General features: G+C 69.6%; 46 protein-coding genes, 2 tRNA genes, 1 other RNA gene and 1 pseudogene. 22 read left to right on the top strand and 28 right to left on the bottom strand.

The annotated features are described in order from the left end of the window. Positions 1-417: 417 nt before the first annotated feature. A complete protein-coding gene (locus ABT336_RS09990; protein ID WP_350896162.1) occupies positions 418-2,256 on the bottom strand; it encodes a VanW family protein in 1,839 nt (612 codons plus the stop codon). A 172-nt stretch (positions 2,257-2,428) separates the two neighbouring features. Continuing rightward, entirely contained in the window at positions 2,429-4,099 is a 1,671-nt protein-coding gene (locus ABT336_RS09985) for a DUF885 domain-containing protein (protein ID WP_350896158.1), read from the bottom strand. 216 nt (positions 4,100-4,315) lie between these two features. Here ABT336_RS09985 and ABT336_RS09980 point away from each other — a divergent pair, with 216 nt between their 5' ends. Next, on the top strand, positions 4,316-5,314 hold the full coding sequence (locus ABT336_RS09980; protein WP_350896157.1) for a DMT family transporter: 999 nt from the start codon (positions 4,316-4,318) through the stop codon (positions 5,312-5,314). On the opposite strand, the gene ABT336_RS09975 is transcribed toward ABT336_RS09980, so the two are convergent. After that, on the bottom strand, positions 5,265-6,332 hold the full coding sequence (locus ABT336_RS09975) for a PHP domain-containing protein (protein ID WP_350896156.1): 1,068 nt from the start codon (positions 6,330-6,332) through the stop codon (positions 5,265-5,267). The two genes, ABT336_RS09980 and ABT336_RS09975, sit on opposite strands and share 50 nt — an antisense overlap. A gap of 21 nt (positions 6,333-6,353) precedes the next feature. Further along, positions 6,354-7,097, bottom strand: a complete 744-nt coding sequence (locus ABT336_RS09970) for a M23 family metallopeptidase (protein ID WP_350896155.1) — start codon at positions 7,095-7,097, stop codon at positions 6,354-6,356. A 104-nt stretch (positions 7,098-7,201) separates the two neighbouring features. On the opposite strand from ABT336_RS09970, the gene ABT336_RS09965 reads away from it, so the two are divergent. From ABT336_RS09965 to ABT336_RS09950, 4 genes are all read left to right on the top strand, one after another. Next, a complete protein-coding gene (locus tag ABT336_RS09965; protein WP_350896154.1) occupies positions 7,202-7,591 on the top strand; it encodes a hypothetical protein in 390 nt (129 codons plus the stop codon). Positions 7,592-7,618: 27 nt separating this feature from the next. Next, positions 7,619-7,855, top strand: coding sequence for a hypothetical protein (locus ABT336_RS09960; protein WP_350896153.1), 237 nt, complete (start codon positions 7,619-7,621; stop codon positions 7,853-7,855). A gap of 124 nt (positions 7,856-7,979) precedes the next feature. Next, positions 7,980-8,507 (top strand): tRNA adenosine deaminase-associated protein, encoded by a 528-nt coding sequence (locus ABT336_RS09955; RefSeq protein WP_350896152.1) that lies wholly within the window; start codon positions 7,980-7,982, stop codon positions 8,505-8,507. A gap of 82 nt (positions 8,508-8,589) precedes the next feature. Next, positions 8,590-9,045, top strand: coding sequence for a nucleoside deaminase (locus tag ABT336_RS09950; protein WP_350896161.1), 456 nt, complete (start codon positions 8,590-8,592; stop codon positions 9,043-9,045). A gap of 4 nt (positions 9,046-9,049) precedes the next feature. Here the strand turns inward: ABT336_RS09950 and deoD are convergent, their stop codons facing one another. Next, positions 9,050-9,757, bottom strand: coding sequence for a purine-nucleoside phosphorylase (gene deoD / locus ABT336_RS09945; protein ID WP_350896151.1), 708 nt, complete (start codon positions 9,755-9,757; stop codon positions 9,050-9,052). Between the two features lie 75 nt (positions 9,758-9,832). Between deoD and ABT336_RS09940 the strand changes: the two genes are divergently transcribed. Further along, a tRNA-Ser gene (locus ABT336_RS09940) sits at positions 9,833-9,919 on the top strand. A 74-nt stretch (positions 9,920-9,993) separates the two neighbouring features. Here the strand turns inward: ABT336_RS09940 and ABT336_RS09935 are convergent. From ABT336_RS09935 to ABT336_RS09925, 3 genes are all read right to left on the bottom strand, one after another. Beyond that, on the bottom strand, positions 9,994-10,950 hold the full coding sequence (locus ABT336_RS09935) for a hypothetical protein (protein WP_350896150.1): 957 nt from the start codon (positions 10,948-10,950) through the stop codon (positions 9,994-9,996). Positions 10,951-10,959: 9 nt separating this feature from the next. Beyond that, positions 10,960-12,060 carry a hypothetical protein gene (locus ABT336_RS09930; protein WP_350896149.1) on the bottom strand — a complete coding sequence of 367 codons (1,101 nt, stop codon included), beginning with the start codon at positions 12,058-12,060 and terminating at the stop codon, positions 10,960-10,962. A gap of 163 nt (positions 12,061-12,223) precedes the next feature. Beyond that, the gene (locus tag ABT336_RS09925) at positions 12,224-13,108 is read right to left on the bottom strand and encodes a DUF4231 domain-containing protein (RefSeq protein ID WP_350896148.1); all 885 of its coding nucleotides are present in this window, start codon (positions 13,106-13,108) and stop codon (positions 12,224-12,226) included. 189 nt (positions 13,109-13,297) lie between these two features. Here ABT336_RS09925 and ABT336_RS09920 point away from each other — a divergent pair, with 189 nt between their 5' ends. After that, a complete protein-coding gene (locus ABT336_RS09920; RefSeq protein ID WP_502891145.1) occupies positions 13,298-14,959 on the top strand; it encodes a hypothetical protein in 1,662 nt (553 codons plus the stop codon). A gap of 98 nt (positions 14,960-15,057) precedes the next feature. Here the strand turns inward: ABT336_RS09920 and ABT336_RS09915 are convergent, their stop codons facing one another. From ABT336_RS09915 to ABT336_RS09900, 4 genes are all read right to left on the bottom strand, one after another. Then, positions 15,058-15,606, bottom strand: coding sequence for a hypothetical protein (locus tag ABT336_RS09915; protein ID WP_350896146.1), 549 nt, complete (start codon positions 15,604-15,606; stop codon positions 15,058-15,060). A gap of 33 nt (positions 15,607-15,639) precedes the next feature. Next, positions 15,640-16,218: a hypothetical protein gene (locus ABT336_RS09910; RefSeq protein WP_350896145.1), complete on the bottom strand. Its 579-nt coding sequence runs from the start codon at positions 16,216-16,218 to the stop codon at positions 15,640-15,642. Positions 16,219-16,401: 183 nt separating this feature from the next. After that, on the bottom strand, positions 16,402-18,714 hold the full coding sequence (locus tag ABT336_RS09905) for a hypothetical protein (protein ID WP_350896144.1): 2,313 nt from the start codon (positions 18,712-18,714) through the stop codon (positions 16,402-16,404). 314 nt (positions 18,715-19,028) lie between these two features. Beyond that, positions 19,029-19,113 (bottom strand) — tRNA-Ser (locus ABT336_RS09900). Between the two features lie 82 nt (positions 19,114-19,195). Between ABT336_RS09900 and ffs the strand changes: the two genes are divergently transcribed. The 9 genes from ffs (at position 19,196) to ABT336_RS09855 (ending at position 30,106) form a co-directional block, all read left to right on the top strand. Next, positions 19,196-19,285, top strand: an RNA gene (gene ffs / locus ABT336_RS09895) — signal recognition particle sRNA small type. 169 nt (positions 19,286-19,454) lie between these two features. Beyond that, positions 19,455-22,376 carry a DNA polymerase III subunit gamma and tau gene (locus tag ABT336_RS09890; protein WP_350896143.1) on the top strand — a complete coding sequence of 974 codons (2,922 nt, stop codon included), beginning with the start codon at positions 19,455-19,457 and terminating at the stop codon, positions 22,374-22,376. Positions 22,377-22,919: 543 nt separating this feature from the next. Continuing rightward, on the top strand, positions 22,920-23,228 hold the full coding sequence (locus ABT336_RS09885; protein ID WP_350896160.1) for a YbaB/EbfC family nucleoid-associated protein: 309 nt from the start codon (positions 22,920-22,922) through the stop codon (positions 23,226-23,228). A gap of 8 nt (positions 23,229-23,236) precedes the next feature. Continuing rightward, on the top strand, positions 23,237-23,830 hold the full coding sequence (gene recR / locus ABT336_RS09880) for a recombination mediator RecR (RefSeq protein WP_350896142.1): 594 nt from the start codon (positions 23,237-23,239) through the stop codon (positions 23,828-23,830). A 442-nt stretch (positions 23,831-24,272) separates the two neighbouring features. Then, positions 24,273-25,937, top strand: a complete 1,665-nt coding sequence (locus ABT336_RS09875; RefSeq protein WP_350896141.1) for an ABC transporter substrate-binding protein — start codon at positions 24,273-24,275, stop codon at positions 25,935-25,937. 78 nt (positions 25,938-26,015) lie between these two features. Further along, positions 26,016-27,020 (top strand): ABC transporter permease, encoded by a 1,005-nt coding sequence (locus tag ABT336_RS09870; protein ID WP_350896140.1) that lies wholly within the window; start codon positions 26,016-26,018, stop codon positions 27,018-27,020. Continuing rightward, positions 27,017-27,985, top strand: a complete 969-nt coding sequence (locus tag ABT336_RS09865) for an ABC transporter permease (RefSeq protein WP_350896139.1) — start codon at positions 27,017-27,019, stop codon at positions 27,983-27,985. Before ABT336_RS09870 ends, ABT336_RS09865 begins: the two co-directional genes overlap by 4 nt. 7 nt (positions 27,986-27,992) lie before the next feature. Beyond that, positions 27,993-29,006 carry an ABC transporter ATP-binding protein gene (locus ABT336_RS09860; RefSeq protein ID WP_350896138.1) on the top strand — a complete coding sequence of 338 codons (1,014 nt, stop codon included), beginning with the start codon at positions 27,993-27,995 and terminating at the stop codon, positions 29,004-29,006. Beyond that, positions 29,003-30,106, top strand: a complete 1,104-nt coding sequence (locus ABT336_RS09855; protein ID WP_350896137.1) for an ABC transporter ATP-binding protein — start codon at positions 29,003-29,005, stop codon at positions 30,104-30,106. Before ABT336_RS09860 ends, ABT336_RS09855 begins: the two co-directional genes overlap by 4 nt. Positions 30,107-30,191: 85 nt before the next feature. Here ABT336_RS09855 and ABT336_RS27495 read toward each other — a convergent pair. Together ABT336_RS27495 and ABT336_RS09845 are read right to left on the bottom strand one after the other, a co-directional pair. Further along, positions 30,192-30,434 (bottom strand): annotated as a pseudogene (locus ABT336_RS27495) (hypothetical protein); the annotation flags it as partial. A gap of 32 nt (positions 30,435-30,466) precedes the next feature. Further along, complete coding sequence (locus ABT336_RS09845) at positions 30,467-31,114, bottom strand: HNH endonuclease family protein (protein ID WP_350896136.1); 648 nt, start codon at positions 31,112-31,114, stop codon at positions 30,467-30,469. 109 nt (positions 31,115-31,223) lie between these two features. Here ABT336_RS09845 and ABT336_RS09840 point away from each other — a divergent pair, with 109 nt between their 5' ends. After that, entirely contained in the window at positions 31,224-32,690 is a 1,467-nt protein-coding gene (locus ABT336_RS09840) for a DHA2 family efflux MFS transporter permease subunit (RefSeq protein ID WP_350896135.1), read from the top strand. A gap of 29 nt (positions 32,691-32,719) precedes the next feature. Here the strand turns inward: ABT336_RS09840 and leuA are convergent, their stop codons facing one another. Next, positions 32,720-34,462 (bottom strand): 2-isopropylmalate synthase, encoded by a 1,743-nt coding sequence (gene leuA, locus ABT336_RS09835; protein ID WP_350896134.1) that lies wholly within the window; start codon positions 34,460-34,462, stop codon positions 32,720-32,722. A 198-nt stretch (positions 34,463-34,660) separates the two neighbouring features. Next, a complete protein-coding gene (locus tag ABT336_RS09830; RefSeq protein ID WP_350896133.1) occupies positions 34,661-35,464 on the bottom strand; it encodes a hypothetical protein in 804 nt (267 codons plus the stop codon). A 217-nt stretch (positions 35,465-35,681) separates the two neighbouring features. On the opposite strand from ABT336_RS09830, the gene ABT336_RS09825 reads away from it, so the two are divergent. Both ABT336_RS09825 and ABT336_RS09820 read left to right on the top strand, forming a co-directional pair. Then, a complete protein-coding gene (locus ABT336_RS09825) occupies positions 35,682-36,947 on the top strand; it encodes an aspartate kinase (protein ID WP_350896132.1) in 1,266 nt (421 codons plus the stop codon). A gap of 6 nt (positions 36,948-36,953) precedes the next feature. Beyond that, on the top strand, positions 36,954-38,015 hold the full coding sequence (locus tag ABT336_RS09820) for an aspartate-semialdehyde dehydrogenase (protein WP_350896131.1): 1,062 nt from the start codon (positions 36,954-36,956) through the stop codon (positions 38,013-38,015). 11 nt (positions 38,016-38,026) lie between these two features. Here the strand turns inward: ABT336_RS09820 and ABT336_RS09815 are convergent, their stop codons facing one another. Then, positions 38,027-39,454, bottom strand: a complete 1,428-nt coding sequence (locus ABT336_RS09815; protein ID WP_350896130.1) for a sensor domain-containing diguanylate cyclase — start codon at positions 39,452-39,454, stop codon at positions 38,027-38,029. Positions 39,455-39,935: 481 nt separating this feature from the next. Between ABT336_RS09815 and ABT336_RS09810 the strand changes: the two genes are divergently transcribed. Then, entirely contained in the window at positions 39,936-40,382 is a 447-nt protein-coding gene (locus tag ABT336_RS09810; RefSeq protein WP_350896129.1) for a lamin tail domain-containing protein, read from the top strand. Between the two features lie 103 nt (positions 40,383-40,485). Here ABT336_RS09810 and ABT336_RS09805 read toward each other — a convergent pair whose 3' ends face one another. The 9 genes from ABT336_RS09805 to ABT336_RS09765 all read right to left on the bottom strand — a co-directional run bounded on the left by ABT336_RS09805 (position 40,486) and on the right by ABT336_RS09765 (position 46,708). Next, on the bottom strand, positions 40,486-41,382 hold the full coding sequence (locus ABT336_RS09805; protein ID WP_350896128.1) for a hypothetical protein: 897 nt from the start codon (positions 41,380-41,382) through the stop codon (positions 40,486-40,488). Positions 41,383-41,440: 58 nt separating this feature from the next. Next, a complete protein-coding gene (locus ABT336_RS09800) occupies positions 41,441-42,157 on the bottom strand; it encodes an antibiotic biosynthesis monooxygenase (RefSeq protein WP_350896127.1) in 717 nt (238 codons plus the stop codon). 131 nt (positions 42,158-42,288) lie between these two features. Further along, positions 42,289-42,822 (bottom strand): NADPH-dependent FMN reductase, encoded by a 534-nt coding sequence (locus tag ABT336_RS09795; RefSeq protein ID WP_350896126.1) that lies wholly within the window; start codon positions 42,820-42,822, stop codon positions 42,289-42,291. Positions 42,823-42,902: 80 nt separating this feature from the next. Continuing rightward, the gene (locus ABT336_RS09790; RefSeq protein ID WP_350896125.1) at positions 42,903-43,832 is read right to left on the bottom strand and encodes a diacylglycerol/lipid kinase family protein; all 930 of its coding nucleotides are present in this window, start codon (positions 43,830-43,832) and stop codon (positions 42,903-42,905) included. 53 nt (positions 43,833-43,885) lie between these two features. After that, positions 43,886-44,485: a helix-turn-helix domain-containing protein gene (locus tag ABT336_RS09785; protein ID WP_350896124.1), complete on the bottom strand. Its 600-nt coding sequence runs from the start codon at positions 44,483-44,485 to the stop codon at positions 43,886-43,888. A gap of 137 nt (positions 44,486-44,622) precedes the next feature. Next, positions 44,623-44,943 (bottom strand): DMT family transporter, encoded by a 321-nt coding sequence (locus tag ABT336_RS09780; RefSeq protein ID WP_350896123.1) that lies wholly within the window; start codon positions 44,941-44,943, stop codon positions 44,623-44,625. A gap of 79 nt (positions 44,944-45,022) precedes the next feature. After that, entirely contained in the window at positions 45,023-45,895 is an 873-nt protein-coding gene (locus ABT336_RS09775; RefSeq protein WP_350896122.1) for a hypothetical protein, read from the bottom strand. Between the two features lie 198 nt (positions 45,896-46,093). Beyond that, on the bottom strand, positions 46,094-46,366 hold the full coding sequence (locus tag ABT336_RS09770) for a hypothetical protein (protein WP_350896121.1): 273 nt from the start codon (positions 46,364-46,366) through the stop codon (positions 46,094-46,096). Between the two features lie 3 nt (positions 46,367-46,369). Then, complete coding sequence (locus ABT336_RS09765) at positions 46,370-46,708, bottom strand: hypothetical protein (RefSeq protein ID WP_350896120.1); 339 nt, start codon at positions 46,706-46,708, stop codon at positions 46,370-46,372. Positions 46,709-46,855: 147 nt separating this feature from the next. On the opposite strand from ABT336_RS09765, the gene ABT336_RS09760 reads away from it, so the two are divergent. After that, complete coding sequence (locus ABT336_RS09760; RefSeq protein ID WP_350896119.1) at positions 46,856-48,262, top strand: NsdA family TPR-like regulatory protein; 1,407 nt, start codon at positions 46,856-46,858, stop codon at positions 48,260-48,262. 3 nt (positions 48,263-48,265) lie between these two features. On the opposite strand, the gene ABT336_RS09755 is transcribed toward ABT336_RS09760, so the two are convergent. After that, complete coding sequence (locus tag ABT336_RS09755; RefSeq protein ID WP_350896118.1) at positions 48,266-48,832, bottom strand: NUDIX hydrolase; 567 nt, start codon at positions 48,830-48,832, stop codon at positions 48,266-48,268. 219 nt (positions 48,833-49,051) lie between these two features. Between ABT336_RS09755 and ABT336_RS09750 the strand changes: the two genes are divergently transcribed. Further along, positions 49,052-50,557 carry a restriction endonuclease gene (locus ABT336_RS09750; protein WP_350896117.1) on the top strand — a complete coding sequence of 502 codons (1,506 nt, stop codon included), beginning with the start codon at positions 49,052-49,054 and terminating at the stop codon, positions 50,555-50,557. Positions 50,558-51,554: 997 nt separating this feature from the next. Here the strand turns inward: ABT336_RS09750 and ABT336_RS09745 are convergent. Beyond that, the gene (locus ABT336_RS09745) at positions 51,555-52,397 is read right to left on the bottom strand and encodes a DUF6602 domain-containing protein (protein WP_350896116.1); all 843 of its coding nucleotides are present in this window, start codon (positions 52,395-52,397) and stop codon (positions 51,555-51,557) included. Between the last annotated feature and the right edge of the window lie 350 nt (positions 52,398-52,747).

Genomic DNA, 52,747 nt, shown 5'->3' with positions numbered 1-52,747 from the left:
GCCACGCGGCCCACGGGCCACGCGGGCCACGCGGGCCACGCGGCTCAGGGACTGGCCGCACGGGCCACGGACGGGCCGCACGGGCCACGCGGGCCAGGGGCCACGGACTGGGCGCACGGGCCACGGGCCACGGACTGGCCGCCACGGAGGGCCGGGCGACCGGACCCGGGCTGCCCCGCGGTCCGGGCTGCAGCCCGCCCGCACGGAGGGCCGGCCACCCAGCCCCGGTCCGGTGGCCTCCCAGCCCCTGGGTCCCCGGGTGGCCCCACGAGGGCCACAACCGTCTCAGCGCTGGGGCCTCTCCGAGGGCCGAGGTCTCGACGGGGTGAGGCCCCGCCGGCACAGGCTGCCGGCGGGGCCTCGGGGCTGCGGGGTGGCGCAGTCGTGGTGCAGTTGGGGTGCAGTTGGGTGCGGGGGTCAGGAGTTGGGGTTCCGGCCGCAGATGAAGCGCGGTTCGGCGTCGTACCGCCAGCTGAACTTCTCTCGCTTGACGACCTTGCCGTCCTTCTTGATGACCCGGAAGGCGTCCTGGGCGAAGCCGTCGATGCCGTTGGCGGGGATGCAGGACGGGCCGGGCTCGAGGTAGACGGTCTTCGGTTTGGTGATGTCCCGCCGGGGGCCGTACTCGGTTTTCACACTGTCGTAGATCTTGGTGCTCCAGATCGAAACGGTGATCGAGTTTCCGGTGTACGAGGTGTCGATGAGGACCCCGTACTTGGTGTTGTTGCGGAACTTGAAGTCCAGGTGTGGCCAGAAGATTGTCGACTCGATGACCGCCGGGTACCGGCTGAACCAGTACGAGTGCGGTTTGTGCTCGACGTCCTCCAGCCCGGCGTAGTAGGTGGCGTTGAACAGGGTGGTGGTGAACTGGGAGGTGCCGCCACCGACGCCGGGAACGAGCTTGCCGTCCATGATGACGGGGGCGTCGTGGTAGCCCTGGGCGTAGCTGCGCTCGCCGGTGTGCCCGTTGAGGGAGAACGTCTCACCGGGCAGCACCACCGTCCCGTCGACGTCCTTGGCGATCTGCACGATGTTCTTGCTGCGTGGGGAGCCCAGGCCGCCTGTGAAGTTGGTGGTGAAGGTGGAGACCTTCTCCTTGATGCCCAGCTCCGCGATCTTCTCGGGGGTCACCTCCGGCTGCACCGGCTTCAGGTCGACCGAGACGGTACGCCCGTCCGCCTTCGGCAGGACCGCGAGCAGATCCTTGCCGAGGGTGCCGGTGTCGAGCTGCTGACCGGGACGGCCCCTGTCGACCACCTTCGGCTTGTTCGCGGTGACCGCCATCCGGGCGTTACGGGGGCTCACCTCGACCGAGGCGAGTTTGCCGCCCATGGCGTTGCGCAGCCGCTTCACGTCGACCTTCGCGGTCAGCTTGCCGGCCTTGTCGCTGGTGAACCGCAGGCTCTTGGCGATCGCTGCGGGTGGGATGCGTACCGAGCCCTCGTCGGTGCGGAGGGTCACCGGTTTGGCGACCGCAGGCCGGGCCAGTTGGTCGACCATCTGGTCGACCTCCTCGGCCGTGGTCGCCGGGTGCTTCTCGACGAGCGGGACGGTCACCGGTTGCCCGGCCAGCCACCCGGCGCGGACGGCCTCGACGGAACGCTGCTTGTCCAGGGTGAGGCTGGGCTCGGGGTGTCGGGGCCGGGGCGTGGTGCCCTTCCAGCTGATCGCCGGCATCGTCATCTTCCGGCCCTGCTTGCCGAGCACCTTCTTCAGGGCGGCGTCGAGCCGGTCCGGGTCCACCGTCACCACCGGTTCGACCGAGCGGGAGCCGACGAGGCGACTGACAGCGGGCGCGTCGGCGTCGGCGGCGGCGGCGACAGTGGCGTCGACGTCGACCGTCAGCCCGACGTCGGCCGGGTCGATGTCGGCGGTGTTCTCGCCGACCACCACTCTGAGCGGGGAGTTGAGGGTGCCGGATCGGCGGTCCAGCTCGGCCCGCAGCTCACCGGCGGCCTCCGTCTTGCTCCGCCCGCCGACCTCCGTACCGAGGACTGTGGTGCCCCGGGGCACGTCTCCGCGGTACGCGTAGACCCCGGTTCCGACGGCGGCGGCCAGGACGGCTGTGGTGACCCCGCCGACGACAAGGAGGCGTCGACGTCGTGCGGAGGACGTACCGCCGCCGGGTCCACCGGCGGGTGGCTTCGGCGGCCCGGCGGGCCCGTCGCCGACCGGCCAGTTGACCGCGGTGACCTGCACGGTTGGCCGGTCGTCGGCGGCAGGCGAGGGCGGTTCACCGTACAGAGTCAAGGTCACCTCGATCGGGACGTGCCGCATGGGCGGAGCGTTCCCCCATGAAGACAACTACGGTAACGAACCGTCGGCCGTCGCGGCATCCGCCGTCCCGCTCCGGCGCCCACGATGGGGGTATCCGGGCTGTTTTGGTGTGGGGGACGGCTCGCCTCTGCGCTGCCGGCGTGACGGTGAGTCAGAGCCGGTCGAGCGCCTGACGCAGCGGGTCGAGCCCGAGCGGCCCCAGGTCCAGTGCCTGCTGGTGGAAGCGCTTGAGGTCGAAGTCGGGACCCTTGCGTACCTTGGCGTCCTCGCGGGCCTGGAGCCAGATCCGCTCACCCACCTTGTACGCCGGAGCCTGCCCCGGCCAGCCCAGGTAGCGGTTGAGCTCGAACCGGAGGTTCTCCTCCGGCACCCGGCAGTGCGCCCGCATGAACTCCCAGCCCAGCTCCGGCGTCCACCGCTCGCCGGGGTGGAAGTCGAAGGGGTTGTCCTTCGGGATGGTCAGCTCCAGGTGCATGCCGATGTCGACGATCACCCGGGCGGCACGGAGGGCCTGGCCGTCGAGCATGCCGAGCTTCTCGCCCGGCTCCTCCAGGTAGCCCAACTCCTCCATCAGCCGCTCCGCGTAGAGCGCCCACCCCTCGGCGTGCCCCGAGGAGAAGCAGAGCAGCCGCTGCCACCGGTTGAGCAGGTCGGCGCGGACCGCCGTCTGCCCGATCTGGAGGTGGTGACCCGGGACGCCCTCGTGGAAGACGGTGGTCACCTCCCGCCAGGTGGAGAAGCTGGTGATCCCGGTCGGGACGGCCCACCACATCCGTCCGGGACGGGAGAAGTCCTCGCTGGGGCCGGTGTAGTAGATCGCCCCGTCGCTGGTCGGGGCGAGGTGGCACTCGATCCGGTGGATCTGCTCGGGGATGTCGAAGTGGCTTCCGTTCAGGTCGGTGACCGTCCGGTCGGCCAGCTCCTGCATCCAGTCCCGGAACGCCTCCTTGCCGTGCACCGTCCGGGCCGGGTCGCCGTCGAGCACGGCGACGGCCTCGTCGGTGGTGGCGCCCGGCCCCGCGATGCGGCTGGAGACGACGCGCATGTCGGCCTCCAGGCGGGCCAGTTCGTCGAACCCCCAGGCGTACGTCTCGTCGAGGTCGACCCGGGCGCCGAGGAAGTACTGCGAGGCCAGTTCGTACCGGTCCCGCCCGGCGGCCTGCTTGTCCCGGCCCCGTGGTGCCAACTCGGTACGCAGGAACCGGCTGAACTCGGCGGTGGCGGCGGTCGCCGCTGCTGCTCCCCGGCGGAGTTCCGCGCCGATGGTCCCCTCGGCGGCGAGCCGCTCGACCAGTCCGTGGAAGAAGTTGTCGCCGGCCGGGTCGGTCCAGACGTCGCACTGCTTGGCGACCTCGGTGATCTGCACCTGGGAGCTGACCTGTCCGGCGGCTGCCGCCTCGCGCAGCGTGGTCTTGTAGCCATCGAGCGCCCCGGCGAACCGGTTGAGTCGGGCGGCGATGTTGGCCTGCGCCTCGACCCCCTCCGTCGGCATCAGGTCGAAGACCATCCGCATCTCGTGGAGGGGGCTGGTGATGACGTTGATCTCGCTGGACGCCTCGCCGGTGTCGAACCGGGCCAGTTGCAGGCCGAGTCGTTCCTGCATGGCCTCCTTGGCGGTCCGCTCCCGCTCCGTCTCGGGTTCGGTGGCGTCGAGGTCGGCGAGGGTGCGCCGGGTGAGGTCGGCCTGGGTCGCGAAACCGGCCGGGGTCAGGTCGTCGAGCCGGTCGTCGTAGCCGGCGACACCGACGTACGTGGCACCGACGGGGTTGACTGCGGCCCAGTCGTCCACGTACCGGTTGGCGAGGTCATCGATTCGTCCCACCAGGCGACCCTACGTGACCGGGCGGCCAGGTTGTCGACCCTGTTCGGCGGGTTCGGGATACCTGCTCGGCCAGACTTGCGGGCAGTCGGACACGGGGTCGGGCGGGTCGGGGAGAACCCGCCCGACTCCTACTGTCCGTAGTCGATGTGTAACTGGCCACTGTGCCCGCCGGACCGGCGACAACCGCCCGGTGCGGGGCGCACAGTGTCCACTGTGATGTCATCGATCGCTGCCGGTGGAACCAGCCGGCGGGCCTGGCTTCCAGGTTTCGTCGTCCTCGCCGCCATCTGGGGCTCGGGCTACCTCTTCATCAAGATCGGCGTCGGGGAACTGCACCCGGTTCACCTGTCCGCCTACCGGCTCGCCACCGCCGCCGTGGCAATGCTGGTCCTGCTGGCCGTACTCCGGGACCGACTGCCCACCGACCCCCGCACCTGGCTGCACCTCACCGTCGTGGCGATGTTCCAGCTGGTGCTGCCCCTGCCGTTGCTCGCCTACAGCGAGCAGCGGATCGATTCGCTGCTCGCGGCGATCTGGAACGCCACCAGCCCACTCGTCGTGCTGCCGATGGCGGTGCTGCTGTTTCGCACGGAACGGCTGGACCCCCGGCGGGCGGTCGGGCTGGGGGTGGGCTTCGCCGGGGTGCTCGTGGTGCTCGGGGTGTGGCAGGGCGTCGGCGGGGCGCACCTGACAGGTCAACTGCTCGCCTTCGCGGCGGCGGCCTGCTTCGGCTTCGCGATCCCCTACCAGCGGCGTTTCCTCGCCGACAGTACGCACAGCGAACTGTCCCTGACGGCGGGCCAGCTGCTGGTCGGAGCGGTGCTGATGGCCCTGCTCGTGCCGACGGGGGGTACGCCACCGGCACCGACCCGACTGTCGGTGGAGGTGCTGGCCAGTGTGCTGGTGCTGGGCGTGTTCGCCACCGGTTTCGCCTTCGTGCTGAACATGCGCCTGATCCGGCAGGTCGGGGCCAGTCTCGCCGCGTCGGTGATGTACGTGATCCCGATCTTCGCCGTCGTGGCCGGTGTCCTGTTCCTCGACGAGAGGCTGACCTGGTACCAGCCGGTCGGCGCCCTCGTCGTCCTGGTCGGGGTGATGATCATCCAGGGTGGGGCCGTCCGGTGGCGACGGGTCCGGTCGAGTCTGCCGAGCGCGGGCGACGTGGTCAGTGTCGCAGTGCCCACTCCGTCAGTCGGTCCGCCGGCCACGAGTTGACCACCCGCTCGGCGGGCACCCCGCAACGGGCCGCCCGCTCGCAGCCGTACCGCTGCCAGTCGAGCTGACCGGGGGCGTGCGCGTCGGTGTCGATAGCGAACCGGCAGCCCGCCTCCAGGGCCCGACGGATCAACCGCTTCGGGGGGTCCTGCCGCTCCGGGCGTGAGTTGATCTCGACGGCCTTGTCGTGTTCGGCGCACGCGGCGAAGACCGCGTCCGCGTCGAAGTCGCTCTCCTTCCGCGTACGGCCCCGGTGACCTCGGTCCCCGGGGCCGACCACCCCGGCGGGTCGGGACGACACCATCCGTCCGGTGCAGTGGCCGAGGATGTCCAGGTGCGGGTTGGCGATCGCGGTCACCATCCGCCGGGTCATCTTCGACGGTTCGTCGTTCAGGCCGCTGTGCACCGACCCGACCACCACGTCGAGGCAGGCCAGCAGCTCCTCGTCCTGGTCGAGGGAGCCGTCGGCGAGGATGTCCACCTCGATGCCGGTGAGGATCCGGAACCCCTGCGGCAGTTCGGCGTTGAGCCGCGCCACGTGGTCGAGTTGGCGGCGGAGCCGGTCCGCGGTCAACCCCCGGGCCACCTTCAGCCGGGGCGAATGGTCGGTGAGAACCAGGTACTCGTGGCCCAACTCCACGGCGGCGAGCGCCATCTCCTCGATCGGGGAACCCCCGTCGGACCAGTCCGAATGGGTGTGGCAGTCGCCGCGCAGCGCCGCCCGTAGCGCAGTCGCCTCGGCGTCCAGATCGAGCCCCTCGGTGGCCAGGAGGCGACGCAGGTAGACCGGCTCCGCACCTTCGAGGGACTCCGTCACGCACCGGGCCGTCACGTCGCCCACCCCCGGCAGCTCGGTCAACCGGCCGTTCCGGGCCCGCTCGGCGACGTCGGTGGCGGACAGCGCGGAGAGCGCTGCGGCGGCGGACCGGAACGCGCGTACCCGGTAGGTCGCCTCGTTGGCCCGTTCCAGCAGGAAGGCGATTCGGCGCAGGTCGGCGATGGGATCCCGGTCGCTCACGGATCCGAATCTACGCCCGGGTCACGGCTCGCGGGGGCAACCGTGCTCACGCTGCCACCGGTTCACCTCGGCGGCCGGTGCCCGGTTGTTGCCCCGACGCCACGAGTCGAGGTACTTCGCCGGCCACACCACGCCCCGCCGGATCCACCAGTCGTCCTTGCCATTGCACGGCGGGGAGATGCCGAAGTGCACGTGGCACACGTTGTTGGCGTTGCCGGTCCGACCGACCCGGCCGAGCTGCTGGCCGGCGCGGACCCGGCTGCCCTCGTCGATGCCGGTGGCGATCACGCTCAGGTGGGAGCCGTAGTACCGGACGCCGTCGTCACCGCGCAGCGACACCGACAGACCACCGTTGTACGGCCCCTGCGGCCCCCGCTTCTCGTAGCGGTCCACCCGGCTGACCTCCAGGACCACCCCGTCGGTGACGGCGACGAAGGGCTCCCCGCAGTCGGCGAACAGGTCGGTTCCCGGGTACGCCGAATGGGTCGGGTGGTAGTCGACGACGTCGGCGCGTACCGGGAAGACATGCCGCAGGCCCGACCTCGTGGCCGAGGGGGACGGGGTGCCGGACGGACCCGTCGGGGCGGCTTCCGTCGGACCCCCGGGGGCGGGCTGGTCGGCGGTGAGTGGTGCCGAGGGGGTGCCGGGCTGGGACTGCGGGACCTCCCGGCTGGTCGCGCAGCCGGCAGCCACCGTCACCACCGCGAGGAGCAACACCGGGTACACCGACCGGGTACGGCGGTGGACGACGGAAGACTGGCGCATCCGGTCATCCTGGCAGACAGCTACCGTGGACCGGGGTCTCGTGGACGTCGAATCGTTCGCGTGTCCCGGTGACCAGGGCGGCGACGGCACGAGGAGCGACCGCGATGACCCACCCGGCTTTCCGCCCCGATCCGACGGCAGGCGGCGTACGCCCCGGACCGCGTACCCCGTCGGGGTTGTTCCCGTCGGCACCACCGTCGCGCCCGAGTTACCGCGAACCGCACCAGGTCACCGGCAGCGGGGTCGCCGCCGGGGGTGCCATGGCCGCCGCCTGGCTGGTGCTGTTCGGCCTGCTCGGCTCGGACCTGGCCGGCTATGCCCGGTGGACGTCGCTCGCCTGCGTCCTGGCCTGGCTGGCCGCACTCCTGCTGGTCAGGTTCGGTGACCGGGGCGTGGCCACCGGAATAGCGATAGTCACCTCCGGCGGATGGAGCATCGCCGGTGCGGTGGTGGCGCTGCGCTGGTCGGGTACCGGAGACTGGCCGTTGTGGTGAGTCGGGCTCGCTCACAGTGGTTCTCCGGTGGCCCTCGGCGGCGTCGGGAACATCGTCTTGACGTACCGCCGGGACTGGGCGACCCTCGGGATTATGGCCTGGACCACTCCGCGGCTCGACCCCGACGACCGTAGCCGCCGCCGCCTCCAACTCCTCGCCGAGTTGGCCGGGGCCAGAGCGGCCCGCCAGCGGGAGAAGCCCCAGCGGAGCCGCTCGGCACAGCTCCGACAGCTGATCGCCATCCGGCGTCGGGTCGTCGGCTGACCCGTCCCCGTCCATCCGTTTCCGCAGCTTTACCCACGCTATCGGGGAGTTGACGAGCCGCCCGCCGACCTGACCGGTTACCGTGCACGCGTACGAGTCGGCGTGGGGAAATCTTGGGGGGACCGTGTCGTACTTCGCTGCGGCAGTGGTACGTGACGACAGCGGCTGGACCGCTGCCGAGGTCAGCCTGCGTGGCGCCACCGATGTCGACGAGGTGGCCGAACGCCTCCGGGACGTCGACCCGGACGCCGACCTTTCCCTGCTCTTCGTCGAGGCCGACGACGCCTACCTGGTGGTCCTGCGCCTGGACCAGGGCGAGGACCTGCGGATCTTCGGCTCCGACTCGGCGTTCGCGGAGGAGTCCCGGCTGGGCGCGATGCTCGTCGGTGACCTGAAGACCTCCGTCACCGGACTTGAGGACGTCGACGAGCCCCGACCGACGTCCCACGGGGACGACGACAACGAGCAGCCCGCCGTCGACCCGGAGGCCGATCCGGTGGGCGAGGCGGACCTCCTCGCCGACCTGGGTGTCTCCGCGCAGCGGCTGCTGGCCCTCTGCGCCCACGAGGGGATGCTGCCGGCCGACGTCACGGTCGAGGTGTGCCAGGTGCTGGGCTGCGCCGACGAGGTCGAGGACCTGCGTGAGGTCTGACCCCGGTCGGGGTGGGCCGGGTGCCAGCGAGGGGCTCGCCGGGCCACCCGACGTGGGCCGTCGGCAGCGGCACGAACGCTGGATGCGACGGGCCCTGGAGGTCGCCGTCACCGGCCCCGACGTGGGCGCGGACGAACCCCGGGTCGCCGTCGCGGGCGAGGACGTGCCGGTCGGGGCGGTGGTCTACGGTCCCGACGGCACCGAGGTGGCAGTCGGACGCAACGAGCGGGAGGCGACAGGCGACCCCACCGCCCACGCCGAGGTCCTGGCGCTGCGCCGGGCGGCGGCCCGGTTCGGCCGGTGGCGACTGGACGACTGCACCCTCGTGGTGACCCTGGAACCCTGCACCATGTGCGCGGGGGCGCTGGTGCTGGCCCGGATCTCGACAGTGGTCTTCGGGGCCTGGGAACCGAAGACGGGGGCCGTCGGCTCCCTCTGGGACGTGGTGCGGGACCGCCGGCTCAATCACCGCCCCGAGGTCTACGGCGGGGTCCTGGAGACCGAGAACGCGGCGGTCCTGCGCGCCTTCTTCCGCTGACGGGTCAGGCGACGATGGTGTCGAGGGCGATCTCCACCATCTGACCGAAGCCCTGCTCCCGCTCCTGGGCGGTGGACTTCTCACCGGTCTTGATCTGGTCGCTGACGGTCAGCACCGTCAGCGCCCGCGCCCGGTACCGGGCGGCGATGGTGTAGAGGGCCGCCGACTCCATCTCCACCGCCAGGACGCCGTAGTCGGCGAGCGTGTCGTACAGGTCGGGGCGGTCGGTGTAGAAGGCGTCCGCCGCCAGGACCGGTCCGACCCGCATGGCGACGCCGCGCCGCTCCGCCACCTCGACCGAGGTACGCAGCAACCCGAAGTCGGCGACCGGGGCGTAGTCGATCAGCCCGTCGAAGCGCATCCGGTTCATGTTCGAGTCGGTCGACGACCCGCTCGCCGCCAACACGTCCCGCAGGTGGAGATCCTCGGTCAGCGCCCCGCAGGAGCCGACCCGGATCAGGCTCTTCACGCCGTACTCGTTGATCAGTTCGTGGGCGTAGATGCTCGCCGACGGCATCCCCATCCCGGAACCCTGGACGGAGACGTCCACCCCGTTCCAGCGGCCGGTGAACCCGAGCATCCCCCGGACTGTCGAGTAGCAGGTCGCGTCCTCCAGGTAGGTTTCCGCGATCCACTTGGCCCGCAGGGGGTCACCCGGCATCAGGACCCGCTCGGCGATCTCTCCCGGCTTCGCGCCGATGTGCGTACTCATGGCCACGATCCTGCCAGGCCGTGGGTGGGGATACCGGTTCGGCGTCCGTACGGGTCCTGCTGTAGCCTTCTCGGCGGTGGTGTGTCCGAGTGGCCTAAGGAGCACGCCTCGAAAGCGTGTGAGGGTTTACGCCCTCCGCGGGTTCAAATCCCGCCACCACCGCTCGTGAGATGCGAGAACGCCCGGTCGGGTCCGTCAGGACCCACCGGGCGTTCTGCTTTGTGGTCTCAGGGTCGTCAGCCCCGGTCCAACCCCTGGCCTTTGCCCTGCACGTCTGACGTGCTTGTGGTCCTGAAACCTCGGTAGGCATCCATGAGACTCGCAATATAGCCAGGAGCCAACTCCCGAATGAAATCCTCGTCGAGTGCGCCGGCGAGCGAGGTGACGGCCAACTCGACACCGCGACTCCGTCCAGTCCCGAACAGTTTTTCCAGCCGCTGAACGCCTTGAATCACGCTGGGTCCAGCCAGTTTGTCCTGAGCGATGTTCGCGAGCCGAGCGCCGACCGCATCCGGGGGTGTCGGACTTCGCATCAAGCGAACGACATCGCCGGCGTCCTTCGCCTTCACGCGGTGGGGCTTGTCTCGCTGCTCGTCGGCCAGACGTTCAGCAAGCTTGTGGGCTTTCGCCACGAGAAGGGCACCGGGACCCGCCACGCGGATGGTTGCAGTTCTCATGTCCTGGTCCGGCTCCAGACTGGCGATCGTTCTCTCGGTGTTGTCAAATAGGCATGGCTCGAGACCGGGCGTCCATCGAGTCGCGTTCTTGCCGTGGTCTGGCAGGCGGGCGTCCCGCTTGCCCCGCAGGGGGGCGAACGCCTCGGGGACGAGTAGGTCGACAGGGACGGGGACCTGGAGATGGTCTACCTGCGTAGTCGCGATCCATGTCCCAGGCTCGATTCCCCCGCTGTTTTTCTCCTTCAGGGTGAAGCCGGCCTCCGTCATCGCTTCAGCGATGCGAGGGTCGGCACCTAGGCGCCCGGGGTCGATGCCCAGGTCAGCGTCGGTCGTGAAGGGCGCGACCGTGATCTCGAGATCAGCTTCACCCACCTGCAGGTAAATCGCCTGTGCGCCAACGAGGATGACAGCGCCGAGGTGGTCGTCCAGTGCTTCCAGCGCGTCGAGTAGGACACGGCGTGCTGCGACGTAGAGCGGGTCCGCGGCATCGACGTGAAGCGATTCAGTAGCGGTCACGCCAAGAGGTTAATCACGTTTTGGCAGCTCCGGTCTACGCCAGGCCGTCTGGTTTCGGATCATCCACTCCACGAGCGCCTCACCCTCCTCGGGCATGCGTCCGTTGCCGGCCAGGCAATCCAAGGCAGCCTGTGATACTCCTACGTGGAACGCGCCTTGGTCGGCCTGGCGCGCCCGTTCAAGCTGGGACTCGTCGGCAGCATCCAACAGCACGACGTTGGCGCTCTGCCGTGCAGGCATCAGTTCATACCGTTGCGCGAAATCCTGGGCGTTGGGCACGTACAGGGCCAGTTGTGCAGGTGCGGCGAGGTGAACGAACTCACTTGCAGCGAAAGAACCGGTGACCACGGCTTGATCGTCCTGCACCTTGGCAAGCTGGCGGTAAACGTGCCTTGGACCGCTTCGTGAGATGTAGCCACGCCCCCGGTTCGTCTTGAACATGTCGTACAGGGCGGCACGGGCCCGTAGGAGGTTCGGCCAATCGACCGACGTCACAACTTTGCTTCCGGGTGGCCGTCCGATGAGCCGCTCCCCGTCCAGGGTCTCCAACGCCCGCGACACGTAGGCGTTGCTCAGTCGAGCGGCTCGGGCCAACTCCACCATCCGGTAGGGCGGCTCGTAGTCCACCAACACCCGGATCAGACCGTTGATGCTCGCTCCTTGCAGCCGCACCGGGGGCTTGGCAGGCGGATCGGGGTCCTGTTGGGCGCCCTCGAGGCGGAGGAGGATCGAGGGCCTGGCCACCCTCAGCCGAACATTGCCTGTCAGGTCGAGATAGTTGATGCCGCGTTCGGTAAGCAGGTCACGTGCACGTGAGCTCAGCCATGGTGCCACGACCAGAATGGGTGGATCGCGCATGATTTTGCGGACGAGGGGCGAGATCCCCCCGAGGACTCGGTCGACGTCGCGCGGGGTGAAACGTCGAAACGCCTCCACCAGCAGTTGGGCCGTGTGGTTGGGGGCGGTGATCTCCCACGCGGCATCACGGCCACTGTCAGGCAACGCAGTGGGGTAGGGCTTGAGTTCCAAGCCGCTGTCGCCCTCGTCGAGCAGCGCGCGGAGCGCGTCGAACGCCCGCTCTAGCAAGTCCTGCTCAAAGTTGGTCGCCATGAGCGAAAGTTTGCCACAGGAGGCCGGTTTAGCTGTGATGGGCAAAGCGTGGTTTTTAGCGAAACTTTGCTGACTGCCTTCCCGAAGGAGCGTCGTGGCGGGGCAGGCTCCCTCACCCCCGGCCGGTCGGTCAGGACCCGGCCGGGGCGTCGGCGGGGGCGGGTCACTCCTCGCGTTTGACCTCGGCGGGCTGGTCGAGCTGCTGTTGCCGCTTGTTCTGCTCGTCGCGCAGTCGTTCGACGCTGTCCGCGAAGAGGGTGTACGCCCTCGACTCGTCCATGTTGGCGTACTTGCCGACGCGGAGTTCGACGGCCTCGTACTCCCGCTCGATCGCGTCGGCCGTGTGCTGGGAGTTGAAGGCCCGCTCGTGGTATTTGAAGTATCCGGTGAATCCGGCGGACAGTCCCACTGCGGCACTGGCGGCGACTGTCAACCACCGGGCCTGGCTGAATGCCACCGAGGCGGTGGCGATCGCCGAGGTGGCGACCGAGCCGATGATGATGACGCTCTGGAAACGGTTGTGGATCCGGCGGGTCCTGCCGGCGTCCTCGCGGAACTGTGAGATCAGGTCGGGGACGTCGTCGCGGTAGCGCTTCTGCGCTCGCAGTGCCAGTTCGTCGTCGTTGCCGGTGGCCGTGGCGGTGTCCACTCCGGCCTGGACGCGCCGCCGGACGACGTGCAACTTCTTGATCGCTATCCGGGTCCGCCTCATCCGCTTGTACTGCCAGTACAGCAGGGCCGGTGAGACGATCAGCGACACGGCGAGGCCGACGCACAGGTGGGTGGCGAAACGGGACAGTCCGTCGACGACGGGCAGGAGCGCGGCGGTGGCCGCCGCCAGGAGGACGAGGTTACCGCCGAAGACCCAGGCCACGCCGACCCGGCGCCACAATTGCTGGAGGTGCAGTTTCTCCTCGGCGTCGAGAATGAGGCTGCGAATGTAATCGGGATGCCAGTTCTGACTGTTGTCGTCGACGACCTGGCTCCACCTGTCGTCGATGGAATTTCCAGTTACCCAGCCCCATAGGCGAATCACCCTCGAACGCATGGCGTCACGCTAGGGTTGCCGAAGGTGTCGGGCAACCTCCGGTCGAGTCCGCTAATCGACACTTGCCTTTCGTGCCGTGCTGTGTCGTGGTCCTGGGCGATCGGGTCGGGCGGTTCTGACCGTACGGTCATATGATCTTCGATCTTCTGCTTCTACGCTGTCGTCCGCACAGGGCGAGCGGAGGTTGTGTTGCGCAGAATTGCCGGGGTGTCGGTGCTGGCGGTGTTGGCCGGGCTGGCGGTGAGTGCTCCCGTCCAGGCGGCGAGCGAGTTCCGGACCATCACCAGGGAGGGCGTCGTCCTCCAGTTCCAGCGGGTGGCGAAGGCGACCACCCCGATGAAGGGGACGGGTGCGACCCGCTCCGACTTCGACGGCGACGGGGTCGACGACATCGCCGTCTCCAGCAGGACCCACACCTTCACGGGTCCCCGTTACGCCTCGGGGGTGGTGGTCGTGAGGTACTCGTCGGCCCCACAGGTCGACTACTTCATCGGCGCCCTGGTGGCGACACCCGAGGTCAGCGGCGGATCCCTGGGTGACGCCCTGGTCGCCGGGGACTTCAACGCAGACGGGTACGACGACCTGGCCATCGGTGACTCCGACGAGGTCGACCCGGGTAACAGGACCCGCGCCGGCGGGGTCTGGGTAGTGCCGGGCAGCCGCAACGGGCTGGTCCTCGACGCGGCGAAGCACTTCAACCAGAGTTCCCCCGGGGTGCCCGGGGCGGCGGAGAACTACGACTGGTTCGGGAACGCCCTGGCCGCCGGGGACATCAACGGCGACGGCCGGGACGACCTCGCGATCGGGGCCGCAGGCGAGGCGATCGGGACGAAGGACCGGGCCGGGGCGGTCACCGTCCTCTACGGCGGTACGACGGGTCTCACCGCCACCGGAGCCCAGCAGTTCCACCAGGACCAGGCCGCCGTCCCGGGCTCGGCGGAACGCAACGACCAGTTCGGTCGTACCCTCGCGATCGGGAAGTTCAACAAGGACCGGTACGCGGACCTGGTCATCGGCGCGCCCTGGGAGAACGACGGCGACGTGCCCACCCCGGGCAGCGGGATGGTCACCCTGATGTGGGGCGCCGCCTCAGGGGTACGCACCACCGGCGCCACCTCCGTCACCGGTGGGGCGTTGCAGAAGGCCACCGGACGCCAGGACAACTACGTCTGGTACCTGGGGGAGAGCCTCGCCGCCGGTGACGTCGACGGTGACGGCCTCGCCGAGGTGATCGCCGGTGCCCCGCGTTCCCAGACGCCGCACCTCTACGGCGGTCTCGTCGTGGCCTTCACCGGCCGGTCCGGCGGCCTGTCGAACAAGGCGGTCCGGATCATCGGACAGCGGACCGCCGGGGTGCCGGGCGACCCGGAGTACAACGACCAGTTCGGCGGCACGCTCGCGGTCGGGGACGTGACCGGCGACGGCCGGGCCGACGTGCTGGTCGGATCGCCGGGCGAGGCGATCGGCAAGACCACCGAGGCGGGAATGGTCACCCTCCTCAAGGGCTCGGCCTCCGGGCTCACCGGCAGCGGCGCCCAGGGCTTCGACCAGGGACACTCGGTGGTTCCGGGGGCACCGGAGAAGGACGACAGGTTCGGGTCCGCAGTGGCGCTGCTCAACCTCAACGGCACCGGCGGGCTGGACGCGATCGTGACGGCGAACAACGAGGAGGTCGCCGGGGACACCAAGGGGTACGGCTCCGGGATGGTGGCCGTCTTCCACGGCGCGAAGACGGGGTTGGTGCCGAAGACCACCTCGTGGAGCGGCCGGTCCCTGAACACCGACCGGATGGTCCTCCAGACCTACGGCTCCCGGGTCGTCGCCCCGAACAGCGGCGGCCTCTGGTACTGACGACGCAGACACACGGGAACGCCCGCCCGGTCCACTGACCGACCGGGCGTTCCCCGTTCATGCCTGCCGCCTCGGCGGGGGCGGGGTCTTCGCCGGGTTCAGCAGGGGCCGTGGCCTTCGTCGAAGAGACGCCGCGCCCAGTGGGCGTACCCGGCGATCACCTTCTGGACCTGTCGGCCGTCGTGGAGGAAGAGGTACGCGCGGTCACCCCGTCGGGCGAGCAGCCCGTCGAAACGGTACGTCCCCTGTGGAGCTTCGAGGCGTTTCGCCTTCGGGTAGCGGGCTCGCGCCTCGGGCAGGGGGGTGCCGATGGTGACCCCCTCCGGGGTGGCCATCGGTTCACCCGCCCAGATCAGGACGAGGCGGTCGTCGATGAAGATCGGGCTGGCCCGTTCGTGTCCGGTGAGCAGTGGACCGCAGGTGTCGACCTCGGGCCGGAGTACGCCTCGACGGGCCAACTCCTCCTCGGTGTCGCCGAAGGCCACGTCCGGCAGGCCGTTGAGGTCGACGACCTCGATGGTGCCGACCGGTTCCGCGTTCGTCGGCTCGGTCTCGGCCGGGGCCGGACCTGTCGGCCGAGGTCCGCTGCCGGCGATCCAGGCAGCCGCGAGCAGCGTAGTGATAAAGACGAATTGTCGCAATTTCATGGAATCCCCCAGTCCCCAACGTGACGAGGGCGTTCAGGTTGCTGGTCGGGGGCGAGATTCCTCCTCTTCCCACCGTTCGGCCAGGTCGTCCCAGTAGTCGGCGCTCAGTCCACGCCGTCCGTGCGCCAGCCACCCGGCGGTGTTCCGCTCCAGGTGCAGCCCCACCTCGGCGAAGGGGTCGATCCACCGGCCCGGTTCCACCCCGAGCCGGTGCAGGGCCGCGTTGATCGGCCAGTCCACCCGAGGGTCGTCCAGGACGTCGTCGAAGACCGGGCCGAACCCGACCTCCCCGCCGAGCCACACCACCGCCGCCTGGCGACCCGCACCCCCACGGAACTCCGCCTCCAGGTAGGCCACCGGACCCAACCCGGACCAGCCCCGCAGCAACTCGGTGAAGGAGGGCGGGAACAGGAGGTGGAACGGGTGCTCGGCGGTCGGGTCGACGGTGGCGAAGTCCGGCGGCGTACCGGTGATCTCCTCGACCAGCTGCGGTGTCACAGGCAGCAGCGCGAAGTCCTGGCGTAGGGCGGCGAGGACCGCGTGGTCCAGGTCGACGGTCTGCTCCCGCAGCAGGTCGGCGTCGGCGACCACCGCGCTGAGCTGGTAACTCATCCCACTCCCTCGCCATCCACAGGCTGTGGATGGAACATGTGTACGACGGTGGTGGGTCCGTCCCGGCGATCCACGAGTCGGTGGTCGAGTTCGGCGGTGACCCACGCCCGGGACCGTACCGAACGCACACACGGCTGTCGGCCGGTCCGGGGACCTGCCGACAGCCGCGAGTGGGGCTACCTCCTAGCGGGTCACCCGGTAGGTGGCGTCGAGCGCGTCGGCCTGGAGCAGCACCGTCAGCGGCCCGGTCGGCAGGGTGCAGTTGATCGTCCGGGTGACGGCGTAGAGCCCGGAGGCACACACCTGGACCCCGTCACCGTCGTAGACCCGCAGCCGGGCCCGACCGGTGCCCGACGTCCGGGTCCAGGTGAGGCTCTCCTGCGCGGCGTGGTCCCCGGCGGGGATCGAGAAGCAGGCCACGAACCGGTCCGGGCCGGTGGTGACGGTGCTGCCCGTCGAACCGGCGACGAGGGTCGGGCAGGTCGGGGGTCCGGTCACCCGGGCGAAGGTCAGCCGGTACGGAGAAGCGACGGCGCCGTTCGCCGGTGCCAGGACCACCGAGTACGGCGCGGACCCCGTCAGCACACAGCCCGGCTCCCGCAGCTCCCACCCGTCACAGAGGGCGCTTCCCGTCGAGTCGACCACCGTCATCTCGGGTGAGGACGCGGTGGTGGCGTTCCCCGGCAACATCGCCACCACCCGGCTGCCGTCGGGGCTGCTCAACTGTCGGCAGTCGTGCTGCCCGACGCCCTGGAAGGTGCCCACCTCCGGGTCGTCCTGCCACCCCGTGACGGACGCCTGCGGACAGGAGGCCGGCGTCCAGGGGAGCAGGGTGGCCGCGTACAGGTAGTCGTTGTCGACCACCTGGGTCGTGTTCCCGTCCAGGACCAGGGTGTACGTCCCGGCGGCGGGGAACTCGCACCTGACCTCGGAGCAGACCCGCAGCCCGTCGGCGTCGTACACGATCGGGTAGAGCCTTTCGTTCGCCGTGTTCGACGCCGTCACCCGGTACGTCCCGGCGGCCGGGACCTCCAGGGAGCGGCACCGGACACCGGCCGGGGATCCGGCCGGTACGGCGTTGTACGCGCCGAGCGTGACGGTCGGGCAGCCGACCGCGTCGGAGAGACGGCGGATCTGCATCAGGTACATCAGGTCGGTGCTGCCCGTGCGCCACTCCGTCAGGTGCGAGATCACCCGGTAGGTGCCGGTGGCGGGCAGGACACAACCGGTCTCGTCGCCGGTGTATTCGGTGCAGACGGGCGTTCCGGCCGGGTCCAGCAGCCAGGTACGGACGTAGTTGTACGACTCCGGTGCCCGATAGACGACCATCCGGTCCCCGGCGTCGCCGTGGAACTGCTGGCAGTCGGTCTGCACCGGTGAGGTCTGGTGCACCTGGAGGGCGTCCGGCGTCCAGGAGGTGTCGGCAGGCGGGGCGCATCCGGTGGTGCCGCCGATGTTCGCCACCGCGACCTGATAGGTGCTCGGGTCGATGAAGGAGTGCGGGTTCCTCACCAGCAGCGTGTACGCGCCGGTCGACGGGATCGGACAGTGCCGGGCGTTGGCGTAGGACTCACACACCTCGTCACCGGCCGAGTCGTACAGACTCCAGCGGAGGAACTGCGCGTTGAACGGGTCGAGGCGGACCACCACCGGATCCGTGCTGCTCGCCTCCACCGCGTGACAGGCCACCTCCCCCGGCCGGTGGACCGTGGCACCACCGACAGCGGTGCCCGGGTCACCGAAGGACGCCAACGGCAGCGCCGGGCATCCGGTGGCCTGGGACAGCCGCGGCATCCGCAGGGTGTAGGCGGCTTCGGTCCCGTAGTACTCGAAGAGGAGGAGGCGGTACGGACCCGGCCCGGTGAGTTTGCAGTAGTCGATGTATTGGATGTGGCAGAGCTTCTCGTGCCCGGCGTCGAGGACCTGTCCCTGGAGGTCACCAGGACTGTCCATGTCCCGCAGATAGAGCACCGAGTCGGTCGGCTGGTCGAACCGGTAGCAGTCCGCCGCCGCTCCTGCCGACAACGTTGCACCGACCCCCGGCGAGGCGAACGAGAAGAACGCCGCCGGTAGGTCCTGACACCCGCCCGGGGTCCGCGTCGACTGCACGGAGAGCGTGTAGTTCCCGCTACCCGTGGGGTGCGGCAGCCGCACCGTCACCGTGTACGTGCCGGCCGGACCGAGCTGACACTCGCCAGCGTCGATGTTGATGGAGCAGACCGACTCGTCGGCGCTGTCGGTGACGTACCCCCGCGCGAAGGTGCCGTCGCCCCGGGTCAGCTTCGTGACCAGCGTGTCGTGGTCGACGGTGGTGGTGACGGTGAAGACGTGTTCCTGCCCGCCGACGATGGCCGGGCACTCCTCGACCGCACCGAAGGTCAGCGGCCCCCCACAGGACACCGCCGCCGCAGCTGCCGGTTCCGGCGCTGCCGGTTCTGGCGCTGCCGTCGCCGGTGTCGGCGAGACCAGCAGCGGTACGGCGGTCGCGACTGCCACCCCGAGCGCCAGCAGCCACCTGCGGCCCCTGGCTCGTCGACGTGGTGTCGGTGCAGGAAGTGGTGTGAGTGCAGACAGGAAGACGCCCACCTGGATCCCCGTTTCTCCCGAGCGGCAACGCTCTGCGCGAGCGACAAGATACTTCCACGGGCGTCGATCATTAGCAACGGGCTTGCTCGCGGTCACGGTCAGTGCTTGCCGGGGGTGTGATCGTGGGCCGGCGCGGGTTGGACACAGCTACGAGGTGCCGGGGACATGACGAAGGGCCGGCCCCTGTCGGGTGCCGGCCCTCGCGTACGTGTTGCTCAAGAGAGCGGAGGATACGAGATTCGAACTCGTGAGGGTGTAAACCCAACACGCTTTCCAAGCGTGCGCCCTAGGCCTCTAGGCGAATCCTCCGCGAGCCAGGATACAGGTACCCGCCGGGTGGGCCAGCCCACCACCCCCTGATGATCCACGGGGCGTCGGGTAGGGTGGGTGTCACCTCCCGTGCGGCGGTACCTCGTGAACCTCCCCAGGGCCGGAAGGCAGCAAGGATAAGCGAGCTCTGCCGGGTGCACGGGAGGCCTTTCTGTCTCCAGGCTGGTCCGCGTGCCCGGCTCCCGCCCTTCGAAGTGAGAAGGGGACCCTTCTCTACCGTATGCGTTAACCAGGGGCCCTTCCTTGCACCGGGGCGGCGGGGTGGGTGGTCACCCGGGGCGGACCGGCGCAGAATGGCCCGGTCGAGAGGAGGCGTACGGGTGACACTGGCGCTCTACCGCAAGTACCGGCCGCGTACCTTCGCCGAAGTCATCGGCCAGGAACACGTCACCGAGCCGCTGTCGCAGGCGTTGCGCAGCGGACGGCTCAACCACGCGTACCTCTTCTCGGGGCCGAGAGGGTGCGGGAAGACCTCCAGCGCCCGGATCCTGGCCCGGTCGCTCAACTGCGAGCAGGGGCCGACCCCGGAGCCGTGCGGGCAGTGTGAGTCCTGCCGGGCGTTGGGCAGCGACGGCGGCGGGTCGATCGACGTCATCGAGATCGACGCGGCCAGCCACGGTGGCGTCGACGACGCCCGGGAGCTGCGGGAGAAGGCGTTCTTCGCCCCCGCCAGCAGCCGATTCAAGATCTACGTCATCGACGAGGCGCACATGGTCTCGTCGGCCGGGTTCAACGCGCTGCTCAAGCTGGTCGAGGAGCCCCCGGAGTACGTCAAGTTCATCTTCGCCACCACCGAACCGGAGAAGGTCCTCGGCACGATCAAGAGCCGGACCCACCACTACCCGTTCCGGCTGATCCCGCCGAAGGTGCTCCGGCCGTACCTGGAGCAGCTCACCCAGGCCGAGGGGGTCGCCGTCGAACCGGCGGTCTTCACCCTGGTGGTCCGGGCCGGTGGTGGCAGCGCCCGGGACAGCCTCTCCGTCCTCGACCAGCTCATCGCCGGGGCCGGGCCGGAGGGGGTCAGCTACGCCCGTGCCGCCGCCCTGCTCGGGGTGACCGACTCGGCGCTGATCGACGAGATGTGCGACGCCCTGGCCGCCGGGGACGGTGCCGCCGCGTACGCCACTGTCGACAGGGTGGCCGAGGCCGGGCACGACCCCCGCCGGTTCGCCTCCGACCTGCTGGAACGGCTCCGGGACCTGATCGTCCTCCAGCAGGTCCCGGACGCCGCCGACAAGGGGTTGATCGACGGCCCGGCCGACCAGATCGAGCGGATGACCGCCCAGGCCCAGCGGCTCGGGCCGGGCACCCTGTCCCGCTGCGCCGACATCGTGCACAACGGCCTCGTCGAGATGCGCGGCGCGACCGCCCCCCGGCTGCTGTTGGAGCTGATCTGCGCCCGGATGCTCCTGCCCGGGGCGGACGACTCCACCGGCGGCCTGCTCCAGCGCCTGGAACGGATGGAACGCCGGATCACCCTGGGTGGCACCGACCTGTCGTCGGCCGCCCCCGGGTCCGCGCCGGTCACCCCACCCCCTGCGGTACGCCCCGAGCCCGCCCCCGCCCCAGTCGCCGCCCCGGCTGCCGCGCCTGCTCCGGGGGGCACCCCGTCCGTCCCGGGTACCGCCCCGACAGCGTCGCCTGGTGGTTCGTCGCCAGGTGGTGTTCTGCCAGGTGGTCCGTCGCTCGGTGGCCTGTCGCCTGGTGGGGCGGGAGGCTCCCAGCAGGGTGGCTCCGCCCCGTCGGCCCCCGTCGGGTCGCCTGGTGGGTCGGCTGGTGGGTCGCCTGGTGGGTCGGTGTCGACTGGGGAACCCCGACGGGTGCCACCGGAGACGGTGATGCCGGACCCGGCCACCCCTGAGCCGTCCCGCCCCGGCACCCAGACCCCGGGAGCCCTCGACGCCGTCGCCGTACGCCGGGTGTGGCCCGACGTCGTGGGCAAGGTCAACCGAACCCACAAGAAGATCGCGGCGCTGATGCGCGACGCTGTCGTACGCGACCTCGACGGCGACACGCTGGTGCTGACGGTCAAGTCGGCGGTCCTGGCCAAGATGCTCTCCGACCACGGACAGGTACTCACCGACGCCCTCTACGAGGAGTTGGGTGGGCGCTGGCAGATCTGGTGCGAGGTGGCCGGTGAACGTGGTGGCGTACGCGCTACCGCCGCTCCCTCTCGTCCGGCACCGCCACCAGCACCAGCACCAGCATCGCCACCAGCACCGGCACCTGCGTCGCCATCAGCACAAGCACCGGCGTCGCGGGATGCTTCGGTGGTGTCTCGGCCGGTGTCCCCGGCCGGTCCGGCCCCGGCAGGACCTTCGGGTCCGGCGGCCGCTGCTGGTACTGGTGCCGGGGTGAACGGTGGTGGCCCGGCTCAGGGCGGCAGTGGCCACAGCGGTGCGTCCGCCGGTGCCGGTGCGTCCGGAGCCGGTTCGGCTGGCGGCAATGTGTCCGGCGGTGGTGTGTCCGGAGTCGGTTGGGCTGGCGGCGGTGTGTCCGGCGGCGGTGCGTCCAGTGCCGGTGTGTCCGGCGGCGGTGTGTCCGGAGCCGGCTGGGCTGGCGGCGGTGCGGCATCGGGGGATGGTGAGGACTGGCCGGAGGCGGCCCGTCCCGGCGGTGTCGTCTCGGTGGACACCGAGGGGGGACCGGCTCAGTCGGAGGATGCCTGGCCGGAGGCGGCCCGACCCGGTGGGGCGCCTGGTCCGGCGGGCACGCCGACCGGCCCGTCGGGTCGAGGCGGCTCGTCGGGTCGAGGGGATTCGTCCGGTTCCGATTCCGCTTCGGGAGTGAGCAACTCCGTGCCGAGCGGTACGCCCCGACAGAACGGTGGTCAGGGGCAGAACGGTGGTCAGGGGCGGAACGGCGCCCCCGCCAGCAGTGCCATCGCGGCGGCCCGGGCAGCCGCTGCGGCGGCCGGGACGAGGGGGCATTCGGCGACCGGTGTGGACCGGGGACAGTCGGCTCGGGGGAAGACCGCCGACGCGGACTGGGCCGGCGAGCCGCCGTACGATCCGGACTTCGACGGGCCGGTCCGTGGTGGGGACGGGCCTCGGGGCAGGGGTGCCCAGGGCAACGGTCAGCCTGCGACGGCTGCGGCCTTCGAGGGGTTCGACCCGGGGGACGAGCCCCTGGACGAGGTGATCGACGAGCGGGCTGCCCGCCAGAGCAGCGAGGAGCAGGCCGTGCAGCTGCTCCGCGAGGCCTTCGGTGCCGAGAAGATCGGCGAGGTCGACGCCCGCTGACACCCCCGTCGTGGCTGTCCCCGTCACCGCTGACCCCCGTCACCGGGCTGACCCCCGTCACCGGGCTGACCCCCGTCTTCGCCGATCACTTGTCTCCGCTGACACATCGACTGATCGTTGGCTGTCTACCTACCCGACACGCCGAAGAGTCGGTCGCTTAAGCGCCAACGATCGAGGAGTAGCTCGGGTTGACTCGGGCTCGGGGTGGGCGGGGTGCCGTGGGGTGGGTGGTTGGGTTGGGCTCGGGTGGTGCGGGCTCGGGTGGTGCGGTGCGGGGTGGTGTGGGGTGGGGGGATGCGGGATGGGTCGGGCTGGGTGGTGCGGTGCGGGGTGGGGTGGTGCGGGATGGGTCGGGCTGGGTGGTGCGGTGCGGGGTGGGTGGGGTCGTGCGGGATGGGGGTGCGAGGTGGGGGTGCGAGGTGGGGGTGCGGGATGGGTTGGGTTGGGTGCGGGTGGGGCGGTCGGGAGCGGATAGGCTGGGCGGCGGCCGAGCAGACGAGTGCGAGAAGGAGCCCATCCGTGCGCCCAGGTGGACAGCCGAACATGCAGCAGATGCTCAAGCAGGCGCAGAAGATGCAGCAGCAGATCGCCCAGGCTCAGGCCGAGTTGGCCGAGGCCGAGCTGACCGGTACTGCCGGCGGCGGTCTGGTGACGGCCACGGTCTCCGGCAGCGGTGAGTTGAAGGGCATCAAGATCGACCCGAAGGCTGTCGACCCGGAGGACGTCGAGACGTTGGAGGATCTGGTCATGGCGGCCATCCACAACGCCAACGAGGCGGCCCGGGAGTTGACCGAGCAGAAGATGGGGCCGGTCGCCGGTGGCATGGGCGGCCTCGGCCTGCCCGGGTTCTGAGCCGCTAGATGTATGAAGGTGCCATCCAGGACCTGATCGACGAGCTGGGTCGGTTGCCGGGCGTCGGCCCGAAGAGCGCCCAGCGGATCGCCTTTCACGTCCTGTCGGCGGATCCGGCCGACGTCAACCGGCTGGCCGGTGCGCTGCGCAAGGTCAAGGACCTGGTGCGGTTCTGCACCACCTGCTTCAACGTGGCCGAGTCGGAGCAGTGTCGGATCTGTCGTGACCCGCGTCGTACCGATGAGGTGCTCTGCGTGGTCGAGGAGCCCAAGGACGTGGTGGCGATCGAGCGGACCGGTGAGTTCCGCGGTCGCTACCACGTGCTGGGCGGTGCGATCAATCCGCTGGAGGGGATCGGGCCGGACAACCTGCGGGTCCGGGAGTTGATGGTCCGGCTCGGGCAGGGCGGGGTACGGGAGTTGATCCTTGCCACCGACCCGAACACCGAGGGTGAGGCGACCGCGACGTACCTGGCTCTGATGGTGAAGCCGATGGGGATCTCGGTGACCCGGCTCGCCAGTGGCCTGCCGGTCGGCGGTGACCTGGAGTACGCCGACGAGATCACCCTGGGGCGGGCGTTCGAGGGACGTCGCAGCGTCTGAGGCCCTCGCGAAGCCGAGAGCGCACCCCTGGAGGCGCAGCCGCGAGGCGGACACAGGAGCGGACCCGCGAGGCGGACACAGGAGCACACGCGAGGCGGACCCAGGAGCGGACCCGCGAGGCGATCACCCTGCTCTGGGGGGCGGCGAGCGGTGGAGCGACGTCGGGGGCGGCGGTCCTCTCAGGAGTCGACGCCGGAGTCTGACAGTGCTCGGCGTCATCGTTCGATTGACGTAACAATCTCGTATCGCGACCGTCGATTCTTCGGCGGATCGCCGCTCAAGCCTGCGAATCTTCGAACGTATCGATAGAAAGACACGATCCGATACCAACCCGTCCATCGATGGTTTCCCGCGGGTCCAAACGAGGGCTAAGGTTCCGGCCATCGGTGACCACCGTTGTCACCGCGTTGTCCCGTACCCCTGAGGACGAGGTGAAGCACCCATGCGTGCACCCAGGCCGAAGGCCGCCATCGCGGCCGTAGCGGTCGCGGCCCTCGCGGTGGCAGGTTGCGCCGAGAGTGACCGTGAAGAAGGCTCCAGCGGGAGCAAGAAGGACACCCTGGTCTTCGGCGTAGCCGGTGACCCGAAGGTGCTCGACCCCAGCCTGGCCAGCGACGGCGAGTCGTTCCGGGTGGCGCGTCAGGTGTTCGAGACCCTGATCCGCGCGGAGGAGGGCGGGACCAAGCCGAGCCCCGGTCTGGCCGAGACGTGGACCCCGGACGCCACCGGTACGGTGTGGACCTTCAAGCTCCGCTCCGGCGTCAAGTTCCACGACGGGACCGACTTCGACGCCGAGGCCGTCTGTGTCAACTTCAACCGTTGGTACAACGCCAAGGGCCTGATGCAGAGCCCCGACGTGACCGCCTACTGGCAGGACATCATGGGCGGGTACGCGCAGAACGAGAGCGAGGACCTCGGCGAGAGCCTCTTCAAGTCCTGCACCGTCAAGGATCCGACCACCGTCGACCTTGCCTTCACCCGGGTCTCCAGCAAGATCCCGGCCGCGCTGATGCTCCCGGCGTTCTCCATGCACAGCCCCAAGGCGTTGCAGGAGCACCAGGCCAGCGACGTCACCGGCACCGCCGAGGACATCAAGTACCCGAACTACGCCCTGGAGCACCCGACCGGCACCGGCCCGTTCAAGTTCAAGGGTTGGGACATCGCCAACAAGACGCTCACCATCGAGCGCAACGAGGAGTACTGGGGCGACAAGGCCAAGCTCAAGACCCTCATCTTCAAGACCATCTCGGACGAGAACGCCCGCAAGCAGGCGCTGCGCTCCGGTGACATCCAGGGGTACGACCTGGTCGGCCCGGCCGACGTCGAGCCCCTGCGCGGCGAGGGCTTCAACATGCTCACCCGGCCCGCCTTCAACATCCTCTACCTGGCCATCAACCAGGAGGGGAACCCGAAGCTGGCAGACCTGAAGGTCCGGCAGGCGATCGCCCACGCGCTGAACCGGCAGGCCCTCGTCGACTCGAAGCTCCCGCCGGGCGCGCAGGTCGCAGTGAACTTCTTCCCCGACACCGTCGAGGGGTGGAACGGCGAGGTCACCCGGTACGACTACAACCCGGACAGGGCCAAGCAGCTGCTGGCCGAGGCCGGGGCGACGAACCTGAGCCTGAAGTTCCACTACCCGACCGAGGTCACCCGGCCGTACATGCCCAACCCGAAGGACCTGTTCGAGCTGCTCTCGGCGGACCTGCAGGCGGTGGGGATCAAGGTCGAGCCGATCCCGCTCAAGTGGAGCCCGGACTACCTCAACGCCACCACCTCCGGTAGCAACCACGACCTGCACTTCCTGGGCTGGACCGGGGACTACGGCGACGCGTACAACTTCATCGGCACCTTCTTCGACCGGAAGAAGGACGAGTGGGGCTTCAGCAATCCGGCCCTGTTCGCCCAGTTCAAGGACGCCGACTCGACCGCCGACCCGGCGGCCCGGGTGGAGAAGTACAAGGCGATCAACAAGTCCGTCATGGACTTCCTGCCGGGTGTGCCGATTTCGCACTCGCCCCCGGCGATCGTCCTCGGCAAGGACGTGACCGGGGTGACGGCGAGCCCGCTGACCGACGAGCGGTTCGCCACCGCAGAGTTCAAGTCCTGACCGTATGACACGGACGCGGGCGGGTGTCGTTCATGACGGCACCCGCCCGCGCCCCTCCGTACTCTTCCGAGGCCGCCCGTGTTCCGGTTCATCGTCCGTCGCCTGTTGCAGCTGGTACCCACGCTGTTCGGGCTCTCCATCCTGCTGTTCATCTGGCTACGTCGACTGCCCGGCGGCCCGGAGACCGCGATCCTCGGCGAGCGGGGTACCCCGCAGATGCGCGCCGAGATCCGCCGGAACCTGGGCCTCGACGAGCCGCTGCTGGTGCAGTACGGCCGGTTCGTCCGCCGGATGCTCCAACTGGATCTCGGTACCTCGACCTCCACCAAGCGGGCGGTGACCACCGAGTTCCTGGAACGGTTCCCGGGCACCGTCGAGCTGACAGTGACCGCGATGATCATCGCGATCGGGGTGGGTATCCCCCTCGGCTACCTGGCCGCCCGTCGGCGGGGGCAATTGCTGGACCACCTCTCGGTGGGAGGCTCGCTGATCGGGATCTGCATCCCGGTGTTCTTCCTGGCGTACGTCCTCAAGGCGATCTTCGCGGAGAACCTGAACTGGTTCCCGGCCAGCGGACGGCAGGATCCGACGATCGGGGCGACCCGGGTCACCAACTTCTTCGTCCTCGACGGGCTGATGACCCGCGAGTGGGACGCCGCCGCCGACGCCCTCTGGCACCTGGTCCTGCCGGGGATCGCGTTGGCCAGCATCCCCCTGGCGATCATCGTCCGGATCACCAGGGCCAGCGTGCTTGAGGTGCTCAACGAGGACTTCGTCCGTACCGCCGAGGCCAAGGGCCTGACCGAGAGCACCGTCCGCCGTCGGCACGTGCTGCGCAACGCCATGCTGCCGGTGGTCACCTCGATCGGGCTGCTGACCGGTGGCCTGCTCTCCGGGGCGGTGCTCACCGAGACGGTCTTCGCCTTCAGCGGGATCGGGGCGTTCGTCGCCGACGCGATCAGTCAGCGCGACTACCCCGTCCTGATGGGCTTCATTATGATCATCGCGGTGGTGTACGTGCTGGTGAACCTGATCGTCGACCTCTCCTACAGTCTGATCGACCCGAGGGTGAGGGTGCGATGACCGTCAACCTGGGCCGCAAGGGCGAGAAGATCGACCGGCTCGCCGAACTGGCCGCCCGCGACGACGAGCGGGGCGTCTCCCTCTGGCAGGAGGCGTTCCGGCGGCTGCGTACCAACCCGGCGGCCATCGTCGGCGCAGTCATCCTGACGATCTTCGTCCTGGTCGCGCTGGTCGGGCCGGTGTTCGTGCCGTACGGGCCGACCGACTCGATCGGGATCCGGGAGGGGCTGGTCCGGTCGGGGCAGGGGATCATCCCCGGTGCCTCCGGGGACCACTGGCTCGGCTTCGACCACCAGGGCCGGGACGTGTTCAGCCGGATGGTCGTCGGCGCCCGGCAGACGCTCCTGGTCGGCGTGGTGTCGACGCTGATCGGGCTGGCCGTCGGCGCGCTGATCGGCGGGATCGCCGGTGCGGCGGCCGGGCTCGGTGGCCGGTGGGGACGCTGGGTGGACAGCACTCTGATGCGCTTCATCGACATGCTCCTGGCGCTGCCCAGCCTGCTGCTCGCGGTGAGCATCGCGGCTCTGCTGGGGGCCAGCCTGACCACCGTGATGATCGCGGTCGGGGTGGTGTCGGTGCCGGTCTTCGCCCGGCTCCTGCGCGGGTCGATGATCGCCCAGGCGAACAGCGACTACGTCCTGGCGGCCACCTCCCTGGGGGTGCCCAGGGCGAAGATCGCCCTCACGCACGTGGTGCCCAACTCGCTGGCCCCGGTGATCGTGCAGGCCACGTTGACGCTGGCCACCGCGATCATCGAGGCTGCGGCGCTGTCCTTCCTCGGACTGGGTAACCCCGACTCGGCCGTACCGGAATGGGGGGTGATGCTCGCCGACGCGCAGCCGTACCTGGGGATCCGCCCCGGGCTGGCGATCTACCCGGCGGTGGCCATCATCATCACCGCCCTCGGGTTCACCCTCCTCGGTGAGGCAATGCGCGAGGCGCTCGACCCCAAGCTGCGGAAGTAGGTCGATCATGGCACTGCTCGATGTGGACGACCTCTCCGTCACCTTCGCCCGACGCGGCCAACGACCGGTACGGGCCGTCGACGGGGTCTCCTTCTCGGTAGACTCCGGTGAGATCGTCGGCCTGGTCGGCGAGTCCGGCTGCGGCAAGAGCGTGACCTCCCTGGCCGTCATGGGTCTGCTGCCCCGCCAACCCGGGTTGACCGTCGGCGGTCGGGCGGTCTTCGACGGCACCGACCTGCTCACCCTCGACGACCGGTCCCGGCGTGACATCAGGGGCCGGGACGTGGCGATGGTCTTCCAGGACCCGCTCTCCTCGCTGAACCCGGTCGTCCCCATCGGACTTCAGGTGACCGAGGTGCTGAGTCGACACCGTGGTCTCAAGGGCGAGGTGGCGGCGAAGGAGGCCGCAGCCCTCCTCGACCGGGTGGGCATCCCCGACCCGCGTCGCCGGTTGAAGGAGTACCCCCACCAGCTCTCCGGAGGGATGCGCCAGCGGGCCCTGATCGCCATGGCGGTGGCCTGCCGGCCCCGGCTGCTGATCGCCGACGAGCCCACCACCGCCCTCGACGTGACGATCCAGGCGCAGATCCTGGAGCTGCTCAAGGACCTGGTCCGTGACTCGGGGACCGCACTGGTGATGATCACCCACGATCTGGGGGTGGTCGCCGGGATGTGCGACACCATCAACGTGCTCTACGCCGGGCGGGTGGTGGAGACGGCCCGCCGTCGGCCCCTGTTCCGGGAGCCCCGCCACCCGTACACCGTGGGTCTGCTCGGGTCGGTGCCGCGCCTGGACGCCGGTCGCAGGGAACGGCTCAACCCGATCCCCGGATCCGTCCGGGACCTGCTGCCCTGGTCGGACGGGTGTGCGTTCGCGCCCCGCTGCGTCAACCGGGTCGACGACTGCGTGGGCGAGCCACCGGGGACGGTGCACGCCCACGGCGGTCGCGGCTACCGCTGCGTCAACCCGGCCCCCGCCCCCGGGTCGGTGCCCGCCCCGCGCGAGGAGGAGAAGCAGTGACCGCCGACGACGTCCTCGTCGAGCTACGCGACCTGAAGGTGCACTTCCCGATCAGGAAGGGGGTGCTCTTCGACCGGACCGTCGGACACGTCAGAGCCGTCGACGGGGTCGACCTGAGCATCCCCAAGGGCCGTACCTACGGCCTGGTCGGCGAGTCCGGCTGCGGGAAGTCCACCCTCGGACGGGCGCTGCTCCAGCTCACCCCCTCCACCGACGGTGAGGTGATCTTCGACGGGACGGACCTGGCCGGCCTCTCGGGTCGCCGGCTGCGCACCATGCGACGCCGGATGCAGATGATCTTCCAGGATCCGATGTCGAGCCTCGACCCCCGGCAGAACGTCGAGTCGATCCTCACCGAAGGGCTGCACACCCACGGCATCGGCGGAAACCGGGACGAGCGCCGACGGATCATCGGTGAGACCCTCGACAAGGTGGGATTGCCCCGGTGGTCGCTGTCCCGCTACCCGCACGAGTTCTCCGGGGGACAGCGGCAGCGCATCGGCATCGCCAGGGCCCTGGTGCTCGGGCCGGACCTGATCGTGGCCGACGAGCCGGTCTCCGCCCTGGACGTGTCGATCCAGGCCCAGGTGGTGAACCTGCTCGACGAGTTGCAGGACAGCCTCGGCCTGACCTACCTGGTGATCGCCCACGACCTGGCGGTGGTCCGACACATCTCCGACGTCGTCGGGGTGATGTACCTGGGCGCCATGGTCGAGGAGGCCCCGGCCGACCGGCTCTACACCGAGCCGCTGCACCCGTACACCAGGGCGCTGATGTCGGCGGTGCCGGTCCCCGACCCGGACGTGGAGGACCGCCGGGAGCGGATCCTGCTCTCCGGCGACCTGCCCTCCCCGGCGAAACCGCCGTCCGGGTGCCGGTTCCACACCCGGTGTCCGTGGGCGCAACCCACCCGGTGCGCCGACGAACGGCCCGCCCTCCGGGAGATCGGCGGCAGCCGGGTGGCCTGCCACTGGGCCGAGAAGATCGCCGCCGGCGAACTGCGCGCCCACGCGGTACGCCCACAGATCGTCCGCCCCGAGAGTGACGGGGAGGAACCCGAGGTCGTCTCCGCCCCCAAGGAACCCGGCTCGTACGTGTGACCCGAGGCGGGTGACCCGACGTGCGGTGACCCGCAGGGCGGGGCCGGGGCACCGTCTTCGACGTGCGGGCAGCCGCCCCGGCGGCTCAGCCCTCGGGGCGGTCCAGTAGGCCGACGGCGATCGTGTGCACCGTGTCGACGGCCGCCGGATCGGCCAGCGGAGCGCTCCCGCCGGTCACCGCGTACCACTCGTCGGCGTCCTTGTACTGCACCAGGACGGTGACCCGGCCGTCGGCGTACTCGGTGCGCAGCGTCAGCTCACCGGTCACCACCCCGACCTCGTCGGTCATCACCCCACCCGGGCCGGGCACGATGTCGGTGCTCCGGCTCGGGTCGACGGCGACCGGCTGTTCTTCCCCCATCAGCAGCCCTTCAACATGTCGGTCAACGCCGCCTTCTCGGCGCTGGTCACCGACAGCTCCCAGTGGTGCTTGACCTCGATCCAGTCTTCGGCGTACGTGCACCAGTATGACTGGTTCGGCGGCTTCCACTGGGACGGATCCTGGTCACCCTTGGACCGGTTGGAGCTGGCCGAGACAGCGAACAGCTGCGGCCGGTCCAGGTCGTTGGCGAAGTCGCCGCGCTTCGAGTCGTCCCACTCGTTGGCACCCGACCGCCACGCGTTCGCCAACGGAACCATGTGGTCGATGTCCACCTGGGAGGGGTCGGTGAAGGTGCGGCCGTCGTAGACGCTCTCCCAGTCGCCGCCGACGACGTTGCACTCGGAACGCTCGATTTTGTCGCCGTCGCGCTCCAGGACGGTGTCCCGGACGTCGCAGTTGCGACCCGTCTTACGCCAGTGCGGGAACCGGCTACGGCTGTAACCCTTCATCGACCCCGCAGTGGCGACTGTCAACTCGCTCAACATGGAGGCGGCGTTGCCGTCGGCACCCGGTGCGGACGAAGGTTCCGGTGTCACCTCCTCGACCGCGACGCAACCCGCGCCGGTCAGGGCGAGCGCCACCCCCAACGCGACGGCCACCACACGGGACCCTGATCTGGTACGCACAGACGACACCTCTTCAGCTTGCCGGGCTCCTGGCGATCCCGCACAGTACCGGAGCCGGTTTTGCCGATTCGTGGCCTCTCTCGGGCACCGCACGGGGATATTGGAGCCCATGAGTCGATCCGCGGAACCGCTCCGCCTGAGCAGCCACGCCGGTCGGGGCACGTTGCTCGCGGCGGTCCTCGCCTCCGGCATGGTCTTCCTGGACAGCACCGTGGTCAACGTGGCACTGCCCCGACTCGGTGCGGACCTCGGCGCGACCGTCGCCGATCTGCAATGGACGCTCAACGGCTACCTGCTGGTGCTCGCCGCCTTCGTCCTGCTGGGCGGTGCGCTGGGTGACCGGTTCGGACGGCGTCGGATCTTCCTGCTCGGCGTGCTCGCGTTCAGCGCCGCCTCCGTCGCGTGCGGACTCGCCCAGGACACCGGCGCGCTGATCGTCGCCCGGTTCCTCCAGGGAGCCGGCGGGGCACTGCTGACCCCGGGTTCCCTCGCCGTGATCCAGGCCAGTTTCCACCCCGACGACCGGGGTAGGGCGATCGGCGCGTGGTCCGGGTTGGCCGGGGTGTCGACGGCCCTGGGGCCGCTGATCGGCGGGTGGCTGATCGACTCCCTCTCCTGGCGGTGGATCTTCTTCCTCAACATCCCGCTGGCGGTGGTGGTGGTCCTGGCCGCCCTGCGGTGGGTCCCGGAGAGCCGGGACGACACCGCCTCACGTGCCGGTGGTGGGCCACCCGGGCGTCACCGGTTCGACGTCTCCGGAGCGGTCCTCGGCGCGGTGGCCCTGGCCGGGGTGACGTACGCGCTGATCGACGCCCCGGTACGCGGCTTCACCTCCCTGCCGATCCTGGGAGCGGCGCTGGTCGGCGTACTCGCCGCAGTGGCCTTCGTCCTGCTGGAACGGCGCCGGGGCGACGCGGCGATGCTCCCCACCGGGCTGTTCCACAGTCGGCTCTTCTCGGCGCTGAACATCTTCACGGTGGTGGTGTACGCCGCACTCGGCGGGTTCACCTTCTTCCTCGCCGTCTACCTCCAGAACGTGGTGGGCTGGTCGGCGCTGCTGGCCGGCCTGTCCACCCTGCCGCTGACGGTCCTGCTGCTGGTCGGCTCGCCGAAGGCCGGGGCGCTGTCCCAACGCATCGGCCCCCGGCTGCCGCTGACAGTCGGCCCGGTGATCGCCGCCGTCGGGCTGCTCCTGCTGCGCCCGGTCGCCCCCGGGGCGTCGTACTGGACCGACGTGTTGCCCGGGGTGACCCTCTTCGGAGCCGGTCTCACGCTGGTCGTTGCCCCACTGACCGCCTCGGTCCTGGCCGCCGTCGCCGACAGGTACGCCGGGGTGGCCAGTGGGTTCAACAACGCGGCGTCCCGGGCGGGAAGCCTGCTCGCGGTGGCCGCCCTGCCGTTGCTCGTCGGTCTCGGGGGCACCGGGTACGAGCAGAGCGCAGAACTGACCTCCGCCTACCGGGGGGCGCTCCTGTGGTGTGCCGGTCTGCTCCTGGCCGGGGCGGCCCTGGCCGCCCTTCTCGTCCACCGCCCGCCCCGGGGGAAGGAAGGGGCCCCGGCCGACACCCGCAGGTGAACGGGGAACCCCTTCCCTACCGTGGAAGGTCAGGGGCGGGCCCGGTTGACGGCGCTGGTGACCGCCTTGATCGAGGCGGTGACGATGTTGGCGTCGGTGCCGACACCCCAGATCTGTCGACCGTCCACCTCGCACTCCACGTACGCGGCGGCCTGGGCGTCGCCGCCGGAGGAGAGGGCGTGCTCGTGGTAGTCGAGCACCCGTACGGTCACGCCGACAGCCTCCAGGGCGTTGACGTACGCGTCGATCGGGCCGTTGCCGACCGCGTTGAGGGAGTGCTGTTCGCCGCCCGTCTCCACCTCGGCGGTGATCTCCACCTTGTCCTCGGCGGTGCCGATGGTGTAGCCGGTCAGGGCCACGGCGGGGTCCACCTGGTGGTCGACCAGGTAGTTGCGGGCGAAGATGTCCCACATCGTCGCCGGGCCGACCTCGCCACCGTCGTCGTCGGTGACCTTCTGGACCACCCCGGAGAACTCGATCTGGAGCCGGCGCGGCAGGTCCAGCTGGTGTTCGGTCTTCATGACGTACGCGACGCCGCCCTTGCCGGACTGCGAGTTGACCCGGATCACCGCCTCGTAGCTGCGGCCCAGGTCCTTCGGGTCGATCGGCAGGTAGGGCACCGCCCAGGTGTGGTCGTCCACCGGGGTCCCGGCCGCCGCCGCGTCGGCGTTCAGGGCGGCGAAGCCCTTGTTGATGGCGTCCTGGTGGGAGCCGGAGAAAGCGGTGTAGACCAGGTCACCGGCGTACGGGTGGCGCTCGTGGACGGGGAGCTGGTTGCAGTACTCGACGGCCCGCTTGATCTCGTCGATGTCGGAGAAGTCGATCTGCGGGTCGATGCCCTGGGAGAACAGGTTCAGCCCGAGGGTGACCAGATCGACGTTGCCGGTCCGCTCACCGTTGCCGAACAGGCATCCCTCGATCCGGTCCGCCCCGGCCAGGAGACCCAGCTCGGCGGCGGCCACCCCGGTTCCCCGGTCGTTGTGCGGGTGCAGGCTCAGCACCAGGCTGTCGCGGCGGGGCAGGTTCCGGTGCATCCACTCGATCGAGTCGGCGTACACGTTGGGGGTGGCCATCTCGACGGTGGCCGGCAGGTTGACGATCAGCTTGCGGTCCGGGGTGGGGTCGACCACCTCGATGACCTTGGAGCAGACCTCCAGCGCGTACTCCAGCTCGGTGCCGGTGTACGACTCGGGCGAGTACTCGTAGTGGATCTCGGTGTCCGGGGTGTGGATCTCGGCGTACTTCTGGCACAGCCGGGCCCCGGTGGTGGCGATGTCGGTGACACCGTCGCGGTCGAGGCCGAAGACGACCCGCCGCTGGAGGGTGGAGGTGGAGTTGTAGAAGTGCACGATGGCCCGCCGTGCCCCGCGCAGCGCCTCGAAGGTCCGCTCGATCAGGTGTTCCCGGCACTGGGTCAGCACCTGGATGGTGACGTCCTCGGGGATCAGGTCCTGCTCGATGAGCTGCCTGACGAACTCGTAGTCGGTCTGGCTGGCCGAGGGGAACCCGACCTCGATCTCCTTGTAGCCCATCTGCACCAGCAGGTGGAACATCCGGCGCTTGCGCTCCGGGGACATCGGGTCGATCAGCGCCTGGTTGCCGTCGCGCAGGTCCACGGCGCACCAGCGCGGGGCGACCTCGGTGCGCCGGGTGGGCCAGCGCCGGTCCGGCAGGTCGATCTGGAACTGCTCGTGGTACGGCTGGTAGCGGGTGTGCGGCATCCGGCTGGGACGCTGCCGGGCGATGGAGTCGGAGTCGGCGGACTGAGCCATGGTGGTGCTCCCAGGAAGATTCATGTGACGTCAGCGAGCTGCGGTGATCGGCCGGCTGTCGGGCGGAGCCCGGGGGACCGACGATGGGGACGCGGAACTGCTGGACGGCGCGGTGGGACTCCGCGACGAGGTGCCGGCCGGTCAGGCCCCGTCGCGGCGACCAAGGAGAAGGAACGCCTGCCACATGACAGCGCCAGACTACGTCGTGTGATGGGGGCTGGGAAGGTAGGTCCGGACAATGGGATCGGAGTCACCGGGAGTCGTCAGGTCCAGTGGATCGGCGTCGATCACCGGCCCGGCGAGCTGCACGGTGTCCGGGGCCGGACCGGGTGGTTCCACCAGGGTCAGGGTGCCGGTGACTGTCCGTACCGCGGTGATCGTGGCGTCCCGGTCGTAGCAGTAGATGCCGACGTCGAGGGGTGGGGGCAGGGCGGCGGTGGTGGACTCGACGGAGTAGCACGATCCGGCCGCCCCGGGCAGCTGCCGGGCGGCGGAGACCGCCAGTGGGGCCCGCCGGTCGGTGAGCACCGGCAGCCAGTCGGTGAACGGGTGCTGCACCCGGAGGTCGTACGGGTACGGCACCGGGGCGTCGGGGGCACCGAGGCGTACGCAGCCCGGCGGGCGGTCCGCCGCAGCGATGACGCACTGGTGGAGCCCGGCACCGGTGGCGGCGAGCGAGATCGCCCCGCCGCCCGGGGTCGTCTCCGACACGTCGACCCGCCAGGTGCCGTCGGTGGCCCGGGTGACCAGCACCGACCGGTCGGCCCGACCGGGGGTGGTCAGCGCGTACCGGGCGGTGAGGTGTCGGTCCTGGGCCGCCGCCGCCAGGGCGGCGAGTTCGTCGTGGGCGCCGCCGAGCCCGCCGGTGTTCACCCCGGCGACGGGTGGTGGCGTCGAGGGACCGTCGGTGGGCCGTTTGTCGGCGCAGGCGGTGAAACAGACCGGCAGGACCAGGACCAGCAGACCGGTCATCCGGCGCACCGGGGGCAGACGGGTGAACACCACCACATTGTCTCCGGTCGTTGCTGCCGTCAGCCGGACGTACCCGGCGTTTCGCCGGTCGACGGGCTGGTCACGTACCACGCAGGTCAGGCCGGATGGTGGGATCACCTGACCCGTTGGCCGTGGACGCCCGATACCCTGAGGGCGTCCGACCCGCGCCGCCGGTCACCCCGGCGGCGTCGGCACGCTCAGGGACCTGGGGAGGGAGTGCACCGTCGTGGCACTCGTGGTGCAGAAGTACGGCGGGTCCTCCGTCGCCAACGCCGAGCGGATCAAGCGGGTCGCGGAGCGGATCGTCGCCGCCCGCAAGGCCGGGGACGACGTCGTGGTGGTGGTCTCCGCCATGGGGGACACCACCGACGAGCTGCTCGACCTGGCCAACCAGGTCAGCCCGTTGCCTCCCGGCCGGGAGCTGGACATGCTCCTCACCGCCGGGGAGCGGATCTCCATGGCGCTGCTGGCCATGGCGATCCACAACCTGGGGTACGAAGCCCGTTCGTTCACCGGGTCGCAGGCAGGTGTGATCACCACCTCGGTGCACGGCCGGGCCCGGATCATCGACGTCACCCCGGGGCGGCTCAAGGGCGCGCTGGACGAGGGGGCGGTGGTCATCGTCGCCGGGTTCCAGGGGGTGTCCCAGGACACCAAGGACATCACCACCCTGGGCCGGGGCGGCTCGGACACCACTGCCGTGGCGCTCGCCGCCGCCCTGCACGCCGACGTCTGCGAGATCTACACCGACGTGGACGGCGTCTTCACCGCCGACCCGCGGATCGTGCCGAACGCGCGGCACATCAGGGACATCACCTACGAGGAGATGCTGGAGTTGGCCGCCTGCGGCGCGAAGGTGCTGCACCTGCGCAGCGTCGAGTACGCACGTCGCGCGGGGCTGCCGATCCACGTCCGTTCGTCATACTCGACAAACACCGGCACGATGGTCATCGGATCGATGGAGGACCTTCCTGTGGAGCAAGCACTCATCACCGGGGTCGCCCACGACCGCAGCGAGGCGAAGATCACGATCGTCGGGGTACCGGACGAGCCGGGGGCCGCTGCGGCGATCTTCGACACCGTCGCCGGTGCCGAGATCAACATCGACATGATCGTGCAGAACGTCTCGACCGAGGGCACCGGGCGCACCGACATCTCGTTCACCCTGCCCAAGGCGGACGGGCCGACCGCGATGGCCGCGCTCAGCAAGATCCAGGAGCCGGTCAAGTTCAAGGGTCTGCTCTACGACGACCACGTCGGCAAGGTGTCCCTGATCGGGGCCGGGATGCGCTCGCACCCGGGCGTCGCCGCCGGTTTCTTCGCCGCTCTCGGCACCGCCGGGGTGAACATCGAGATGATCTCCACCTCGGAGATCCGGGTCTCGGTGGTCTGCCGGGACACCGACCTGGACAAGGCCGTCCGTGCCATCCACGACGCCTTCGACCTGGGCGGCGAGACCGAAGCGGTGGTGTACGCGGGCACCGGCCGGTAACCGACAGTGGGGGCGCTGCCCACCCTGGCCGTGGTCGGGGCGACAGGTGCCGTCGGCACCGTGATGTGTCAACTGCTCTCCGCCCGCCGCAACCTGTGGGGCGAGATCCGGCTGTTCGCCTCGGCCCGCTCGGTGGGCCGGCGGGTGTCGTGTCGGGGCGAGGAGCTGACAGTCGAGGCCCTCACCCCGGCGGCGTTCGACGGGGTAGACGTCGCCGTGTTCAACGTGCCGGCCGAGGTCTGCGCGCAGTGGGCCCCGGTGGCCGTCGCCCGGGGCACCGTGGTGGTGGACAACTCGGACGCCTTCCGGATGGAGCGGGACGTCCCGCTGGTGGTGCCCGAGATCAACCCTGAGCAGGTACGCCACCGGCCCCGGGGGATCGTGGCCAACGGCAACTGCACCACCCTCGCCATGATCGTGGCGGTGGCCCCGCTGCACCGCGAGTACCACCTCCGTGAGCTGGTCGTCGCCTCGTACCAGGCCGCCTCGGGGGCCGGGCGGGCCGGAACGGAGACCCTGTACGCCCAGCTCGGCAAGGTCGCCGGGGACCGTGCACTCGGCTCCCGCCCCGGCGACGTACGGCAGGCCGTCGGCGACGAACTGGGCCCGTTCCCCGCCCCGCTGGCGCTCAACGTGGTCCCCTGGGCCGGTCTTGCGGTCGACGACGGGTGGTCGACCGAGGAGATGGAACTCCGCGACGAGTCCCGCAAGATCCTCGGCCTGCCCGACCTGAAGGTCTCCGCCACCTGCGTCCGGGTGCCGGTGGTCTCCGGACACTCGGTGGCTGTGCACGCGGTCTTCGCCGCCGAGGTCGACACCGAGGGGGCCCGTCAGGTCCTTCGGAACGCCCCCGGCGTGATCGTGGTCGACGACCCGGAGACCGGCGAGTTTCCGATGCCCATCGACGCGGTCGGGACCGACCCCTCCTGGGTCGGGCGGCTCCGACGTTCCCTCGACGACCCACGGGCCCTCGACTTCTTCGTCACCGGCGACAACCTCCGCAAGGGGACCGCCCTCAACACCGCCCAGATAGCCGAACTGATCGCCAAGGAGCTGACCACCCGCTGACCCCCGGAGCGTCAGGGGGTGGGGGAGAGGCGGACGGCGTTGCGACCGTTGCGTTTGACGGCGTAGAGGGCCTGGTCGGCCCGGCGGAGGGTGGCCTCCGGGGTCTCCCGGGGCTCGGCCAGGGCGACCCCGACGCTGATGGTCTGGCCGGTACGGCGAGCCGCCTCGGCCAACCGTTCACCGATCCGGACCGCCTCGGCGGGACGGTTCACCTCGATCACCGCCACGAACTCGTCCCCACCCACCCGGAACAGCTCGTCGCCCTGACGCAGCGCCCCCTGCAACGCCCGGGCCAGCCCGACCAGCAGCCGGTCGCCGGCCTGGTGGCCGTACGTGTCGTTGACGCTCTTGAACCCGTCGACGTCGATGGCGAGCAGGGCGGTACGCCCCGGGGTGGCGGCGGCGATCCGCTGCCCGAAGGGGCCGGTGTGCCGCAACCCGGTCAACGGGTCCGAGCTGGCCTGCTCGCTGAGCTGGGCCAGCGTACGCAGCCGGTCCAGGCAGGTCCACGCCTGACCGGCGAGCAACTCCATCAGGTTGACGGTGGTCGGGTCGGGGCTGAGCAGCCGTTCGTCGGCGACCAGGAGGACACCACCGTCGTCGGGGGGGCCGACCGGCACCACGATCAGGGTCCGGACCCCGGCGCGGGCCAGTGGTGCGTAGTCGACTGTCGGCGGGTGGCCTGCCTCACCCAACGTGTACGCCGACCCGTGCCGGTGGGCGCGGGCGACCATCCGGCCGAGGGTGCCGCCGGTAGCCTCGGTCAGCTCCGCCCGAACCCGACGCTCCAGTTCACCGGGGGTGCCGGTGGGGGAGCCGAGCCGAGGCCCACCTCGGTCGTCGTCGAGGACCAGCACCGCCGCACAGAGGGTGGAGACGTCCCGAGCGGCCCTGATCGCGATGGTCAACAGCTCCCGCTCGGTGGCGGCGGTGGTCATCGCGGCGGCGTGCCGGAGCAGTTTCTCGCTGCGGCTCTCGGCCGGAGGGCCGCCCAACGCCACGATCCGGGCCCCGAGGCGGTTCGCCACCCGTTCGGCGGTCTCCCGCCACTGGTCCAGCTCCACCGGGTCCGACCACTGGAGGTCGAGTACGCCGATCGGCCGCCCCGCCGGGTCGAGCACCGGTACGCACACCTGGGCCGTCACGTCGGGGCGTACCGGCAGGTAGTCGGGGTCCTCGGTGACGTGCGGGACCGTCGATCCGACGCCCGTGGCGTACACCCGGCCGACGATTCCCGCCTTCGGGGCGACTGTCGAGAAGACCTGCCAGGAGCCGGTGGCGGCGATGCACCGGAGCCGGTCGTGCACCTGGAGCAGGACGCAGATGGTGGCCGGTGCGTAGCGGGCCAGCGCGGCGACGGTCCACTGGCACGCCTCGACAGCGGTCGACGCCATCGGCAGGCGGACCGTGACGTCACGAATGACCCGGTGATGATCCACGTATACGTCGTTCCAGGTGAGGGGGGATGCTTGACTCGTCAAGGGTACTCACCGACGGGCGGGTCCCCGTCTTCGTACACATGTTCCATCCACAGGCTGTGGACAGCCGTCCACCTGCTGATGATCGACTGGTCGGTGGTGGGGGTGTCCGGGTGGCCGGTGCGCCGGTTCGGCGCGTACCTGGCCGAACGGCTCACGGTGATCAGCCGGTGGCGGCCGACGGCCTGACCGGGCCGGTGGCCGGGGTGCCCGGGACGGACTGTCGCACCGGGTCCCGTCGGTGGTCGCGCCGACCTTCGGCGGGCCCCGGCTGGACGTTCGGTGATCATGCGGTCAGCCCCGCAGGTCCACTTGCCGGCCAGCGCCCGTCGACGGTCCACAAGCGAGCCGCGCGTCGGTAACCTCAGGCTCCACGTCGGGGGCGTGGATTTCACACCGGCAGCGCAGCGGCCGGTCGTCACCATTTCTGTGGGGGAAACGAGTGAGGAAGTTGCTGGGCGTCACCATGGCCGTCGCGGTCGGGTTCGGGGCGGCGATCACCGTCGCCGGTCCGGCGCAGGCCGCTCCGGCCGTCGAGATCACCAGGGTCTACGTCAACTCGCCGGGCACCGACACCTCGTCGAACAAGAGCGTCAACGGCGAGTACGTCAAGCTGACCAACCGGCGCTCCACCACCGTCAGCCTGAAGAACTGGACGGTCCGGGACAAGGCCCGGCACGTCTACACGTTCGGCGACGTGAAGCTGAAGCCCAAGGCCAGCATCGTCCTGCACACCGGCAAGGGGACCAACAGCGCCACCAAGCGGTACTGGGGTCGCGGCTGGCACGTCTGGAACAACACCGGGGACACCGCGTACCTGCGCAACTCCACCGGCAAGCAGATCGACTCCTGCTCCTGGAAGAAGGTCGAAAGCTACAAGAACTGCTGATTCCCACCCGGCCCTTCGGCGTCGACCCCGGTCCCGGGGGTCGGCGCCGAAGGCGCGTTCCGGGTCGACCGGTCGCTGGTCCCCTCCTGCGGCCGGCGTCGTCTCAGCGGCGGGTGAAGGCCCGTACCAGGTTCACCACGATGATCAGGGCACCCGCGCCGGCCCAGAGGTAGAGGAACGAGCTGCCGTCGCCCTCGGAACCGGGGAAGCCCATCCGGGGGAAGAAGTTGAGGACGACGGCGATCACCACCAGCCAGACGACCGAGCTGACCACCGCACTGACAATCGCACCGGTACGGCCCGGAGTGCGCCGGGCGGGGCGCTGATCGTACGCGGGCGCGGGGCGCTCGCCCGGCGACGCGGGCTGCCGTTGCGGGCGGGAGAGGGCGTTCTCGCCGGACTGCCGCAGCCGCCGCAGCCGGGCGGCCCACCCGACCTCCTCGATCGGGCTGGTGATCCGGGCTCCGCCGACCTCCTCGATCGGGCTGTTGCGGGGCCGGTCCGTCGACTCGGCGTCCCGCCAGCGGGCCTGGTCCGCCGCCTGGGCCGCGTCCCACCGGGCCTGGTCGGCTGCTTCGGCTTCGCGCCACCGGACCTGGTCCGCCGACTCGGTGCCGCCCCACCCCGGCCGGTCCGTCGACCGGGCGCCTCCCCATCGGGTCTGGTCCGTCGACGGGGCGTCGCCCCATCGGGTCTGGTCGGTCGACCGCAGGTGGGGCGAGGGTGCCCGGTCGGGACCGGACCAGTCCGGCTCACCGGAGCGGGACCGGTCCAGTCCCTCGGGACCAGGGCGCCCCTCGAGAGTGGACTCGTCCACCACCCGCTTCTTGAGGTTCTTGGCGGCCTGCACGCCGATGTAACCGGCCATGCCGACCCAGATCAGGCCGAAGGTCGAGAATCCGTTGCCGAACATGTACGAGACCGCGACCAGGGTGACCACACCGGTGACCACCGTGGTGACCAACAACTGGATCTTGGAGGGCGGGTAACGACTACGCATGGGCCGACGGTACCTGGGCTTGTCTCGTATCGCCCCTGGTCAACCTGGCGGAGAGGGCTCAGCCGACCCCGTCGGCCGGGTCGGTGGGCTCGAAGGTGGCGGCCAGGTGGAACCTATCCACGCCGACCTGACGTACCCCGGGAAAGGCCCGGACCCGGTCCCAGAGCGGCCCCCGCGAGACGCTGCCGCCGTTCGCGGCCAGGGCGTCGGCGTGCGCCTGGACCGACGACCACTCGGCGAAGTTCAGCACCCGGGTGCCGTCCTCGCTGATGTGGAAGAACCCGCCGATCCCGCCCTCGGGTGGGCCGTCCGCCGAGGCCCGGTCGGCGTCGAGGGCGACGAGGACGGCGTCCACCCAGGACCTGGCGGTCACCTCGTCCGGCGTCTGGACCTGCACCGCCACCAGGGCACCGGGACGGGGCGCGGGGTCGACCCGCTGTCCCCGGTAGAGCCGGTACCGGGTGAGGTCCAGCCGCTCGATCCCGGGCACCGCCGTGTCGATCCGGTCCACCCGCTGCTGTCGCCCATCGGCGAAGAACGCCTGGTACGCGTCCTCGTCCCGCCACAGGGTGTAGTGCCGGACGGTGTCGCCGTCGGTGCCCACGAAGACGCTGTACGACAGCAGCCCGTCCACCCCCGGACGGTCCGCGTACGCCTCGACTATCGCCGCCACCACCGCCTGTTGCCGTTCGGTGGTGCCCACCCGCCAGATGCTGGTCAGGATGAGGCCGGAATCCGTTCGGGTGGGATCGGGCCAGGTGTCGGTTCGGGTCATCGTCGTCATGGGACCGACGCTAGGAACTGCACCGTGGTTGAGGTCAACCCGACCGGAGAACCCGCCCGACCCCCCGCTGGGAACGCCCCCGATCCGACGTCCACCGTTCCCGCAGGGGGCGGGGCGGACACTCAGCCGGCGGCGTACGGCCGCAGCGCGCGGGCCTCCCGGAGCGCCTGCGCCCACCAGACGAGCTGGTCGAACTGGCGACGGGCGGCGGCGTCGGTGCCCGCCCGGTCGTGGGGCTGGCCGTCCTCGGCGAACCGATCCGCCGCGCCGTGGAAGCTGACCGTCTCCCGGATGGTGACAGCATGCAGTTCGGCGAAGACGGGCCGCAGGTGCTCGACGGCGCGCAGCCCGCCGGAGAGCCCGCCGTACGACACGAAGGCGACCGGCTTGGCCCGCCACTCCAGGTAGTGCGCGTCGATCACGTCCTTCAGCGCACCCGGGTAGCTGTGGTTGTACTCCGGGGTCACCACCACGAACGCGTCGGCGGCGGCGAGCCGCTCGGTGATGCGCTCCGGGTCGACGAGGTCCACCAGGTCGACTGTGAGGTCCTTGCGTTCGCTGGCCTGACCGACCACCCAGTTGGCGACGACGGGACCGAACCGCCCCGGTCGGACACTCCCCATGATCACTGCGACCTGCAACGTCGGACTGCTCATCTCTTGTTTCCCTCCACGGAACTCGGTTGGACCATCCCGACGGTAGGTACTCAACCTCACTTGAGGTCAACTGCGGCCGGTCACCGGTCGGGGCTGTCCGCCGGTGCCATCACCCGCAGGGCGTTGGCGTCCAGGCCGATCCGGATCGGGGTCTGACCGCACAACTCGCCGTCCACCTCGACCCGGGCCGGACGGTCGGTCTCCACCACCAGCTCGCTGACGGCCAGGAACGGGTCGTCGCCGAGGGTGCGGCGGTGGCCGGTCACGGCGTTGCGCACCGCGTCCCAGAGCAGGCCCGGCACTGCCGGACCCCCCACCGGGTACGCCACCAGCAGCCGGTCGTCGGCGTCGGCGTCGGCGGTGATCGGCCGACCGGCCTGGAACCCGCCGTTGGCGACGAACATCTGGTGGGTGACGAACTCGTGTTCCCGCCCGGCGGCCCGCACCGTGGCCCGCATCGGCCGATGCCGGGTGAGCAGGGCCAGGGCGGTCGTCGGGTACGCCAACCGGCCGGTGAACCGCTTCAACCGGTGCGGGGTGTGCCGCATGATGTCGGCGGAGAGCCCGATCCCGACGTGGTTGGCGAAACGCATCTCCCCGGCGAGCCCCAGGTCGACGTCGATGACCTTGCCGTCGGTGAGTACGCCGATCGCCCCGTCCAGGTCGATCGGGACGCCGACGGTCCGGGCGAAGTTGTTGCTGGTGCCCAGCGGCAGCAGGCCGAGGGCCATGTCGGCGTGGGCGAGCAGCCGGGCGGCGGCGCTGAGCGTACCGTCGCCACCCCCGGTGACCAGCAGATCCGGCCCACGCCCGACCGCCTCGTGGAGGCTGCGTTCCAACTCGCCCGGCCGCTCCACCGGGTACGTGCCGATCAGGTCGAAACCGGCCGCCAGCAGCCGCGACCGGGCCTGCTCGTAGAGCCGACGGCCGCGACGGGAGTGGGCGTTGATGACCAGCGCCGCCCGTCGGTCCCGGCGGATGGTCGTGCTCAGCTCCTGCTTGGTTCGCATGGCCTCCGAGACTAGCGGCGTGAGCTGAGAATCAGTCGATGTGCCGGGCGGTCTCAGCCCCGGTCTGCCTTCCCGGACCCGCCCCGGGGGCGGGCGCGCAGGTGGGCGCGTTCACCCTGCCGACCGAAGAGACTGAGAAACTCGACAGGTTCGTCGTCGGCGGGGCCGAACCAGTGCGGCACCCTGGTGTCGAACTCGGCAGCCTCACCGGGGGCCAGCACCAGGTCGTGCTCGCCGAGGACGACCCGCAGCCGCCCGTCGAGGACGTACAGCCACTCGTAGCCCTCGTGGGTTTGCGGCTCGGGCTCCGCCCTCCGCGACGTCAGAATAATCTTGTACGCCTGGATCCCGCCGGCCCGTCGGGTCAACGGCAGCATCGTCATCCCGTGCCGGGTGACAGGGCGCAGGTGGATGCGCGGATCCCCGGTCGGCGGTGCGCCGACCAGCTCGTCGAGCGTGACCCCGTGCACCCGGGCCAGCGGCAGCAGCAACTCCAGGGTCGGTCGACGGGTGCCGGACTCCAGCCGGGACAGGGTGCTGACCGAGATACCGGTCTCGGTGGAGAGTTCGGCGAGGGTGGCCTCCCGCTGCCGCCGCAGCGCCCGCAGCCGAGGCCCGACCGCGTCGAGTGACTGGTCGAGGTCGTCTTCCATGCCGACAAGCTTGCCACTCCGGCAATCCGCCTTGCCAGTCTTCGTCGGTGACCCGCATTGCCAGGCCTTGCCGGCGGACTGCGCTGCCGGTCCTTGTCGGCAGCCTGCACTGCCAGGTCTTGTCGGCGGCCCGGTGGTCAGTGCGTACCGCCCAGGTTGAGGATCACCACCCCGGCGATGATCAGGCCGACCCCGACGACCTTCGTGACGGAGAGCGGCTCACCGAGGAAGGCCGCCCCGATCGCCACGATCGCCGCCGTGCCCAGGCCGGACCACATCGCGTACGCCACCCCGACCGGCACCGTCTTGACCGCCTGCGACAGCAACCCGAAGGCCGTGACGTACGCGACCACCAGCCCGACGGTCGGCCACAACCGGGTGAACCCGTTCGTCGACTTGAGCAGGCTGGTCCCGACCACCTCACTGGCGATCGCCCCGAGCAGGAACAGGTACGCCACGTCCCGTCTCCCATGCACTCCGCAACGTCCCGTTCCCGGTCCCGTTGATTCGGTCGGGGGTGCTGGTCGGGGTCGGCCCTCAGTCGTTCGGAGAGGTCCGATGTCCCAGGCGCGGTGCCCGTACCACCGGGGTGCCGGCCGTCCCCGGACGGAAGTCCCGGGCCGCACCCGCGACCATCTCGTCGGGGTCGCCGACCAGCGCCTCGCGGATGTGCGGCGGGACCAGCTCCGAGGTCGCCACCGCCGTCCGAACCTGCACCGAACGGTCGTCCACCAGTCGTCGCAGGTCCGCCTCGCTCAGCTCGACAGCGAGCACCAGCGCGACGCGGACGTCCACCACGGGGTCCTGGGCGAGGGTGCTCCGCTGGGCTGGGGTGGTCCGCGGATTGCGGGCGAGCCCCTTGCGTACCCGCGCGGTGCGGTCGGCCATCAGGGCCGTGATCACATCGGGGTCGTGGGTGTGGGTGGCGAGCCGCTCCCGTACCTCGGGTGAGACATCGCCGACCAGTCGCGCCGCCAACTCGGGCTCCAGTTCGCGGGACTCCGCGAGGAGACCGCGAAGCTCCTTGTCACGGGCGTCGGCCATCACCCGGCGAACCGACTCGTCGCAGGCCGGGTTCCCGGCGACCGCCCACCGGACCCACCGGTCGGCATCCTTGACGAGCCGCAGGAGATTGCCTACCGACGTCGAAGGGTTCCTCGCCACGGCCTCCCGCACGTCACGATCGAAATCACGGGTCAACGTCCGCAGTGCCTGCGCGGGAGCGTCCGGGCGGCCCGCGACCGTCCTGCGGACCGCAGCCGACGGGTCGGAGGCCAGTTCGATGAGGTCCATCTGCGACGTCGTGGGATCCTGCGCGACGGCGAGCTGCGGGTCTGTGCCGTCACCCGCCGCGACGGCCCCCGGCCCACCGTGACGACCCGACCCACCGACGCCCTGCTGCTTGCCCATAGCCGCCATCATGTCACGGGCCGGTGGGGGACCCGCGAGGCGTGACACGGGGCTCCGATAGTCACGCAGTCGGTCACCCAGGAAGCACGAGAGGGCACATCAGTGAATCGATGTGCCCTCTGACCTCTGTCGGGGTGGCCGGATTCGAACCGACGACCTCTTCGTCCCGAACTGGCGGCAGGCCGGTCGGATCGGGTGTCATCCGAGGTCGTCCGGCCTGCTGGGGGCGCGCTGGGTCGGGTTCGGCGGGCTGGGTTGCTGTACTTCGCTGCTGTACTGCTCGTCGACGAGGAACTGCCGGAAGTGGGTGCGCATCTCTAGCCAGTGACGGTGTTCGTCGCAGGGGTGGAGCCGGCCGCAGCGGCACAGGCTTAGGGCCGCCTCGGCATGCTTGGTCAACAGGATGTCCGCGTGGTCGACCTGGGCCTGGGCGTACTCGCGGAAGGCGGCCGAGGTGTAGAGGGCTCCCATCGGTCACCGCCCCGACTCGGGGGTGTGGCGGTGGAGCCAGAGGGCTTCGGCGACGGCGTCTCTGGGGTCGACGTCGCCGGACGCCAGGCGCTCGCGGGTGACGGCGATCCAGGGCGGCGAGGCGGGCGTGACCTCGCCGCAGGCGGTTCGCATTCCCTCCTGGGCGAGCTGTGCGAGCCGGCAGGGGTCGCGTTGGTTCGTGTGCCAGCAGCCGGCGATCACGCAGAAGCCGAAGCTGTCAGGCCGGTGGGCCTCCCAGAGGGCGCGAGCCAGTCGCCACAGTAGGCGGTGTTGGCAGTCGGCGGGCGGTTCCACGGGCGGGTTCTCGACATCGAAGGACATGCGCTGACGGTCCCGTTCGTCAGCGGGCCGTTCCATGGCCAGCGGTCATGTCACGGTGACATGGGACGACTCGACCAGCGTGAATGGTCGCCATAGGCTGTCGCTCTGCACACCTTGAGTAGTCGGAACGCGACGCTGGGAGCTGCCGTGCTGCTCGATCCGCTGCGAATACCGGAGGACGCGTGGTCGCACGGCGAGGTGGTGGCCGCCCTGGCTGCCCGCGACATCGGCGGCCTGTTCCGCTGGATCACGGGTCTCACCGGGGCGAGTCAGAGCCGGATCGGCGCGGCCGTCGGGCTGGAACAGGGCTACGTCAGCCGGATCATGGCCGGACGCAAGGTCACCTCGATCGACGTCCTGGAGCGGATCGCCGACGGCTGCCGGATGCCCGACCAGGCGCGGACCACGATGGGGCTGGCACCCCGACAGACCGCACCACCGGCTTTTCCCGACCGGCGCACCCACGAGCCGTTCCACGGGACCTGGCAGGAGGACGTACGCAGTGCCGCAGAGCTTTGGCGAGGTGACGTGAACCGTCGAGACGTACTCCGGCAGGTGGCTTTCAGTTCCGCCGGCTACACGCTGCCGGCGCTGCGCTGGTTCACCGCCCCCGACCCGGCTCCGGTCACCCAGCCTGGCCGCAGCGCGGTCGGTCAACCCGAGATTGACACCATCCGGGCGATGACGTCGACCTACCGCCAGTTGGACAACCAGTACGGCGGTGGGCACGCCCGCGACACCGTCGCCCGCTACCTCCACCAGGAGGTGACGCCGCTGCTCACCGACGGCCGGTACGACCATGCCACCGGTCAACGGCTGCTGAGTGCCGCCGCCGAGCTGGCCCAGCTCGCCGGATGGCAGGCGTACGACACGGCCGAGCACGGCATCGCCCAGCGGTACCTGACCCTCGCCCTGGACTTCGCCCACGCCGCCGGAGACGACGGCCTCGGCGCGGAGATCCTCGCCGCGATGAGCCACCAGGCCACCTACCTCGGCCACACCGCCACCGGCCTCGACCTGGCCCGCGCCGCCGGCCGGACAGCCCGCCGCGCCGGCATCCCAGTGCTGGCCGCAGAAGCCCACGTCATGGAAGCCCACGCCCTGGCCAAAGCTAACAACGAACGGGCCTGCGCCGCCGCCCTGCACCAGGCGGAACAGGCCCTCGACCGGGCCGACCGCAGCGCCGACCCGCAATGGCTCAGCTACTTCGACGAGGCGTACCTGTCGGCCAAGTTCGGCCACTGCTTCCACGCCCTCGGCCGCAACACCCACGCCGAACGCTTCGCCGCCCGATCCCTCCGCATGGACAACCGGTACGTGCGCGGCAGAGCCTTCAACCTCGCCCTACTCGCCAGCGTCCACGCCCAGCAGGGCGAACCCGACCGGGCTTGCGCTATCGGCGCGGAAGCCCTGACCCTGACCACCCAGCTACGGTCAGCCAGAGCCGTCCGCTACCTCCGCGACCTGCAAACCCACCTCGCCCCGCACCGGCGACTACCCGCCGTCCGGCACTTCACCGGCCGCATCGACGCCACCCTCGGCCCCCGACGCTGACCATCACAGCTCCCCCCGAGCCCTGCGGGCGACCAACTCCAGCACGGCGATCACCGTGCCAGCACCGACGATCTCGCCCCGAGACACCAGGCCGTACGCCTCATCGAGCGGAATCCACGCGACCTGCTCAGCCTCGTTCACGTCCACGGGTGTGCCCATGTGCTCGGCCTGCCGGGCCAGGAACAGCAGATTCTCGGCGTCGGCGGTCCCAACCCACGGTTGAAAGGACAGCAACGGCTCCACCGACTGGGGCCGCCAGCCGGTCTCCTCCTCGACCTCCCGTACCGCACATTGCGCCGGGTGCTCCTCGTTGTCGACGTAGCCGCCGGGCAGCTCCCACACCCACCGGTCGAACACGAACCGATGCCGCCGCATCAACAACAGACGTTCCTGATCGTCGAGTACAGCGACCATGGCCGACCGGGGAGCCCGGATCACGTACTGCTCGAAGCGAACCCCGTCCGGCAACTCCACCTCGGCGATACTCAGCCGTGCCCGACGGGTGTCGTCGACCACCCGCTCGCCGTGAACGGTCCACCGGGTCAACTCCGTCGCCTGCTCCTCCACCACCCTGCCAGTATCCGCACCGAACCTTCGCCACGCGTCGTCGGCGTCAGTGGGCGCGTCCGGTATGACGGGCTCGGGCAAGTGTCCAACACAGATCACCGTCAGGGCGGGCCGATGAGTGAGAGAGCCGATAACGTCCTTTGCTACTCTCCGTTGCCTACGCTTCTCACTGCGTTGCGCGCGAGCTAGGCTCACACCTGCCTGGGAAGCTGCGGAGGACACATGGCGCGACGTAAGGGTCTCATCGCTCAGATACTCGACGCCCGTAAGCAGGCTAAGAAACTTGAGGCGCAGGCAGCGGCACGCCAGCACCGAGAGTTGATGGCCGAGCAGAAGCGCCAAGAAGCTGAGGCTCACCGCGAGGCCATGCAGGCGGAGGCTGCGGCAAAGAAGGCTGAAGCAGCGCGATTGCGGCAAGAAGCACAGGCGAAGCGCCTGGCAGGCCAGGCGGCGACAAAGGCTGCCCGAGAAGCCATCCAGCGTGAGCGTGCCGAGGAACGACGTCGGGCTGCTGACACCCGTGCGAAGGCACAGGAGGAAGCCACCTCGAAGCGCCTGGCGGAACGAGAGGCGCATGCTGGCAAGCTGATGGAGGCTGAGTTTCGGACCGACGCTATCGGCATGAGGGTCGCGGAGTACGCACAGCTACTGGTTGCGAGGAACAGGGGTGCCGCAGCGGCTGCCCTGGAACTCAGGGCGGCGTTATCCAACGGTAGCCCCACTGCATTTGTCGAGCGTCTGCAACACGCCCTTGCTCAGTCTCGCTATCCCGAGGGTCTGACGGGAAAGGTCGCAGGCCACTATGATCCAGCTTCTCAGGAATTGCTGCTTGAGTACGAGCTACCACTCCAGGACGTCGTGCCTACCGTTGTCGGTTATCGCTATACGACGGCGAAAGGAATGGTTGCCATACCTCGCAAAGAATCCGAGATCAAGAAGCTGTATGGCGACATTCTCGCGCGACTAACATTGCGTACCATTGCCGAGGTGTTCGACGCCACACCTCCGGACCTCGTCACTGGCATCGTCTTCAACGGCTACGTATCCACGAAAGACAAGGCCACCGGCCGATCTGTTCGTCCGCTCCTGATGAGCGTTGGTGCAGAGCGGGACAAGTTCGCCGTAGTGGAACTCGATGAGCCGGAACTGGATCCGGTGCTGTGCCTCCGCAGCCACCTCAACGCCATTGTCTCTCCGCACCCGTACGACCTGGAGGGCGTCAGGCCGGTGGTGTCTTTCGACCTCTCGAAATATAAGTTCGTTGACGAGATGGATGTGCTCGCTGGCTTAGATAGCCGCACGGATCTACTCACCCTCTCGCCTGGAGAGTTCGAGCACCTCATTCGGCGACTCTTCGAAGCCATAGGCATGAAGTCGTGGGTCACGCAGGCATCCAAGGATGAGGGCGTCGATGGAGTGGCTGTCAATGAGGATCCGATCGTCGGCGGGCTCTGTATAATCCAAGCCAAGCGTTACAGCAAGATCGTCGGGCTTGAAGCCATCCACGCGCTTGCCGGGGTAATGGACCACAAGCGAGCAGCCAAGGGCGTCCTCGTCACTACCTCTTGGGTCGGAAAGGCGAGTCGCGACTTCGCTGCCGCAAACGGGCGCATCGAGATCATCGAGGGCCGCAATCTTAAACACTTGTTGAAGGAGCATCTCGACCTAGACGTCCTGATCGGCCTAGAAAAACTCCCCCCAGGTTGGGACAGAGTAGACCTGGAGTAGGAGTCTTGCGATCGCATAAGAGCCCTCGCTTGTAAGTCCTGGGCGCGTTGTCCGGCGGGGTCCGCCCGCGTCTCTGGCCTAGGGCAACCGTTCCGGACCGCCTGGGACAGGGGCGCTCCGTTCGCGCCGGTTGCTGTTAGCAGCTCCACCCTGGCCCGTCAGTCAGGTGGTCGTCGCGGCATTGCTGCCGTCATCGAACCATGACCGAGCGGTGTAGAGGTCGGCGACCTCGGCTGCCGGTGGCTTGGCCACTACGACGCCAACGCCCAGACGGCCCAGTCGCCCCTGTCGACCAGTCCAAGGATGTTCCGATGAGGTGTCGCCTTCTGTCGGAATATCACGCGACACTGCAACTACTTCTAAGGACGTGCCTCCCAGGCAGGGGGAGGGTTGCCATTACCCCAACCCCGTACATCCATACCGTTTCAGTGATCGCCGCTAGCGCTTTGAACAACTTTGACTTTATGGAGTTTGTGGACATCGCTTCTCCCTCCGGCTCCTTCGGAGCGCCTTCACTCACTGCTACCGCCCTGATGTTCAGAAGACGTATTAGAGCGAGGATTAGGAGCAGCCCACCCACTGCCTGCACGACGTGTGGGATTTGAACCCACAGCTCCCCCACCTGGGAGGCACGTACCGCCTCAGTCTAGCAGTGCCGCACCACCACGTGCTTCCTCCCGGCTGCCTGAGTCCGCCACCTGCCAGCGCCGGGCATCTAGCATCTGGGCCCAGGTTCGCTGGCCTCCGTAGCTGTCGACCATGCACGTATCCTGTAGTGGTGAAAGCCCCTATCTGGAGCGCCTTGGCTGCATGGGTCGCGCTCGTAATCAGCGTTGCTAACCTCTGGTACAGCGTCGTCCGGGTGTGGTGGCGCGAAAGGAAGGCGAGTCCAGCGCTCGTGCTCCCCCGCCGACAGCCGCTCCAGTCTGGGCTGGTTGCTGTCATGGCTGCTGTCAGCGGCAACAGGACCACTGCCTGAGGAGCGACTGCGCATCCATCAGGTGACGTCGCCTTCGGCCTCGCCGCTTCGAGGTCCTCTGCGGCGTGGTGGGATCAGGCCATCCGCTTCCAACATTAGGTAATTGAAGTAGTTGCCGATTACCACATTCATCGCTGGCATCTCCTCAAGCTCGGAGAGCAGAGAGGTCAGGAACATGCCAAGGGTGTAGTCACCCCACGCGTCCTTGCGGTAGCTCCCATTAAGCATTTCGTAGACGGATCCCTCACCCAGGCATGCTACTTCCGAAACCAATCTATAGCTGTCAAGATTCCACTTTGACCCCGGAGACTTTTCTGAATAGCGAGCCGCCGAATTCAGAACAGGATACTTGCTACACAGATCCCGATAATGCCGGTCCAGCGTATCGAGCTTCAATCCACCATAACCAAGCACCAGCAGCATTGGCGGCCGGTGATCAACCAGTTCGTTAAGGGATCGCACGGGCCTTTCCGGCTGCAAGCCATACACCGAATACAGGTTCTCGAAGGCATCCCCAAGCGTGACTTTTGTGAGGGTAGTTTTCACCTCGATCACCGCAAGTACGCCTTCGACTGGAAGTATCTGGTTCTTGTTCTCATCCACGAACAGTTTCGGGCAACTCATTGCATCGTATATGATGACGTCGCAATGCCTGCTAGATTCGCCAGCACCGTTGACTATTTTGCCCTTACCTACCCCAAACTTTGCCGGAAAAAAGTTACGCAGGACCTCGCGCAACACATGCTCATTCCCTAGCCCTTTTTCTAGGTTGTGTCCAATTATGTTCGCCTGCCTAGCCTTCTCTGCCAGGAGGCGATTCAGTTGCTCAAAAACGGCTTTGCCAATCTCGTTCATCGTCATGGAGCCAGCCCGGTTAGGTAGAGGGAGGAGTCCACATTGTCCCACCCATGCTCACCAAGGTGCCATCCCGTCTGCCGTCGACCCGCCCTCCTGGGGAGCGGGCCGCCGCCCGGCCCGCCACGTCAAGCGGACCTTGACGGCTCGTGCGGACGCTGGCGGGTCGGGCGGTGGTCTGCTCGGCATGCCCGGGTTGATGGCAGGCGGGATGGCCACCGCAACCACCGACGGACCGCGACCCGCCGACGGAGCCCCGGCCATCCTGGAGCCGGAGCGCCCCCGCCGGAGGCGCTCTAACCGCACCCCCGCGACCGCCGCCAGCTCGCCGACGCGGCCGGCGTGCGCTTCCCTAC

The sequence above is a fragment of the Micromonospora sp. NPDC000207 genome, assembly GCF_040300925.1.
In the GTDB taxonomy this organism is placed as follows: Bacteria; Actinomycetota; Actinomycetes; order Mycobacteriales; family Micromonosporaceae; genus Micromonospora.
The sequence above is the reverse complement of the archived record's forward strand: the minus strand, read 5'-3'. Positions and strand labels throughout refer to the sequence as shown.

What these genes read in the sequence shown, in the direction of transcription:
- ABT336_RS09930 (WP_350896149.1), bottom strand. Translation starts at nt 12,060, where the DNA reads ATGGCGACCAACTTTGAGCAGGACTTGCTAGAGCGGGCGTTCGACGCG.
- recR (WP_350896142.1), top strand. Translation starts at nt 23,237, where the DNA reads ATGTATGAAGGTGCCATCCAGGACCTGATCGACGAGCTGGGTCGGTTG.
- ABT336_RS09965 (WP_350896154.1), top strand. Translation starts at nt 7,202, where the DNA reads ATGACCCACCCGGCTTTCCGCCCCGATCCGACGGCAGGCGGCGTACGC.
- ABT336_RS09750 (WP_350896117.1), top strand. Translation starts at nt 49,052, where the DNA reads ATGGCGCGACGTAAGGGTCTCATCGCTCAGATACTCGACGCCCGTAAG.
- ABT336_RS09950 (WP_350896161.1), top strand. Translation starts at nt 8,590, where the DNA reads ATGCGACGGGCCCTGGAGGTCGCCGTCACCGGCCCCGACGTGGGCGCG.
- ABT336_RS09800 (WP_350896127.1), bottom strand. Translation starts at nt 42,157, where the DNA reads ATGACCCGAACCGACACCTGGCCCGATCCCACCCGAACGGATTCCGGC.
- ABT336_RS09865 (WP_350896139.1), top strand. Translation starts at nt 27,017, where the DNA reads ATGACCGTCAACCTGGGCCGCAAGGGCGAGAAGATCGACCGGCTCGCC.
- ABT336_RS09790 (WP_350896125.1), bottom strand. Translation starts at nt 43,832, where the DNA reads ATGCGAACCAAGCAGGAGCTGAGCACGACCATCCGCCGGGACCGACGG.
- ABT336_RS09980 (WP_350896157.1), top strand. Translation starts at nt 4,316, where the DNA reads ATGTCATCGATCGCTGCCGGTGGAACCAGCCGGCGGGCCTGGCTTCCA.
- ABT336_RS09915 (WP_350896146.1), bottom strand. Translation starts at nt 15,606, where the DNA reads ATGAAATTGCGACAATTCGTCTTTATCACTACGCTGCTCGCGGCTGCC.
- ABT336_RS09770 (WP_350896121.1), bottom strand. Translation starts at nt 46,366, where the DNA reads ATGGGAGCCCTCTACACCTCGGCCGCCTTCCGCGAGTACGCCCAGGCC.
- leuA (WP_350896134.1), bottom strand. Translation starts at nt 34,462, where the DNA reads ATGGCTCAGTCCGCCGACTCCGACTCCATCGCCCGGCAGCGTCCCAGC.
- ABT336_RS09775 (WP_350896122.1), bottom strand. Translation starts at nt 45,895, where the DNA reads ATGGGCAAGCAGCAGGGCGTCGGTGGGTCGGGTCGTCACGGTGGGCCG.
- ABT336_RS09840 (WP_350896135.1), top strand. Translation starts at nt 31,224, where the DNA reads ATGAGTCGATCCGCGGAACCGCTCCGCCTGAGCAGCCACGCCGGTCGG.
- ABT336_RS09885 (WP_350896160.1), top strand. Translation starts at nt 22,920, where the DNA reads ATGCAGCAGATGCTCAAGCAGGCGCAGAAGATGCAGCAGCAGATCGCC.
- ABT336_RS09875 (WP_350896141.1), top strand. Translation starts at nt 24,273, where the DNA reads ATGCGTGCACCCAGGCCGAAGGCCGCCATCGCGGCCGTAGCGGTCGCG.
- ABT336_RS09925 (WP_350896148.1), bottom strand. Translation starts at nt 13,108, where the DNA reads ATGCGTTCGAGGGTGATTCGCCTATGGGGCTGGGTAACTGGAAATTCC.
- ABT336_RS09765 (WP_350896120.1), bottom strand. Translation starts at nt 46,708, where the DNA reads ATGTCCTTCGATGTCGAGAACCCGCCCGTGGAACCGCCCGCCGACTGC.
- ABT336_RS09970 (WP_350896155.1), bottom strand. Translation starts at nt 7,097, where the DNA reads ATGCGCCAGTCTTCCGTCGTCCACCGCCGTACCCGGTCGGTGTACCCG.
- deoD (WP_350896151.1), bottom strand. Translation starts at nt 9,757, where the DNA reads ATGAGTACGCACATCGGCGCGAAGCCGGGAGAGATCGCCGAGCGGGTC.
- ABT336_RS09910 (WP_350896145.1), bottom strand. Translation starts at nt 16,218, where the DNA reads ATGAGTTACCAGCTCAGCGCGGTGGTCGCCGACGCCGACCTGCTGCGG.
- ABT336_RS09785 (WP_350896124.1), bottom strand. Translation starts at nt 44,485, where the DNA reads ATGGAAGACGACCTCGACCAGTCACTCGACGCGGTCGGGCCTCGGCTG.
- ABT336_RS09745 (WP_350896116.1), bottom strand. Translation starts at nt 52,397, where the DNA reads ATGACGATGAACGAGATTGGCAAAGCCGTTTTTGAGCAACTGAATCGC.
- ABT336_RS09860 (WP_350896138.1), top strand. Translation starts at nt 27,993, where the DNA reads ATGGCACTGCTCGATGTGGACGACCTCTCCGTCACCTTCGCCCGACGC.
- ABT336_RS09795 (WP_350896126.1), bottom strand. Translation starts at nt 42,822, where the DNA reads ATGAGCAGTCCGACGTTGCAGGTCGCAGTGATCATGGGGAGTGTCCGA.
- ABT336_RS09805 (WP_350896128.1), bottom strand. Translation starts at nt 41,382, where the DNA reads ATGCGTAGTCGTTACCCGCCCTCCAAGATCCAGTTGTTGGTCACCACG.